Source organism: Methanobacterium alcaliphilum, assembly GCF_023227715.1.
GTDB classification, from domain to species: domain Archaea; phylum Methanobacteriota; class Methanobacteria; order Methanobacteriales; family Methanobacteriaceae; genus Methanobacterium_E; species Methanobacterium_E alcaliphilum.
Genome location: NZ_JALKIF010000006.1, coordinates 87,672 through 140,569, shown reverse-complemented (window position 1 = coordinate 140,569; position 52,898 = coordinate 87,672). Strand labels below are relative to the sequence as shown.

Sequence of the window (52,898 nt, the reverse complement as noted above, 5' to 3'; positions counted from 1 at the left end):
TTTTTTTTCAAAAAATTTTTCGCAAAGTCCCAACCCCCAACAACTTTACAGCCACATAATAATTACAGTTCATACTTTTTTTAACTGGAATAAGCTTTAGAGTATTATTCATAAGTGAATTAAAAAATATTAAAAGAATCCAAAATTATTTATTTCTATAACAACCAAATTAACTCATGCAAATTATAGCAGATGTAGGCGGCATTCCTGGAAAAGACTGCAGAGGATATTGTAAATATTGTTACTTTAGAAAAGTAAAGGAGACTACTGCTTTAGGCTGTAAAAATTGCTCTCCAGGAAAAATAGGATGTGAAACCTGTACTGTAAGTGTATCTGAAACTAAAAATGAATTTATGCCTCCATTTTTTGTATTAGGTAATGTTCAAAACAGTTTAATGATGGGTAACTTTCAGGATAATGACTTAAAAATCAATATTAGTGGTGGAGGGGACGTGAGCTGTTACCCTCACTTACTAGAACTCACATCACAAATAAATCAATTGGGAATTCCCATACACATGGGTTACACTAGTGGAAAAGGAATAGATGATGCCAAAATAGCGTCAGACTTAATTTCACACGGCGTAGAAGAAATAACTTTTACTGTCTTTTCTACAGATGCAATTCTAAGGAAAAAGTGGATGAGTGATCCCACTCCCCAAGAATCATTAAAAGCATTGCAAATTTTTGCAGAAAACATTGAAGTACATGCTGCCTCTGTAATCATACCCGGCGTAAATGATGGGGACAAACTATATGAAACATGCACCCAATTAGAAAATTGGGGGGCAAAAGCATTAATATTAATGCGTTTTGCTAACTATGAAAATCAAGGACTTATACTGGGGAACGAGCCAATAATTAAAGGGATAGAACCGCACACTATATCCGAGTTTGGAGATTTAGTCAAAGAAATTAATAAAGAATTTGATTTAAGAATAACAGGTACACCTCTTTATGATCCTGAAAATAATGCTCCTTTTGCACTTTCACTAAATAAGAATAAAGAATATTTAACCATACTCCCCCAAATTACTTCAGAGGCTACAATTTTAACCAGTAAAATAGCAGCACCTTTTATAAAAAAAATAATTAAAAATTTAGATGCTGAGGATTTGGTAAATGTATATGCTGTTGAAAAAGACATAGGTTGTCTCATAACTTATAAAGATCTAGAAAAAGCAGATCTTTCCCAATTAAAAGAAACCGTTTTAATACCAGGTCGTGCTTTTGTTCATGACAAACAAGCCACAGAACTATTAACTAGTGATGGAGTGGATCGTATAGTCGCTAGGGGACCGAATAAATTATCTGTTGATGGTGAAATGAGTAACACACTAACAGAATATGATGTGATAGAAAAAGAAATGGAAGCATTCTATGAATTAATTGAGGCTATTAACTTTTTTGGAGTCAGGAAAACCAGTGAGTAACAAACGTACGATAGATTCAACTTCAAACCTTTGACCTAAAAGTGATAAAATGAACAAAAAAGCTTTTAAAATAACTGTTTTAACTCCTGAATTTTATAATTATGGATCTATGGTCATTGCCGGCATTTTAAAGGATTTAGGATATGATGTTAATCTCCAAAAAGGCTTTGAATCACCATTAAATGCAGATATTGTTTTTTTAAGTTTACATTCAACTATTCACCTCATCAAATACCAAGCAAAAATTAATCAGATAAATGCTTTTAAAATAGTAGGGGGTCCAGTAAGTAATGACCCGAAACTTGTTTTTAAATGTTTAAATGTAGATTTAGTATTTATTGGGGAAGCTGAGCGTAACTTGCAGACACTGATGAAATTAATTGAAAAAAATGGCCTAAATAATTTTTTTGATAGTAAAAATACGCACAATACTCCTTTTTTAGCATTTAGGAATACGGATTTAACTGAAAATTTCTTTATTAAAAACAAAGATAAATCACCAACTACCCTAATTCGACCACTCCCCTTAATTCCAAAAAATATAAAACATGAAAATATTAGAGGTGCTAATGTTTATATTGAAACACACCGAGGGTGTCCAGGGAACTGTGGATTCTGCCAGGTCCCCTATTTCTTCGGTAGAGATGTAATCAGCAGACCCTTAGATGACATTATCACAGAAGTGAATGCATTCCTCCAACAAGGCGCAAAAAGAATTGCCATAAGCGGAGGTACCGGTTCACTTTATGGTAGTAAAAAATTTAAAAACATTGATGAAAATTCATTTATAACCCTTTTAAAAGAATTAAGCAAACTAACAGGACCTAAAAATCTTACTGTTCCAGACATACGCATCGATATGATAAGTCCCGATATATTAGATGCTATAAACCAATATACCAATGGATGGGTGTATTATGGTATTGAATCGGGCAGTGAAAAGATATTGAATAAAATGAAAAAAAGCATATCTCTAGAAGACGTACGAAGTGCTGTGGATGATGCGCACAATCATGGAGTAAAAGTCGCAGGTTCATTTATTGTGGGTTATCCTGGGGAAGAAGAAGATGATTATGAAGCAACTCTTGATTTAGCAGATGAATTAATCTTAGACGATTATTTTATAAGTATTGCTGAACCCATACCTGGAACTCCATTAGGAAATGAAATACAGGATATTCCTTTTGAACAGAACCCCGTATTTATGAAAAATAACAATGCAATTAAACCATTACAGACTACTGCAGAATTCCGGGCACTTAATTTTATGATGGAATCTTTCATTTTTAGAACCATACCTGTTGCAATGAGTGATGACCTCTTTAAGTCCCTATTAAAAGAAGTTCAATCACAATCACAACATATTCAAGCAGTTACATATTTACTTAAAAATAGAAAATGTGATTAATTTCCAATTTTAAATCCAATATCTAAAATTAATTTTCAAATGAGTTAAATGCATTAAGGATTATTTCTTCCAAATTATCACCATTTACATTTGAGGTACCTAACAAATAATCAGATAAAACATATTTAGGGCCTTCAGAAAGATGTTCTATCACCAACACATCAACATTTTCCTCTTTTAAAAGTTCAGCAGCTTTAATTCCTTTTTTTGTTTCAGAACTTATTGCTGGATTTTTTTTTATCATGAAACTTTCAATTGTACCTCCTTTGACTTTGGCAATTATAAAAAACTTAGCTTTACCAAAATGAGGAGTTATTTTTGAAGAAAGTCCTTGGTCATCTATTAAGGGTACAGCAATCATTTGATAATTCTTTTGAACGGGTTCACTTTGGATTATTATATGATCTAATTCATGTATTTGATTTTTTATGTTTTTTTCCACTTGAATAGTTATATCACGGGCTTTTTTTACTGATTCTCCTCTTTTAAGTTCTAAATGGATTTCTACAAAAATATATGGTCCTGATCTTCTTATTTTAATATCATGTAACCCTACAACACCCTCAATACTTAAAGCAGTTTTTTTAATTAGTTCCACTTTTTCTGGATCAATAGCCGCATCTAACAAAACCAAAATATCATTTTTACCTAATTTTGCGCCAATATATATAATTAAAAAGGATACCATCAGTCCAGAAATACCTTGTATACTAACATATCCAATATATGAAGCAAAAATTCCTAAAAATACTATTAAAGATGAAAACACATCCACCATAGAATGTTTTCCATCATTGAGGAGTGCTTGAGATCCTATTTCTTTACCAATCTTTTCTTTATATTTTGCCAGATAATAAGAAACTACAACTGATAAAATAGCTGTTAAAAGACTGACTATGGGAAATTCTATAGTTGATGGATTTAAAAAATCATTAAATGATTCAAAAGCAATTTCAAAACCAGTAATGACTATCAGGACAGATATTATTAAAGAAACCAAAGTTTCCACTTTATAATAACCATAAGGGAATTTTTGATCTGGTTTTTTCTGGGAAATTTTTAACCCCACATAAACCGCCAGTGATGAAAAAATATCAGAGAATGAATGAATAGAATCTGCTACTAAAGCAACACTCCCAGCCAATATCCCTACAATTCCTTTAATCACTGCCAAAATCAGATTAGTATAAGCAGAGTACTTTGCTGCTTTTTCACCTTTTTTTAATGAATTAACAGAATTATTATCCATAACTCTCACATTGCATATAATTTATTTCTTAAGAAAGATTCAATTTTGGTTTTTTAAATCTAAAATATCCGTTGAATCATCAAGTTTATCTATAATATTTGAGAATATCTTTTTAAATTCGTCTTCATAGATTACTGCTGGTTTTAAATTCACCAATGCATCCACAAACCGTTTATCATACTGGATTTTTCCCAGTAAAGGAATATCATTTGATCTAGCAAATTTTTCTATTTTTCTAGTGAAATCTTCATTTATGTCCCATCGATTAATTACCAAGCCATGATCAATATTAAAATATTTAACAACCCCTAAAGCTCTTTTAAGATCTGAAAATGCTACAGGCGTAGGTTCGGTAACTATTAAAACAAAATCAGTACCTTTAACTGAAGCAATTACAGGACAACCTAACCCCGCTGCAGCATCTATAATTAAAAGATCTGATGGGGTGGTTTCTGAAAGTTTTTGGGCCTTATCTTTTACAGAATCCACTACTTTTCCTGATCCAGATTCCCCAATATTTAATTGACCAGTTACAATGGGAAATCCATAAGGAGTTAGAGCAGAACCTATCTTTCCATTTTCAATTTCTTTTAACTCAATTACATTATCTGGACAGACCACAATACAAGCCCCACACCCAGTACATAATAACTCATTGAATTTTGGTAGAGATTTTTTACTATCCCATTTAACTGCAGAAAAATTGCAAGCCTTTACACATTTTTTTCTTCCTTTACATGTTTCTTTAACCATATGTGCCTTTTCACTTGTTTTAATATAGCTCCAGTCATTAAATTGTTGATCTTCCAATCCCAAAACCATAGCTAAATTAGGTGCATCGACATCACAGTCTGCTACCATGATTTTACGATTTTTACTAAGCATTGCTGATAATGAAGCAGTTAATGTGCTTTTTCCAACACCACCCTTACCCGATAAGATTACTATGGTTTTTAAGTTACCCATTAAAAGACCTCACAAAATTGGCTACATTCATAATTTTTTGATTTGAGATAGGCATGCCTGCAAAATATTTTTTTAAAAATGATTTGTCATAGGGTATTTTTTCTATAATATCTATATCATGATTATCACTGATTTTTTGAATTAAATCTTGATTGCCAATATCCGATCGATTTATAATAATTTTTGTTTGAGATATTAATTTTCCATCAGGACAATTGTCCAAATCTTCGCATTCTTGTTCATTAATCTTTTTTAGGAGCTTTATTATTAATTCCAGATCATGAGCACCTAATGGAGTGGGTTCTGAAACTGCAATAGCCATGTCAATACCCATTAACCCAGAAATAACATTACAATGAGTTCCCGCAGGAGTATCAATAATCAAAAAATCATACTGATCTGATTGTTCACAATATTTACGTGTGGCATTAACCACTGCTGCTGTGGCTTCACAACCAACTTCCACTTCCCCAGATATCAAAAGGAAATTTTCTTGAATATTTCGGGCTAATTCTTTTTTAAAAGATTCAGAAGAATTTTTATTGAAAAAATCAGATTTGAAAAAATTATCTGCGTCAAATTCAATGCTACCCTGACTGATACTTCCCACTATTTGCTTGTCCTTTTTTATTGTATTTTCAGGACAAATAAAGAGGCATGCACCACATCCGTTACATTGTTGAGAAATTAAAATAGGATATTTTCCTTTAACAAAGAAAATAGCATTTTCTTTACATAATTGTGAACATTTACCGCACTTTTTACAATATCTGAGATCAAATAAAGGAAGTAATGTTTCAACATCTTTAACTTTATTACGTTTAATGGAAAGGATTATGTGATCATCAGGACATTCTACATCCACATCAACCAATACAACTTTGAATTTTTTTGCCAATTCAATTGAAAGGGATGTGGCTATAGTTGATTTGCCCGTGCCTCCTTTACCACCAGTAATAGCTATCTTCATTATAAAACTCCTTATATCGCTTTAATTTATTAAAACGAAAATTAACTTCTTCCCCTACCTCTACCCGCATGTCCTCCAGCTATGGCTGTGACGGGCAATTCTTCTAATTTATCATCCATTAAAAAGTTGATATTTTCCTGAACACTCCCCTCTTTAATTTGATAAATTTTTGTACCGACCTGTTTAAGTAAATCATATGCATTAGGTCCAACAGATCCTGAAATTAAAACTTTTATGTTTTTATTAGCCACCGTTTGCGCTGCTTTGATACCTGCACCGCCGGATTCGGCTACTGCAGAATTTATTAATGATTCTACATTTGTAATCTTACCATTTTCAATATCTGCAATTATAAAATAGGCACATCTTCCAAATATTGGACTTGCAGGAGAATCTATACTCTCTCCTCTGGATGCTACTGCAATTTTCATTTATATCATCCCCTTTTATTTTTTAAATTCTCTTCTACTTTTGTTACCATATCCAGTATTCTTTTTGAAATTTCAGACCCAGGGTCTTTGTCAATTATAGAAAGACCCTCTTCTGATGCTTGGTAAGTATTTATATCTAATGGCAAGAATCCTAAAAATGGTATATCAAATTTCTTTGAAATTTCTTCCCCTCCGCCTCGACCAAATATAAATATCTCCTCATTACAGTGAGGACATATAAATCCAGACATATTTTCTATAACTCCAAAAATCCGTATATTCAATTTTTTAGCCATGTTTATGCATTTTTCAACATCTTCCAGAGATACTGATTGAGGAGTGGTTACAATAACCATTCCATCAAGGGAGGGAATAGATTGAAGAATAGTTAATGGTTCATCACCAGTTCCCGGTGGATTATCAATTAATAAAACATCCAAATTTTCCCAGTTGACATCTGAGAGAAACTGACGTATGGCCCCTGTTTTTTTAGGACCTCTCCAAATTATAGGTGAATTTTCGTGAGGTAGTAAAAATTCCGTTGACATAACTTTTATCCCATTAGCAGTTTCGACAGGCACCATCCCATTTTCATCTACCATTAATTCAGTTTTATGAATTCCCAACATTTTAGGAACATTAGGACCGTGCAAATCAGCGTCTAGAATTCCTGTTTTGTATCCTTTCTTAACAAATGATTCAGCCAGGTTGACAGTTACTGTAGATTTACCTACACCCCCTTTACCACTCATTACAGCTATTTTATACGTTACTAAACTCATTGATCTAGCTATTTTAATGTCTTGTTCCATAACAGCCAATTTTTGATTATTTACAGAATTTTCTTGCTTCATATTATCCTTAATTGATTTATGACGTTTTATTAACATAATTCCAAACTAAATCTTTTGGAGGGCTTGAATCTTGTTTTTAATGACATTCCTGTTTTTCAGTGCAGGAATCGCTGCCCGCTAAAGATAAATTACCATTTTTCCATTGTTCAAATATTTCCTGAACATTACCGTTTGCTCCTGAAAATACTTGAATATTGTGTTGTTGGAGCATATTAACGGCTTTTAAACCTAAATTTCCGCAAATTAAAATATCTGCGTCAGAATTTAATATTATCTCTGCGGGTGTGAGTGAACCACCCCCATGTTTTCCTCTACTTTCAATGAATTGAATATCTTTTATTTGTCCATTTTCTTCATTTAATAAAGCAAAATAGGGAGTTTTCCCAAAATGTAGTGAAATATTTGAAGTTAATCCATTTTTTTCCATAGTAGGTATACAAATTTGCGTAAAAATCACCTTGAATTTTTTCAGTTTGTGCTGCCATCACGAAATAACATATTTAGTCAGCACCACATAGAATTCCACCACATTGAGGGCATTTTTCATTCCTACAAGGAATTCCAGGAGTTTTAGGAACTTCATAACCACATTGAGTACATTTACATACTCTAGGAGCACCTGCACCCCTCACTCTTCCACCATAACCTCTTCTTCTTCCAGATCCAGGCACAGTTATATTTTCTGTTCCTTCTTCCTCTGAAACTAAAATTATGTTCAAAGAATCACAATCAGGGCATTTTTCATATTCCTTGTTAGGACTAAACCATTCAAATCCACAATCATTACATTTATATCTTTTTTTATCTGTGATGTAATCTCCTCCTTTTATAGTAATTATCTTACCTTCTACCAAAGCCTTTGAAACTTTAAATCGCGCTGAAATGATTATTCTATGAAATGTAGGTTGGGAAATACCCATTATTTCAGCAGCTTTTTTTTGTTTGATGTTTTGATAATCATTGAGTCTTAATGCTTCAAATTCATCTAAAGTAATTTTTATTAATTCAAAATCATTATTAGAATCTGAGTGTGGTTTGAAGCATTTGATCTCAGGTTCTCTGAAAATTCTTCGAAAATTTCTCGGCCTTGCCATGTTTTGAATATATATTCATAACTATATAAAATATTTTTGGTTCACCTAAAAAATGAGAATTAAAATGGAATTTAAACAATTTAAAATTAAAATATAAATCTTATAATGATTATTTTATTAAAAAAACTTTCAAATGATGTATATTTAAAAATTAAAAGAAATCTGAGTTAAATAGATTTTATCTTTATGACATAATTATTTAAAAAATTTGATATTCTGGGTTTGTAAAGTTTATGGTGTTGTTATTTTTTTCTGTGTTTTTGTGTCCATTTTTTCATTTTGTAGTGTAGATAGGTGAGTATTCATTTTATTGTTTTGTATTTCTTTTTTTATTTATTCTGGTTCTGTTTGTCTGTAGTAATTTTCAACAGTATTGGATGTTCGTGGTATTTTAGTGTTTTACATGAAGTTAGTGAGTCTTTATAATCTAGACAATTTTTTGTTTAGTGAATCGCTGCAAAACAAGAGCTATTCTAGTAAAATTATTTAATAATTTATTTAATCTATGATTACTGGTTTTTAAGTTTTATGGAATCAATACAACAATTGCTAGTAGGTGTAATTTCACTAATCATGTTAATATACCTAATATCACTTAATACTTATATTTAATGGCTTTAATTTTGAATTATGACTCATAGAATAGAAAAAAATAAAATTTTCGAAAATTTTTGCGAAAAATCCCCCCCCCCTAAACTTTACAACCCCGATATTCTTAAATTAAGACTCATCTCTAACTAAATTAATTATAGTAATCTCATTGTGAGATCCCAATCTCATAGGCGGCCCCCATGTTCCAGTTCCAGAGGAAACATAAATATAATCATCATCTTTTTTATACAAGCCCCCAAGATAAGGGAACATGATTTTAACAAGTAGATTAAAAGGATAAAATTGTCCATTATGAGTATGGCCAGATAATTGTAGATTAATACCCTCTTCTCGGGCTTTGTCCCATTCAGATGGCAAATGATGCATCAAAATACTAGGTTTTTTCTTATCAAAGTTTATTTGCTTTAAGAGTGGACCTAACATGTTTCTTTGCATACAGTAACATATTCCCACCAGTTGAACACCCCTAAATTCTACAAAATCATTATCCAGAATATGTACCCCTGCAGATTGTAAAGCATTTGAAACATTTTCTAAACCAGCATAAGTATCATGGTTGCCTGAAACAAAAAAAATTGGCATTTCCAATTCTTTTAGTGGTAGAAAAGTATGTTCAGTTATAGGAGCGCTCCCATCAGCCATGTCCCCTGTGATTAAAACAGCATCAGGATTAATATCCTTTATTCTGCCAACAATCCGTTTAATAAATCCTGAATTCCTAATAGAACCTATATGTACATCCGATAATTGAACTAATTTTAAATGAGTCTTTAAATTTGCAAGTGGTATTTGAACTGATTTTTCGTGGATATGATAAGCATTAAACACCGAGTAAACGCTTAAAATAGAAACTGCAACCAAAACCATAATTCCTGCTTCTTTTAGAGGGATATTAATAAACAGCCTCATCACAAATACAATAATTAACGCCCATAAAATGTAAAGTGATATGCCCATCCAGGTTGTGGATAAAAGATATAGTGCTTGGGTAAATACATTGGACGATCTCTGCTCAATCACCATGGACACCGGAAAGGAAAATGACGCTACCCCTACTGTTAAATAAAGAATATTGCTGTTTATTCCTCCCCATAAATTGGTTAAGTTGTATAATACAAAATAATTTAAAATTAAATAACCAATAGAGAAAAAAGAGACAAAAAAAGAAAGCTGTATTATCCTCATCTTTTCCATATAATTGAACTTCCTTGTATTATAAAAGTTTAAATCAAATTAGTATAGGTGCTTCTTAATGGGCCTATGTTAAATAATTGAGCTTTCTGGTAAAAGTTTCACCAAGATATAATCGTACATTTTAGACTTGCTTATTTCTGAAATATCCCCTAAAGTATATTTATATATTTTTACCTGGCTAATTTTATCCTTATATTGATCATAATTTAATTTAACCCTTAATCCATCTAATTGACTGGTTACGGGGGTAGGAGAATACACTTCTTCAAGGGCAGGGACTTGGTTTTCTATTTCAGTTTTTACCATAATAGATGGAACAATAGGAGGATCCTGAGACATATCTCGTCTTCGCTCATCAAGGACTTGTTCTACTGTTTTAACTAATCTTCGAAGAGCCCTTATATCATCTCCCCTTTTCAATCGACGAGGTATCCTACCTAGACCCCCCACATAGGCATCTGCTCCAGGTAAATCTTTAACATCCATATCTGGTGCTCCAGTGACTATAACCGGTACATCCAAGTCCTGAAAGAGATGTACTTTATCTTTAATACACTGCTGGAAACTGCCTAAAGCAAATACCACCACATCATGTTCTTCCAGTAGTCTTTTTTCATCTTCAGATATGCGTGAAATTCCTTTGCCCGCCCCACGTGCCAATCCAATCATATTATCCTTGGCACCGAATCGGCGAAGGTATTCCGATATATCGCAAGCAGAATGAGGTAAATGGTGACGGGCTAATGTTGGTGAAACAATTGCTATTTCAGTTCCAGCCATAGGAGCTACTTTAATTGTGCCTTTAAGTTCTTTAGCTTTTTCTTTAACCTTATCCACATCTTCAATAGGAACTGCTAAAGTTAAAACAAGATCCATTTGCAGCATATTTTCCTGGAGTAAAAAGCCCCCCAGATCCTCTATCAGTTCGGTTATTTCTTCATGCTTGTGAACTCCACCAGCATAAGTTAAGGTCTCATACATAATCCTTTCTCCAACAAATTATACCTAATTATAGCTCTTTCAAGAGGATTTAAAGGAACATCCCCATGCGAAGGTATTTTTATGGACTTTACACCATTTAATAGATTATCCCCCACATTATTTTCCAGATAATCTGGATATACTATAAAGTCTGGTTTTTTATTTACAATAGTATATCCCATGTCATTTAAGATATCTTTAAGAAAATTTGAATAAACTTTGACTTTTATTTTTCGATTTTCATTTCGGAGTTGTTCTTTTTCAGGAGAATCAAACCACCTATAACCAATATCAGATTGAATAATTTCATTAAAAGATTTAATCTGAGTTTCAGATGCCTTGAATTCTGTATTTGATTCGGAATATCGTTTTACATTTTCAAAAACAGTTATAATACTTTTTTGTATCTGGGAGAATGTGTTGAGTTTCAGTTTTACTGATTTCATTTTAGTGTCAGTTTCAGATAGAACAAATGCTAAATCTGCATTTTCTTCATCAGGATATTTATTAACAATGTAATCTGTTATTCCGGCCATCTTTAGAATTTCTTCGCACATAGGCGTGGTGACAATTTTCATAGGTTAACCTGATGTAATTAATTAATATATATAATCGCTTAAAATTTATTATTGAACTTATAAAATAACTTATGCAATTTCCCGATTTAATTGACGATAAAATACATATACTTCTAGAAGGTGTTTTCCATGAAAGTTAGCCTGAGTTTAGAAAAATCATATTCCAATGACGTTTCCATAATGGTGGATGTTTTAAGAGCCAGCACCACCATCACCATAGCCCTTAATCATTTTGAGCAGGTGATTCCTGTATTAAATAAAGATGACGCAGTTCAAATAGCTAAAGATAATGAGGCCGTGATTGCAGGTGAACGAAGAGGTACTACTTTAGAAGGATTTGATGCTGGAAATTCCCCTATTGAAATCCAAAACTTTCAGGGAAAAACACTGGTGCTTACCACCAGTAATGGGACAAGGATAATGGACAATATGAACTCAAAAATACTGGTTGGGTGTTTCACCAATGCCCAGGCAGTAGCTCAAGCTGCTGGAAAACTTGCAATGAATCATATTGAAATAGTCATGGCTGGTGTTGAGGGCAGATTTGCTATAGAAGACTTTTTAGGTGCTGGAAAAATAATATCCTATTTAAAAGATGAAGATCTGGATGAATATGCGCAAGCGGCATTAATGGCCTGTGAAAATAATTCAAAGATAAAAAATACGGTTTTAAATTCTCGTTCAGGGCGAAGATTAATGGAAATTGGGTTTAAAGATGATGTGGATTTCTGTTTAAAAACAAATATTTCTAAAAATGTTCCTTTTTTTGATAAAAAAAGATTGATAAACTATAATTATAAAAAACACGCATTATTTTAAATAAGTTGAATTGTGGTTTTTAATATTATTTTATAAATATTTTCTATTACAAAAAGCATATCTTTATTAATTAATAACAGATTATAGCTTGTTATTCTATATTAATTCTGTTTCAATTACACCATACAGAATATTTATTCAAAAACATTAGTAAGTGAAATTTAATGAAAAAAGAATGCCTTAAAATTATCGGTACGGCCCATGTTTCTCAAAAGAGCGTGGAAGAAGTTAAAAATACAATAATTGAGGATAAACCAGAAGTAGTTGCTGTAGAATTAGATGCTGGAAGGTATCAAAGGCTCATGAGAGAGAAGTTAGGGATAGATGAAAAAGATAACTTTTCAATCAAAGACGTTATTAAAGGCAATAATATCGGATTATTTTTGATAAGTGGTTTTTTAACATATATGCAGCGTAAAATAGGGGATGATTTAGGAGTCAAACCCGGGTCCGAAATGTTAGCCGCAGTCGAAGCCGCCGAAGAAGTTAATGCTCGAATTGCTTTAATTGATCGAGATATTAATTTAACTCTTCAAAGAGCCATTAAAGCCATGAGTTTGTGGGAAAAAATAAAGTTTGTTTCCGGGATTATTACTTCATTTTTCAGTACTGAAGAAGAATTAAAAGACGTGGAAAGTCTGAAAGAAGGAGATACATTACAAGAAGTAATGGAATACTTTCAAGAAATGTCTCCTGCTGCTTATGAAGTTTTAGTAAAAGAAAGAGATGCTTTCATGACCCATCGACTTTTAGATATTGAGGAAGACCACATAATTGCTGTTGTTGGGGCAGGTCACCAGCAGGGAATGAATCATTATCTGGAGCACCCCGAAGAAATTCCACCTCTACACGAGTTACTAAACCTTGAAAAATCCAGAGTGAGTCTGGGAAAAGTATTGATGCTTTTAATTCCCGCACTATTCATTGGAATTTTTTTTTTAGCATTTCTTAATGGGATCAGTATACAGGGAGGGTTACTAGAATACATTCTGTTGACAGGAGGATTAGCATTCATAGGATCCTTATTATTTGGTTCTAAAATCCCTTCAGCAATAGTAGCTTTTTTAGTGGCCCCCATAACTGCCATACATCCACTTTTAGCAGCAGGATGGTTTGCAGGGCTGGTTGAAGCTAAATTAAGACACGTGGGTTACAAAGACTTATCTGATTTTACTAAGTGTGAAAGTTTCAGAGATTTATGGGGTAATAACTTGTTTAGAGTATTGATGGTGGTGCTGGGAGCCAATATCGGCTGCAGTATAGGAACATTTATCACCATACCTCAAGTAATCCTCCCGCTCTTTGGAAAATTAATGGGCTGGAATTAGATAAAAACGATATTCCAGTATTTAGAAGATAACTAACAAAATAATAAAAGAGGATTAAAATGTATCTAATTTTCCGGTGCGACTGTGGTAGGGCTATGTATGCCAAAGAAGGAGTGGAAACGAGAAAATGCGTCTGTGGTAAGAGCATAAAGGTTAAAAGTCGCAGGATATTTAAAGAAGCCTCCAATTTTCAAGAAGCATCGGATATGGTCCGTGAACTACAGGAAGAAAAATACGGAGGATCTGGATTCACAACTGCAGATAAGATTCCTAAAAAAAGATAGATTATAGTAAATATATTATGCTAAATCCAATGAAAAATAATTTTAATAAATATTATTCTTAATAATCTCTTTCATCTCACAGGCCTTGCATATTTGAGACGAACACGGTTCTCCACATTTTTCACATTCATTTAATTTAACAGCTGATTTTTCAATATCCAGTGATTTAATAAACGAATCCATTATTGCTTTTTTTGTACCTGGTCTTTTTGATTCAGCCCTATTTAGAAAATCTTTAGTCTTAGCTCTGAGAGATAACTTGGAATAAGGACACTCATCAAGATGAACATCTATATCATTCATAACCGCCCAGATACCCACTTCTTTTTCCGGGGTATTCCATAGCGGCTTAATTCGAGGTATGAGTTTAGGGTGAATAGTTTCCAGTCTAGGGCCGAATTTAGAAAATTTAATCACATCAGCGCGGGCAAAACTCATTAAAAAAGACTGTATTTCATCATCTAAATTGTGGCCCGTGGCTATTTTGGATGCTCCAATTTCATAAGCAGTTTTATTTAGAATATGCCTTCTAAAAACACCACAGGGAATACAGGCACTTTTAAAGAGAGAATATGTATCATCTAACGTGAACCCCATTTCACTTTCAAAAGACTTAGATATTAATTCCACCCCTAATATCTTTGCATTTTTCTCTGCAGCATCCATTCCATGGCCACGATATCCTTTAATCCCTTCATCGACCGCAATAGCCAGCATGTCAAAATCCATTTTTTCCTGGAATTTTTTAAGCAAATGTAAAGTCAAAACACTGTCTTTTCCACCAGATAATGCCACTGCTATTAAATCATCTTCTTGGATTAATTTATAGTCATTTATAATTTTTTCAACCCTTTGTTGAATTTTTGAGTTGAATTCACATTTCTGGAGGGTTTTCATAAAAATTATATAATTTGCAGTACATATAAAAATATTATGATAACTGCAGAACTGACCATAATCCCCATTGGAACTGACAGTACCAGTTTAAGTGAATATGTTGCGGCAGCAGTTTCTGCCCTGGATAAAATAGGCATCCAATACCAATTATCTGGAATGGGGACCCAAATAGAAGCTAACAATCCACCAGAGCTATTTGCAGCCATTCAAGTCGCCCATGAGGCGGTTTTTGCTAAAGGTGCAGATAGAGTCTCTACCAGCATCAAGATAGATGACAGAAGAGATGCAGATAGGACACTGCAGGATAAAGTTTCTTCGGTGAAAAACAAGATTTAAGTAATGTGCGATATTGAATTATTTAATTAGAATATTGTACTTGAAAAAAGGATTTACCTATTTTTAATTTTAAAAATTAACTATTATCGTTTTATTTTATAAAACATAGATTAATATAAACTATTAATCTAATTCCCAGCATAAAAATAGCATTGATATTTTAAATAAATAAAAATAGTTAATTCATTGTTGAATGAATTATAAAAAGTTCCGGCTAGCATCTTCCAGAGTTTGAACTATCTTCTCCAAGTCATCAACATTTAATCTGGGATGTACAGGTAGGGAAATTACTTCATTAGCTGCTTTTTCAGATTCCACACATTCATCACTGTATCCCAGTGATTGATATAGTTCCTGTTTGTAGATGGGGATAGGATAATGTATACCGGTTCCCACACCATTTTCATTTAAAAATGCGATCCACTGGTCACGCGAACCATTCTCCACACGGATAGTGTATTGGTGGAAAACGTGCTGGACATCCGGACTTACATAAGGCGGTTTTATTCCTTCAATTTCCTTTATGTGTTCAGTCAAGTATTCTGCATTCTCAATCCGTTTTTTATTGAATTTATCCAATTTTTTTAGCTGGGCTATACCAATAGCCGCAGCAATATCAGTCATTCTAAAATTATACCCCAAAACAACATGTTTGTATCTTTCTTTTTCTCCGTGGGCCCGTATTATCCGGCAGTTGTCAGCGAATTCTTTATTATTAGTAGTTATAATTCCACCCTCACTGGTGGTCATATTTTTTGTTGGATAAAAACTAAAACAGGCCATATCTCCCAGAGATCCGGCTTTTTTATCCTTATACATTGCCCCATGCGCTTGAGCAGCATCTTCAATTACAGTAAGATCATGTTTTCTTGCGATTTCCATAATAGACCCCATATCTGCCGCTTGGCCATAAAGATGAACAGGCATTATAGCCCTGGTTTTAGGAGTAATAGCGGCTTCAATTAGAGAAGGATCTAAATTGTAAGTATCAGGATCAATATCCACAAAAACAGGTTTGGCATTAACATAAAGAGCTGCATTTCCAGTGGCTGCGAAGCTAAATGGAGTGGTAATAACCTCGTCCCCTTCACCTACCCCTGCAGCTAAAAGTGCAATATGTAAAGCTGTTGTTCCAGAACTGGTGGCCACAGCATATTTTGTTCCCACATATTCTGCAAATTTTTCTTCAAATTCAGCAACTTTTGGTCCCTGGGCAATAAATCCTGATTTTAAGACTTCTACAACTTCCTGGATCTCTTCGTCTTCGATGATTGGATTAGCAATAGGTATCATTTCTACACCTGGTTTAAAAATTATTTACATATAAATAAGCAATAATGTGAAACTTTTTCGATAAAATACTTAGTTGATTATAGTATATTAATTTAATATTGGGTTATTTTAACCATATATCCATATTGATTTAAATTGTTTTTAAAGTATTTTTAAGCGGCGAATATAAAAAAATAGAGTTATTTGGGAAAAATATGCTGTTTAAACCATTAAATAACTTTTTTATATTTCAAGAGTGCATTCATCTGAGAAAATGATTTTGTCACACTACCTTTTTTTACAGTTCCGTGCCACGATAGAGCCTCAGCTGTGACTGATGGAACACCATTGAGATTGCAAACATCTTCTAAAGCACCTTTGAAATAAAATCCTGCCTTCTTATATCCTTTAAGTGCAGATTTAGATTTTTTACTCATATACTTAGCCATTTTATAGCTTTGATATTCTGGATATTTGGTATAAAGAATTGCACTCTTACCCGGGTAACCTATTGGGCGAGTGCAGTGGAAGTCCCCCATAGCATCGATCTTTAATTTTTTAGCTAGTTTCACTATCTTGTTAGTAGGAGTCCCAGAATACTGGGCAATGGCATTGGGACTTCTTCCTTTCCAGTACCTTTTTGTTTTAGCTGTATTTGATGGAATAGCAAAGGGAATGATATAAACCGTTCCACGAATTTTTTTCCCCTGCAGATAATTAATCAGTTTAACGGCAGCAATCTGAGATGGAAGTTCATTTCCATGAACTCCTGCCACAATTAAAACTCTTGGACCTTTACCATTTCCAAAAGTTACCATAGGAGTTCCTTTTTTAGCAGCTTCCACAACTTGGTTAGTTATATTTGTTTTTGGAATATATTTTTTGATTAATTTATTTTTTGTAACATCCCCACCAGTATTTGAATTAATTATATCAATTTTAACTGCGTGGGACATTTCAATCATATTAAAACTAATGAAAAGACCTAAAAAGAAAATTGCGATTATTTTAATTTTTTGATTCATTTTAACCCCTTACCAACTCTGTAGGTAATTTTTTTCAGGAACATTATATATCTTTCAGTTTTATGATTTTTCCATGCAAAAATAAGAAATGAATAACTGATCAATAAAAAACTCTTCTTAAATCATCTTTACGGTGTCTAAATAATACAAAAATTACCACCGCAGATAGAATGATTAAAGAAAAAGGAGAAGTATATGGGTCCATTGGACTCACAATCAGAGAAGGTAAACTACCCAGACCAGATTCAGGGGCACTATGAATTACACTAACGTAAAGGTTGTTTATGATATGGATACCCACTGCCAGTTCTATTCCATTATCTGCTAAGGTAATAATTCCTAACATAATCCCTATAATAAATGCACCGCCTGTTATGGACGCACTCATAGTTAAATTAGATCCATTAAACCAGTGCAATACTGCAAAACAAATAGCACTTACAATAACCACCGAGAAAGGTTTTTTAAATAATAAACCTATGCCCTGCATAATATAACCCCTGAAAACTAATTCTTCAAGAGACGCTTGGATGGGGAATGCTATAAGAGCAATAATTGCCAATAAAACAAAATTTTGAGGATTGAAATTTATTATAAAATCGCCAGGAGCAATCAAATAAGATATCAGATCTGCGATTACCATTAAAAAAAACCAGAGCCCAGCTCCCTTTATTATTTTATTCCATCGAACCTTTTTGTAGATATTTATAATAGAAATAAATTCTCTTTTATGTAAAACTCTCAATGCAAGATAAAGGAAAAAAAATGCCAGCGCATAAGCAATGGCCACAAGAACCAAAAAAAGCAGCGGTGAATTCATTAATGCATCTGTACTAGATAATTGATATAATAATATCGAAACATCCATATTTTGGCTGAAAAACATTATAACCAATGCTAGTAAAAATCCGATTATGGCTCCAGCAACTACTGGAGCCACCGCAAGTGTTAAAATAATAGTTATTAAATATCTCCACCAGCTATTTTTACCATGATGTGCACTATCTAAAAATGGTATGTTAGACATAATTAACTCCCCATGATACTAATATCCATAAAATACTATTGATAGAAGTATAGTAATTATTTGATATTATTAATATAATTTTTTATAATAAGTGGTGTAAATGAATATAAAACTAATTAAGGAAGGTTTGACCCAGATTAAAGTTCCTGAATTTGAAAAGGTTTCTGCTAAAGCCCCTGTATTTTATAATCCTGCTATGGAACTAAATAGAGATCTGTCTATTCTAGCCCTGCAAGAATTCCAGGATGTAATTGGAGAGGACATAAATATCTGTGATGCTTTTGGAGGCAGTGGGATCAGAGGCATTAGATACTCTAAAGAAATTGAAGGAACTTCTAGAATTGTGGTTAATGATATAAGTCCCCTGGCTATCAAGTACACTCAAGAAAATGCAGAATTGAATGAAATCAATGATCTGGAAGTTTCACAAGATGATGCTAATCTAGTTCTCAGGAAAAACCGGGGAAAATTCGATGTAGTGGATATAGATCCATTTGGAACACCTTCATTTTTCATTGAATCAGCTGCTAATTCACTTAAATCTAATAGTATGTTGTGCATAACTGCCACAGACACATCAGCACTTTGTGGAACATATAAAGAACCATGCATCAGGAAATATAATTCCATGCCCCTAAAAACAGAATACTGTCATGAAAATGGGATACGTATTCTTACTGCGTTTGTTGCCCGGACATTTGCTAAGTATAAAAAAATGATTACTGTTCAATTTTCACACAGCAGCGAGCATTACATGAGGTTGTACTTTAACATTGGTAAAGGTGCAAAAGAAACAGACGAATCACTTAAAAATATTGGTTTTATTGCGCATTGCAAGAAATGTCTTTTCAGAAAAACCATTAATGGAACGGCACCACATATAGCTGAGAAATGCCCTTGCTGTGGTGAAAAATTAGTTATCGGTGGCCCTCTATGGTTGGGCAGCATTCAAAACAAGGATTTCATCAAAGGTATGGTTAAACAAGCTGAATTTAAAGAGATTAATCAAGAAAAAAAAGCTTTAAAACTTTTAGGCCAATGCTTGGAAGAATCTGAAATGCCTGCAACATTCTTTGATATTCATGTTATTTGTAAAAAACTTAAAATTAGTGCACCTTCTCTAATTAAAACCATTGAACTGTTAGAAAATGAAGGATTTAATGTTTCCAGGACCCATTACAGTCCAACAGCGATTAAAACTGATGCCCCTTTGGATAAAATTGAGGGCGTGTTGTTAAATCTAATTCAATAGTTGAAGTTTTTTAGGTAATTATTTACTATTTTTAAGTGTCCTACAAACACCACCCTCACCATTAAATAAGTAATATCCTTCAATGTGTTTTTGCACCAATCAATTAGTTTATATGTTGAAAAAAACATAATAAAAAGTGGCGAAAGCCAAAAAAATATATATTGATAACAACTATTTGGAGGTGCAACATATGGATATTGGAGAAATCGTAAACGATGCAATTCGATACCCGTCCTCAGATTGGAAGAAAGTAGTTATTCTGGGATTGTTGTTTTTAGTAAGCTTTTTAATCGTACCTATCTTTTTAGTAATGGGATATACTTTTAGAGCATTAAAAGCTTCAATAGCAGGAGCCGATGAACTTCCTGAATTTGATGAATGGGGAGATATGTTCGTAGATGGTCTAAAAGTATTCGTAGTACAGTTCGTTTATTTCTTAATTCCAGCATTGATAATATTAGTAGGATCATGGGCATCAATCGCAGCTATGGCAGGTACAGGTATGACTGACCCTACCGCAGCATTCGGATTATTAGGTGGAACCATGATTATAGGGGCAATAGTGGCAATCATTTTAGGCCTTATTGCAACTATAGCTATAGCAAACATGGCCTATTATGACAGTGAACTGGGAGCAGCTTTCCGATTCAGTGAGATATTAGAAGTAATCTCAAAAATTGGATGGGTGGACTACATAATTTGGTATGTAGTAGTGATGATTATTGCCATGATAATAGCATTCATAGGCGGTCTGATTCAAATAATCCCAATACTAGGTTTCATAATTACTTTAATTGTAATTTACCCATACATGAACCTGTTTGTATACAGAGCCCTGGCTTTACTATATGCCTACGAATAAATAACTTCTTTTTTTCTTTTTTTTATTATTTTATTAAATTTAAGCATTTTTTAAATGATTTTATTCAATTTCAATTGATTATTATTTAACACTAAACTATTTTTCATCCCTCGTTCAAAACTATATGTTATTTAAGGGACAAAAAACATTATAAATCTATAAAATCTAAACAATGTTCAGAATGAAGATATAATCCAGATAAATTGGTAATTGGTGACTTTATGGAAGTAAATGCAGATCAAGATTTAGTGAAAATAGATGAAGTTGATAAAAAAATCATCAGCCTATTGAATGAAGATGGTAGAATGTCTTATCGGAAAATATCCCGAGATTTAGACATTTCAGTAGGTACAGTTCATAATCGAGTTGATAAATTAATGAAAACAGGTGTTATAAAAAAATTTGTTCCTGTTATAAACCATTCCCAGTTAGGATACAAATTAACTGCCATTATTGGAGTTAGAGTTAAAGGAGGAGTCTTAAAAAATTGGGAAACTCAAACAGCATATCATGCCAATGTTTTAGGTGTTTATGATGTGACTGGGGAATTTGATGCCATACTAATTGCCAAATTTAAAGACACCACAGAACTGGATCAATTCATTAAAGAATTGCTTAAGGAACCTAATGTTCAACGTACCTACACCCAAACCGTCCTTAATATAGTCAAAGAGGATATGGGTTCCTCGAAAATGCTTTAATTTTATGTTAATGGTGGGTTAATGAAACTGGTTCCACTGGCATTTGAGAGTTTTGGTGTTAGATCCATGTGTACTTATGTGGAAACAGATCAGAAAATCTTAATTGACCCTGGAACATCTATAGCACCAAAAAGATTCAAATTACCCCCATCTACAGAAGAGATCATAACATTAAAACAAAGCAGATACCAAATAGCAAAATATGGCGGTTTAGCAGATATAATTACTATCAGCCATTATCACCATGACCATTTCACGCCTTTTGAAGAAAACAGGTTTTTAGAATCTTCACACGACTCCGCCCTTGGAATTTATAATGGAAAAAAGATTTTTTTAAAAGATCCAAATAATCATATCAATAAAAATCAAGAGAAGCGAGCAAGAAAATTATTGAGTGATCTTCAGAAGATACCCTGCGAAATTGAATTTTCAGATGGAAAAGATTTTCAGATTGGAGATACACAGCTAAAATTTTCGCCAGCCCTGGCCCACGGCAAAGAAAACAGTCCATTGGGTTATGTGGTCGCGGTTTCTATTCTTTATAAAAATGAAAAATTAATGCATGCTTCTGATATTCAAGGCCCTATTTCAGATAAGGCTTTAAAATATGTTTTAAGGGAAGATCCCGATATTTTAATTTTAAGTGGGCCTCCATTATATCTATTGAGATATGCTCTTTCTAAAGAAGATTATGAAAAATCAAAGGAACATTTAAAACATTTAAGTGATAATATTCCTAAAATTATTTTAGATCATCATTTGCTTCGCACTAAAAGGGGTTTGAAGTTAATTAATGAACTGAATGAAAACAATAACTTAATTAGTGCATCTCAATTTTGCGGTGAGGAACCTCTTCTTCTGGAATCCCAGCGCAAAAAATTACATTTAAAATGAAAAACTTATTCAAAATATTTATCATATTCCTCCTCATCAAGTAACAAGATATATTCATCTTCTTTTTCGGTTATGAACCAGGCCAGTGGTTTTATAGAAGTGAAAGCAACATCCCCGGATTTATCATATAAAATTGAAATTATATTAAGAGGTTCTATCTCTCTTTCACCCAAAATAATCTTTTTACCCCAAACTAATTCCTCTTTATGATCCCATGAGTTTAAACAATTTATTAAGTATTCCTCCATCATTTTCTAAATCTCCTGAGTTCCCAGAGAAGTTTGAGAATTGATCTATTTGTTAAAAGTCTTAAAACAGCGATTAAAGGATTTATGAGACGTATATTTAATTTTAAAAGTAAGTTACCATCTACCCGCTCCTGGTTAAAAGATGGTTCAGCAGATATGTTGATTTTGGGGATCATATTCACTAAAGAAGCAGCAGCCCAGAAATATCCTAAAGTGGTTGCAGTATCCACAGGACTATTTAAACCTAAAATAATATGAATTTTAAATTTTTCAAGATGAATTGAATGTAATATATCACGAACAAATCGTATCAGAGGTTTAAATGCTTTAAATCCCAAATTGATTATTTTTTTAATATCTTTCCATTCCCACTTTCTTTTTCCATTCCCATCCTTTTTTTCATCCTTAATTTCTTTCTTCTTATCCTTTTTGGCCTTTTTTTCGGGAAATACTTTACTTAATATCCTTATTTTAAACCAGTACAACTCAAAAATACCATTTGTTGCCCCTCCAACTATTTGAAGTTTTAAAGATATGTGAAATGGTACTAACAGTATTAGGATACAGATTAAGAAAAAAATAATTAAAACGGTGGTGATTATAATCAACGAATCCACCTATTTTTTGCAGAGTTATTCTTTCTCTTCTTCCTTTTTTTGTTTTTTAGTTTTCCTTTTGCCCTGGCGTTCTTTAACCATAGGAGCTGTTTCCTTTATTACATCTGTAATAACTGTTCCAACTTCCCCAATAGCCTTACTAAGTGGGCTTCCAGATGTTAGGTTAAGCACCCGAATACCTTCAGGCCCAGTGACGCCTTTGGTTACAACCACCATCGCAACAGGTTCAACCCCTGCAGCAGCCCCTGCAGCAGCCAATCCACCTTCACCTTCACTATCTGGACCTTTGCCTTCACCAGTACCTGCACCAAAACCCATTCCCATCTTCATGACAGGAATTAAAAGTTTATCCTCAGTTTCTATAGCATCCCCTACAAAATTTTGGATTTCAAGGAGTTTACGTAGTTCTTCCACTGTCGTTTTTATAGGATCTCCAACTTCCATGATATTACACCTTCCCTTTTTCAATGTCACATTATATATTATAAAAAGGATAAATAATCTTCTATATAATTCCAAAAATATCTCTTATTTTTACAAAAAATTAAGATGCATCTGTAAAACCTTTAATTTCACATGGTGTCGATTATGGTACTGGTGTACTCCCCATATTATGATAATCATCAAAATTCCCTGCATATAGAAAATAAAAGTAGGACTGATTCAATTATTAAAAAACTTGATGATGAAAATGTGAGGGATTACATTAGTGTTCTAGAGCCCAACTATGCCACTCTTGATGATCTTTCAAAAGTACATAGTTTAGAACATATTAATTTTATTAAAAATTTCTGTAAAAGAGGTGGAGGATATATAGATTACGACACATATGCCACCCCTTTAAGTTATTCTGTTGCCCTTATGGCCGCTGGTGGAAGTATCAAAGCTTCCCAGTTAGTAATGGGTGGTGAAAAATGGGCTTACTCCCTGGCAAGGCCTCCGGGGCACCACGCAAATAAAAAAACTGCTATGGGTTTTTGTTTATTTAATAATGTAGCCATCGCAATAGAGAACTTAAGGGCCAATTATAATATTAAAAAGTTTTTAATTATTGATTTCGATGTGCATTATGGCAATGGGACTGCAGATATATTCTATGAAGATCCAGAAGTTTTATACCTCTCCATTCATCAGGACCCTAAAACCATATTCCCGGGTAAAGGATTTATAAGTGAACAGGGACATGGCAGCGGCGAAGGATATAACTTAAATTTACCCATGCCTCCCTTATCAAACAATAGCGATTACATCTGGATTTTAAAGGAACTTATAGGGCCATTGATTAAAGAATTCAGACCAGAGATGGTTTTTGCCGAAGCCGGTTTTGATGCCCATAAAAAAGATCTTCTTTCCCGCATTCTTATTGACGAAGACTTTTATGCATGGATTGGGGAATATCTAATGGAATTACACGGTTCTCTGGTGATTCTGCTGGAAGGGGGTTATGATTTAGATGCTCTGGCTAATTCTAATCTAAGATTCATAAAATCAATGACCCCTGAATGGAATTTGCAGTATCCATATAAAACCCGATCAGAAATAGAACATGAATATTTAGCACATGCTAACCTATCTAACTCTGTAAAAGAAATTTTAAGAGAAGTTTTAGATAATTTTTCCCCATTTTTTAAATTCTGAGACTGAAAACAACAGCATATTTATTAAAGAGACAAATATTATAGTTACTTAAATTTTAATTACATGATTATTAATATTAATTAAATTCTCAAATCATAACAAATGAGGAGTTTCATGGATATTCGAACTAAACAGGCTGAAAATTTAATCATTAAAGCTGGAAAAAGTACTAATCAAAAGGAGATACTTAAAGATCCTCAAAAAGGCATTATTGACGTAAAACTATTTGAAAAAGCGCTTAAAAACCTGATTGAAACAGAAGAATTTATTTACTCCAGTTTACCATCACATGAATTAAATTCGGAGGAATCTAAAAAATTCACACAAAATCTCTTGGAGATAAGAGCAGATATCAATTCCATGCTATCTGATTTTGGAGTTATTGAAAAAGCAGATGAAAAAGTGAATATTTCGGAGTTATCTCAAAAATTCTTGATTATCACTACTAAAAATAACTTCAAAAAGGCTTTGCAGAAATTAGGTGTTGATGTGCAGCAGATAGTAGTGGCCAGTGTTCCATTAGAAATAGATGATATGAAAAAAATTAATCCTAAAATTCCCGAAGCAGCCCTTAAGGGGATAAATAAAAAGATAGAACACGTGAAAAATGATATTCAAAGAAAAACCGAAAAATTGGGATTGAATGAAATTTTAGTTCTGGTTGAAGCCGATGTAAATGGGGAAGTTCTAGGTGAAAGAGCTAAAGAACATTACAATGCTCATGTAGCTGTCCATGAAAAATTGAAAGATATAAGTTCATCAGAATTAATTGAAATATTTAATAAAACATTATCTTAGAATTTTTCAATTCTTTATTTTAAAAAAATAGATATTAATTTTATTTTAAAAATATATAAATAACTTCTCCATATTTTATATTAAATAAATACCATGTATATTAAATACAAAAAACTAATGACTAATACATAGGTTATATTTTATCTTTAAATAATTCCCAAGGGATGAACAGATAGATGTATTAATAAAGTTCATGGCTTCTTGAATTATTAAAAGATATGATCTTTATTTAGACATTGAAAATTAATTGCCCTTTTGGGACTAAATGGGGTGTAAATTTGGGTTTAATATGTTTCCCAGACACACAAGACAATATCCCCAGTATTCCTGTTCACCTTACACGTGTAGGAGTAACTGGAGTGAAGAAGTTACTGAAAATCGAAAGAGACGAAAAAAGACCTATTATTCTTTTACCAACTTTTAACGCGTTTGTAGACCTCCCCAGTACACAAAGAGGAATTCATATGTCTCGTAATCCTGAGGCAATCAGTGAAGTCCTGGAAGAAGTAGTAGAAAATACTGCTGTTGAGGTAGAATCATTATGTGCAGAGATTGTCAATTCTCTGTTAAAAAAACACAAATATGCCAAAAGAGCCGAAGTGAGCATGACCAGTGACTTCATGTTCATGAAAAGATCTCCTGTAACTAAGCATAAGACACAGGAAATGACCAAAATTATGGCAGATGCTATTGGTTACAGAGACGGCGACGATGTAGTTATAAGGAAAATGATTGGTGCAGAAGTTGTAGGAATGACCGTGTGCCCCTGCGCACAGGAATCTGTTAAAGAATCATCTAAACAAGATCTTCTTGAATTTTTAGACGAAGAAACTGCGCAAAAAGTGCTTGAAACTGTTTCATTTGCCTCACACAACCAAAGAGGAAAAGGCATGATCATGATTGAAGTTCCCCAAGATCATAGTATTCGGGGAGAAGATTTAATCCGTATTATTGAAGATTCAATGAGTTCTTCTGTTTGCGAGCTTTTAAAAAGACCCGATGAAAATGCCATAGTGGTGCAGGCCCATGAAAACCCCATGTTTGTAGAGGATTGTGTGCGAAATATGGTGCATAAAATAGTAAGTGAATTCTCCCATTTGCCTGATGACACAATGGTTACCGTAAGGCAAATAAATGAAGAAAGCATACATAGGCATAACGCTTATGCAGAGAACGTCGCCACAATGGGCGAATTAAAATATGAAATCGAAGGGATTAATGAACAATAACCACTTACTCATTTAATTCTTTTTTCCATCCCTTGCACTAATATCAGTATATAATACATTAAATCTTCAACTAATTTCAGGAAGGATAAAATTGATAAAATTACACAAAATCGCAGGAAATATGATGGCACATTTAGAAGCATTTGATGGATCGCGTGCAGCATTAGATTCTTCTAAAATTCTAATTGTAAGAGGAAGATCCAGAAAAAAAATGGATCCGAAAATGATGGCCAATGAGCTCGATGGATTAATTTCTTCAATAGATGCCCAAGAAATTGATATGTTTTCAGAAGAAGCAGCTATTCTTGTTGGACTCATGGATGAACAAATACGTTCTGAAGTAGATATCAATACTGAAACAGATGTTGGTGGAATCCAAACATTGAAAGAATCATTAGAATCCATGAATTTCTTTGTAGAATACAAATTAGGCTACTTAAAAAACGCTGGGTTTTTTATCGTATTATATAAAGATAAAAGTGGAATAGGGCCTTGTTTTACTGAAATAGTGATATCTGATACTGGAGATTAAGTATAATACCCATTATTACTTATTTTCAAGAGTAAATTTTAGAAAAAATAGCATAATTTTAGGAGAACGTGGAATGAACCCGCCTAAAATGTTAAAAGAGGACATATTACTACTTTTAAATTCAAAAAAGAATAAAATACTAGATTTAATGAATTTAGCCAATTCAAAAGGGGAAAATTCAGTTATCACTTATTCAAAAAATGCTTTCATACCCCTAACAGAAATATGCCGAAATGAATGTGGTTACTGCACTTTTCGTAGAGATCCTCAAGACCCACTTGCCTGCATCTTAATGCATCCCCACGATGTATTAGAAAGACTAAATGAAGCTGAAAAATATGGTTGTAAAGAAGCATTATTTACTTTTGGGGAACGTTCAGATGAAATTTCACAAGTGAAAAATGTTTTAGATGAATTAGGCTTTGAATCTATGGTAGAATACCTTTATCATATCTCTTATGAAACCTTAAAAAAAACCAATCTGCTCCCACATAGCAACCCCGGAGTGCTGAATAGAAAAGAACTTAAAATGCTTAAAGAAGTAAATGCTTCCATGGGGATGATGTTAGAAAGTACCAGTTCAAACTTAATGAAGTCTCTCGCTCATAAGAAAAGTCCCGGTAAAAATCCGTGGCTGCGTATTCAAACCATTGAAAATGCGGGAAAATTAAGAATTCCATTCACTACTGGTCTTTTAATTGGTATTGGGGAGACTCTGGAAGACCGGGCAGAATCTTTAATGGAACTTAGAAGAATTCAGGACAAATATGGGCATATACAAGAAATTATTATTCAAAACTTCCGTTCAAAACCAGGCATTCCTATGGAAAACCATCCCGAACCATCTTTAGTGGAAATGGTTAAAACTGTTGCAGTTGCTAAGCTCCTGTTCCCCGATGTGAGTATACAAGTCCCCCCCAACCTTAATCGCGAAAATGCTCAGATATTTCTTCTCGCGGGCTGTGACGATTGGGGTGGTGTTTCACCATTAACCCATGATTATGTAAATCCTGAGGCACCATGGCCTGAAATTGAAGAGCTAACAAAAATAACTGAAGATGTAGGATTTTCTTTATCTGAAAGGCTGCCTGTATACTCCAAATATATTTCTTCTGAATTTTTAAGCGATATAGTATTAGAAAAGATAGATTCTATGAATTTCAAATAATACTAACTTTCATCATTTAAAAAAGAACTTATATCACTTTTAAAACCATTACACACATCTGGAACTATGATAGTGCCTTCCCCAGGATCCCCTAATTCGTGAAATTTTCCATTTACATAGTAAAGTGCTGATAGTGCAGCTAAAGCCCCGTCTATTTCATGTTGGGTTACTTCTGTCCACGATTTTAAATTAATTTTTTTGTTGATTTTTACAAATTTTTGTAATTGGAAAAAAGAGTTTAGGTGATCAAAAATATTCTTCACCTCTTTATCAAGTCCAAAAACTTTCTGGCAGGTACGGGGATGTGTTTCTATAATTTTTACCGATGGGTGAGATATTTTCAATTTTTCTTTTAATTCAATTGCACGTAGCGTGAGTAATTTCATTCCATGAAATGTTAAAGGCAATACACCCCCATATTGCCTCATTTTTTTATCACTTTGACGAAAATGACCATACGCACTGCATTTACATTCTTTTTCAAGACAACATCGGCCACTTGGAATAGAAAGCGGAGCATCAATAGCAATAAATTCTGGTTTATATAAATCCACTATGTCCAGTAGCTCCGAATCTGGTAATACAGTGCCAATAAACATAGTTTTTTTATCAATAACCGCAAATCCCGTGGAATTTTCACATTTTGCAGCCAGATCAATCCCCAAAATCATAAAAAATCAGTAATGCCCATTTTCATTAAATTCAATGCAAAAATTAGTCCCTTGAGAATTGTCCAGGTCGATGGTTCCACCCAACTGAGCCACCAGAGTACATACAATTTGTAAACCTAAAGAATCAGTTTTTTTAAAATCTAAGTCAGCAGGAACACCAATACCATTATCCTTGACATTTATTATGGTGTTTTTTCCATTATTATACGCTTTGATCATTATTTTAGGTTTTTTATGGTTCTCATCTTGATAAGGAAAAGCATATTTAAAACAGTTTGATATTAACTCATTTAAAATTAATCCACAAGTAATAGATTGATCCATATCATTTACAACATTATCCACGTCAATATCCACCCCAATATTCCTCTTTTTGGAATTATATGATTTTTCAAGAGTTTGAACCAGGCTCTCCACATATTGAGAGAAATTTACTTCCTCAATATCAGAAGTATACAAATTCTCATGGATAATAGCCATCGATTTTATACGATTTTTACTATCTTCAAACATAGCCCTGGTTTTTCTATCGTCAACTTGTTCTGATTGGAGGCCTATCAAACTGGATATTATTTGCATATTATTTTTAACACGGTGGTGAAGTTCTTTCAATAATATTTCTTTTTCTTTTAGAGATGATTTAATCTGATTTTCCATTTTTTTACGGTACGTAATATCTCTCAAGGTGGCAATGTAACCTTTGGGAATTCCTTTAGAGTCATTAGATAAAACAATATTCATCTCCGCAATGAAAGCAGACCCTTCCTTATCATATAATTTATGTTCAATATTGTGTAATGCACCTTGTTCTTTGACTATTTTCATGTTTTTAAGGAATGAATCATATTCATCCAAATCAATAACATCAAAAACAGCTTTTTTACTAAAATTAGATTGTTCTTCCCATCCTAACATACTAATTGCTTTTTCTGACATGTGAGTAATATTACCATCTAAATCCGTTGCTATGATTCCATCAGGGCTGGCCTTAATTAATGTACTATACATCTTCTCCAAATCATTGCGTGCCCTCTCAGCAACTTTTCGAGGAGTAATGTCCCGGACGTTTAACACATAGCCCCCAACTGCAGGATCTTGTAATAAATTTTGAGCCACCATTTGGCAAATAATCCACGACCCATCCTCATGTTGAGATCGAATTTCAAAATCATGGCTGGAACGAGAATATTTAAGTTTGGAGTCCAGTATTTGAGAAAGAATTTTTGCATCATGAGGGTGTATAAAATCAAATATATTGAATCCTAAAAATTCATGTATTTTATATCCAAAAACACTTTCTACTGATGGGCTAGCATAAGTAACATCCCCATCTTCATTTAAAACCAGAATGACATCTAATGCATTCTCAATCAATGATCTAAAATGCCTTTCACTGAGTTTGAGTGCATTATTAGCATTTTTTAATTTTGTAATGTTTCTAGCAGCTGCAAAAACACCTTCTACTTCCCCTTCACTGCTCCGGTATACTGTTGCATTAAATGAAACATCCATGGTTCGCCCCGAAGTATGGCGAAGGGTTAATGAATAGTCTTTAAGCGACCCATAAAATAGAGTTTTTTGATAGCCCCGCATGGCTTTTTCAGAATCAGTGAAATATTGTGAAAAATCGGTCCCAATTAAGTCCTTACGACATAGCCCAATGGCATCCTCAAAAGCCTTATTAACATCCATTATTTCACCATTTTGACTGATGGTTACCATTGGATCTAAGCTGGCTTCGATTAAATTTCTGGAATAATTCAAGGCAGATTTAAGTTCATTTTCTACCTTCACTTGATCTTCTATGTCCCTACTGCTGAAAACAGCCCCCTCTAATTTATTTTCAGCATCATAAATAGGAATACCTACTGTTTCAATCCAGATGTATTCGTCATGAATATTCTGAAGTCTGTTTCTTATTTTTAAAGGTTTAGATTCTTTAATAGCACTTTTAAAAAGTTTTATGGACCTTTCCATATCATCAGGGTGGATGAATTCAAAAATAGTTTTTCCAACCATTTGTTCAGGACCAAAACCCAGTATTTTTTTTACAGATGGACTTATATAAAGAAAAGAACCTTTTTCGTCTACCTGACCAACTGAATCTCCCATATGATTGGTTATAAGGTCCAGATATTTCTGGGTTTTCTCTAGTTTTTCTCTGACTTTTCTTTTATATTCTGACATTTCCAGTGCAAAACGTAATTCATTATCATCAAAGGGCTTTAAAATATAATTTGCAGGTTCTGTAAACTTTGCCCGTTCCATAGTAGCTTTATCCGTGAATGCTGTAAGATATATAATGGGAATAGTTAAATTATCTTTTATCCTCTCCGCAGCACCAATACCATCCATATCTCCCTTTAAAATAACATCCATTAGAATTATATCAGGATTAGTTTCCAAAGCTTTTTCAATTGCTTCTTCACCATAAGCTGCTATCCCCACAACATCGAAGCCCCACGAAAGAATCTTTTTTTTTAATTGAAGAGCTGTAATGCTCTCATCTTCCACTATGAGTACTTTAAATAGATCCATGGTATTGCCTGCACCTAATGCTAAATATCACTATATCATGTGACTTTGTAGCATAAATAATAGTACAGTGATATGAAAAATTTTAATCAGCGTAATAAAAATGGAGAAATGAACATCTGTTATTAGCTGAAGAATGAATAATTTTTATAAATAACTCACCAAAGTGCCCATTATAAACAATTAATTGAATAAAGCCAATTAATAGAAATAAGATAGTTTACAATGGATTTACTAAATATCCTATTTTCTTAAATGAGTTTATTGGAAAATAATCTAAGGAATCTTTTTTACACGTTTTAATTGAGATATCTTATTTTTATGGAATTCTAACTCTTTTTTAAAATCATTCTCAAGTTCCAAATATTCCCTTTGAACCTGATTATTGAGTTTTTTTAGCCGGGCTTTATCTTCCCTTAAATTTTTGTTTTCCTCCAAAAGTTCTTTATACTGTCTTTCGTTTCTTCTGAAAGATTCATCATTCTCTTTTCCAGATTTTTGAGAATCATCAAGTTGAGATTTAAATTGATCAAGCTTTATTTTTAAATCACCATTCTCTTTTTCCAGAGCTTCAATCTTTTCATTTAGAGTTCCATCTGATTTAATATCTTCAAAACAATCCTTCCAAGATCCAATATCTTTTAGAATAGATATAAATTCATTAAAAGGTTTACCAATCACATCCTTTGAAGAAATACCCGTAGTCTCAGCTGCTGCTGAACTCCAGTGGATACATTTAAGATGAGAATCCATGGCTAAAAATAGATCAATTGATGAATTAGAGGCCAAATCATATTTAGATTGTTGATTTTCTGAATTATCATTTACTGGTTTAATATCTAAAGAATTTTCCAATGTTTTTAGATCAGTAACATCTTTCAGGTGCACCATATAATTATTCAAATCTTCTTGATCAGGAACATGACCCGTTATGGTTATTTCCAGATAAAGTGTTTTATCCTGAAATTCAGCATTATCCAGATTTATTTGAGCTAAATTCATCTTTAATTCATATTTTAGATCTTTTGAATTCGATAAATCGTTTTTTAAGTCATTACTGAAACCAAGATCTTTAAATAAATTTAGCCATCTTAATTCGCTTAATGTTTTTGCAGAGAAAAATTTTAAAAAAGATTCATTAGCACCAATTAATTCCCCTTCAACATTAAAAATACCGGTTTCCTTAGGAAATTTATTACAAACATCAGTTATTGGATTATTAGAAATAATATCTGAAGTTTTAATCTCATTGAGAATAACAGTTACTCCATTTAAAATGCCTTCATCTCCTTTTAGTGGTGCAACCGTATATTTAATTTCATTTATGGAACCAGAAATATTCTCTAAAGATGCTTCTCCTTTGAGTTCATCACAGCTATTTTCTAATAGTTTAAAAACAGGATTTTCAAAATTTTCAAGTTTGTTATTGGCTTTATTTAACTTTTTTAATTTAACTATTTCATTAATTTTCTTATTCAAAGCAGATTTTACATCATATCCAGTTAAATCTACAGCAGCAGAATTTATAAAATGAATAATTCCATTATTATCCGTTACTATAACCGCACCATCATGTTTTTTAAGATTTTCAGTGATCACCAGATTGCTACTTTCTGATTTTTTATTTTTTTTATAGTTATGCAGCGCCTGATCAATATTCTTCTGTAGAACCGACTCATCAAATGGTTTGAGAATGTAGGCAAATGGTTCTGTTTTTTTTGCTCTTTTTTTAGTTTCTTCATCCCCATGTGCAGTTAAATATATTAAAGGAACATCTTGATGTTTAATTATCTCTTCAGCAGCACTTATGCCATCAATCTTTCCTTTTAAAACTATATCCATCAAAATTAGGTCCGGTTTTAATTCTTCAGCTTTTATAATTGCTTCTTTACCTGAAAAAGCGAACGTGGGCACATCATAGCCTAAAATTTTTAGCTTTCGCTGAAGTTCCATTGCAGTAAGACCTTCATCCTCAACAATAAGTATTCTTGCAGTGGACATGCCAAATTTCCCCCAAATAATTAAATTGCGTTAGTTTCATCCAATATCATAATTAGTATTATTATAATCCTATTTATTTTTAGCTATCATTTGAAGGGTTTTTAGGGCATAAACTGCGAAATTTAAAAACAATAGTAGTCCATCCTCACAGCATGCCCAATAATACTTTAAAAAAATAGGTTTTATAATCTCGATCTACCTAATTATAAAAAATCGAAAAAAAGTTATTCTATTCTTGCATCCACCACAATATGTGAAACGCCAGGAGAATATTTTTTAATAATTCTCTGTTGAAGAAAAGTGACTTTTCTATTATCTGCAGCTTTTTTAATCCTATTTATTGGACGCTCATGCATTATCTTATCGGGAACAGTTTCGTGGTAGTGAATTATGCCCCCATCTACAATACATTTTAGAGCAGATCCTAAAAAGTGATGTGTTGTGCCAACATATCCCATTATAACCCTATCTGCTTTAATCGTAGGGGCAATTTCTTTAGAATCTCCAAGAATAGGTTTAACCCTATTTTCAACTTTATTTAAAATTATATTTTCATTTAAATAGTGAAATGCCACAGGATTGATTTCAATAGAATATATTTTCTCTGCAGGAGAGTGTACAGCAAGGGGAATTGAAAAATATCCGATCCCCGCAAACATATCCACTATATGCTCCCCTTGTTGAACCAACTGTGTTATTCTCATTCTTTCATTAACATTGCCTTTGGACCACATAACTTTAGAAACATCGAGTTTGAAAAGGCATCTGTTTTCCTTGTGTATAGTTTCAGTATTAGATCCGGCTAATATTTTTACATCAGGCTGCCTCTTTTGCCCATTAATATATCCTAATTTAATTACGGTATCTATTCCTGGCATTTTAAGAAATTTCTGAATATCTTCAACATCCTGGTTTAATACAATAATGCTACCAATTTTTTTCCATTTCATAATTCTCACATTGCTACCTAAATTCAGGTACATCCTAAATAAAATTAAGGGTTTAATTTGTGTTGAATAATATTATTTGATTATTAAAAAGTAGTTCCCAAACCCATGAGCTATTATTTATATTCAGCACACATAAAAACAAGACAAAAAAAATAACTATTAGAATAAAAAAATATCATTTAAATATTAATCAAATTGATAATTAACTCGAGGGGAGTTTTATATGAGTAAAGTAAATAGAGAGGAAATTTTAAGCATCCTTGATAAATATGACAAAGAAGACATCACTATTGCTACTTTAGGAAGCCACACATCACTTCACATATTGAATGGGGCGAAAAAAGAAGGTTTTAAAACTGCAGTAGTCTGTGAGAAAGGGCGTGAAATCCCTTACCAAAGATATAAAGTCGCTGATGAATACATTATAGTTGATAAATTCAGTGATATTGTAAATGAAGAAGTTCAAGACCAATTAAAAGCCATGAATAGTATAATAATACCTCACGGATCCTTTGTAGCCTATGCAGGATTAGACAAAATTGAAAATGATTTTTACGTGCCCATGTTTGGAAACAGAGATATACTCCGTTGGGAAGCTGAAAGGGATTTGGAAAGAAAATTAATGTTAGATTCAGGCATTAGAATGCCCTACAAATATGAAAATGCTGACGAAATAGATCGTGCAGTAATGGTAAAGTTCCCTGGAGCTAGGGGCGGGAAAGGATACTTTGTAGCATCTTCTACTGAAGAATTCAATCAGAAAATCCAGTCCATGCTTGAGAGAAACTGGATTGTAGAAGAAGACGTCCCCCAAGCCCACATAGAAGAATATGTTTCCGGAACTAATTTTTGTATTCACTATTTTTACTCCGTTATAAACGACGAGGTAGAAATGTTAGGTATGGATAGCCGATTTGAATCCAATATTGATGGTTTAGTAAGAATTCCAGCCAAAGATCAATTAGACATTGGATTAGATCCATCTTATGTGATTACTGGTAATCACCCAGTGGTGATAAGAGAATCACTGCTACCACAAGTCTTTGACATTGGAGACAAACTGGTGGATGCTGCTAAAAAATTAGTAAAACCTGGCATGAACGGTCCGTTCTGTTTACAAACAATGTGTACAGATAATTTAGAAATAGTTACCTTTGAAATGAGTGCTAGAACAGATGGTGGAACTAACACGTTTATGAATGGTTCAGCTTACAGTTACCTGCTGTTCGGAGAAGAAATGAGCATGGGTCAGCGTATTGCACGTGAGATAAAAAATGCGATAAAAACTGATCAGTTAGAAGATTTAATTACTTAATCTTCTATTCTATTTTAATTTAATATTTTATCAATAAATTGAGTTTTTTCATGACCCAACTCATTTTAACCATTTTTATCGCCACATCTTCATTTATAGCCACTAATTTAGACGACATATTTCTTTTAATAGTATTTTTTGCACATCCCGATTATAAAACATCTTCAATCATTACAGGACAATTTTTAGGCATTTCTTTACTTATTTTAATCAGTTTTCCTGCATTTTTGTTTAAGTCATTTATACCTCCTGTCTACCTGGCAATCATGGGAGTTTTTCCACTGATTATTGGATTAAAACAGGTAGTGAACCTACATAAATCAAAAAAAAATGAGGATAAAGACATACTACCCATATCCAAAAAATCTAAATTAACCACTAGAAAAACATCATTTTTATCAGTTATGGGAGTAACAATTTTTAATGGTGCAGATAATATTGGGGTTTATGCACCATTATTTGCTAATTTAACACTGCCAAATGTTATTTTGACAATTTTTATTTTTCTAATTATGACCGGCATATGGTGTATTATAGCACATTTCATGATAAATAAATCAAGTTTAGGAAATAAAATAAGAAAATATGGACATATAATCCTCCCATTTATTTTAATATTGTTAGGATTTAGTATAATTATAGGAAATTTAACGAAGATATAGTGGATTATTGATTATTAACATATTTGGATTATCATATAATATCCTCATCAAATTGTAATAAAATTCAATAATATTGCACCAGCGCCAGTTAACAACAAACCAACAATATTTATATAACATGAAATCTAATGTAGGGTTAGAACTAATTTTTTTACTATTATTTTTATCCCGAGGTGTTTATTTATGGACGATAAAAACACATTAAAAGGCACTACAACTGTAGGCATTACCTGCAATGATGGAGTTGTTTTTGCTACCGAAAGAAGAGCAAGTATGGGCAATTTAGTAGCCCATAAGGTTGCAGAAAAAATATTTAAAATTGATGACCACATAGTGGCCACTATAGCAGGTTCAGTAGCCGATGCACAAAGTTTAATGAAATATATAAGTGCTGAAGTAGTATTATATAAAATGAGGAATGGAGAAAGAATCAGTATCGAATCTGCTTCTGCATTAGCCTCAAACATTTTACATTCATCTAGATTTTATCCCTATTTCGTACAGACCCTTTTAGGCGGTGTCGACGAAACAGGAGCTAAGATTTATTCCCTTGACCCTGCCGGAGGTATGATTAAAGATAAATTTATTTCCACCGGATCTGGATCACCATTTGCGTATGGTGTTTTAGAAGACAGATACACTGATGATTTATATATTGAAGAAGGGATTGATATCGCCATTCGAGCTATTAAATCTGCTATGGAAAGGGACACTTATTCTGGAAATGGAATATTAGTCGCTACCGTGACAGAAGATGAAGGCTATCGAATGTTGAGTGAAGAAGAGGTGCAAAAGAGGTTAAAAGAGATTAGCTAATTTTTTAACTTATTTCTTATTTCAAATTTTTATTTATCCTTAACGACTTCTAATAAAAGTAAACTTAGTTTACTACATTTTCTATTTTTTTCGAAGTGATTTTATGGTTTCAGAGATTCTTGAAGAAATCAAAAAGACAATAGTACAAAGATTACCCCCTAGAGTACAGGTGGCCAAAGTCGAATTTGAAGGTCCAGAAGTAGTAATTTATACTAAAAACCCGGAAATAATTACCGAAAACGGGGATTTAATTAGAGACCTTGCAAAAGACATTAGAAAAAGAATTATAATTCGTTCAGATCGTTCTGTTCTTACAGAACCTGAAAAAGCAATTAATAAAATTCATGACATAGTTCCAGAAGAAGCTAATATCACAAATATTTCATTTGATGAAGTTACATGTGAAGTGATAATTGAAGCTAGAAAACCAGGACTGGTTATTGGAAAATATGGTGCAACTTCCAGAGAAATTGTAAAAAAAATAGGTTGGGCTCCTAAAATTCTAAGAACTCCCCCCATATCATCAGAGATAATACAAAGGATTAGGAGAACTCTTAGAAAAAATAGTAAAGAGCGTAAAAAGATTTTACAAGAGCTAGGAAATAGGATTCATCAGGGCATAAAATATGAAAACGACTGGACTCGTTTAACATCCATGGGTGGATTTAGAGAAGTAGGTCGATCCTGTTCACTTTTACAAACACCGAACAGTAAAGTTCTTCTTGATTGTGGTGTTAATGTAGCAGGAGGAGATGAAAAAGGGTCTTATCCATTTTTAAATGTTCCTGAATTCGTTTTAGATGATTTAGATGCAGTCATAATATCCCACGCGCATCTGGATCACTCCGGATTTTTACCTTATCTTTATCATTACGGATACGAAGGCCCTGTATACTGTACCACACCTACCAGAGATTTAATGACGCTTTTACAATTGGATCATATAGATATTGCTCACAGAGAAGATGATCCACTACCATTTAATGTTAAACATGTTAAAAAAAGCATTAAACACACCATAACTTTAGATTATGGAGAAGTGACAGATATTGCCCCGGATATACGTTTAACATTACATAATGCAGGACACGTTCTAGGATCTGCAATGGCCCATATGCACATCGGAGATGGGCAGCATAATATGGTTTATACTGGGGACTTTAAAAATGAAAGAAGCCGACTTTTAGAACCTGCAGTAACTAAATTTCCTCGTATAGAAACCTTATTAATGGAAAGTACGTATGGAGGGCATGAAGATGTTCAACCATCCAGAAACTCTGCAGAAAAAGAAATGGTTAAAACCATTTACCATACCCTCAAAAAAGGAGGGAAAATCCTCATACCGGTATTTGCTGTGGGAAGAGCTCAAGAATTAATGATTGTTCTGGAAGAATATATTCGGAATGGGTTAATTGATGAAGTGCCAATTTATATTGATGGAATGATTTGGGAAGCAAATGCCATTCATACTGCACGCCCAGAATACTTGAGTAAAGATTTACGTGATCAGATATTCCATATGGGGAGAAACCCATTCATATCAGATGTTTTCCATAAAGTCAATGGGCTCGATGAGAGAAAAGATATTGTAGAAGGAGATCCCTCCATCATACTATCAACATCAGGTATGTTAACTGGTGGAAACTCAGTAGAATATTTCAAATGGTTATGTGGAGATGAAAAGAACTCCCTGGTATTTGTAGGATATCAATCTGAAGGTTCATTAGGTAGAAGGATACAGAAAGGTTGGAAAGAAATTCCGCTCAAAGAAGATGGTAAAACTAATGTTTACCATGTTAAGATGCATATAAAAACTATTGAAGGATTCAGTGGACACTCCGATAGGCGCCAGTTAATGGATTACGTGCGCCGATTAACTCCAAAACCAGAAAAAGTGTTAATTTGTCACGGAGATAATTATAAAACTCTTGATCTCGCATCAAGTATCTACAGAAGTTACAAAATAGAAACCAGAACCCCTATGAACTTAGAAAGTGTTAGAATTCAATGAAAATAATAATTATGTTTAAAAATTTGGTGATTTCATGGTAACCTATTCTGATTCAGGCGTAGATATTGACTTGGAAGAAAAAACAGTTTCCCAATTAACCTCAAAATTAAAAGAAACTCTAAAATGGCAGGACATAATTACAGAAAGTGGGCACTTTGCCGCTCTGGTGCGTCTAGGCAATAAAGCCATTGCTATGAGTACCGATGGAGTTGGCAGCAAGATTCTTGTTGCTAAGCTTATGGGAAAATACGATACCGTGGGTATAGATTGTATAGCCATGGTTGTGAACGACATACTCTGTGTGGGAGCTGAACCAGTAGCATTAGTAGATTACCTTGCTGTTGAAAAACCAGACCCTCTAATTGCAACCCAAATTGGAGAAGGTTTAGTTGAAGGAGCAAATTTATCAAAAATCGCGATTATTGGGGGAGAAACTGCTTCTTTGCCTGGAATCGTAAATGATTTTGATTTGGCCGGCACTGGAATGGGTCTGGTAGATGCAGATAAAATAATAACTGGGGAAAAAATAGAACCTGGCGATTTATTAATTGGAATTGAAAGTAGTGGGATCCACAGTAATGGTTTAAGTCTTGCCAGAAAGGTTTTATTTGAAAAAGCCGGGCTTAATGTAGATGATCCTCTTCCAGGTTTTGAAGATAAAAAAGTAGGGAGTGAACTTTTAACACCAACTGCCATCTATGTAGAACCAGTTGTAGAACTATTTAATAGTTCCATTGAACTCCATGGAATGGCCCATATAACAGGTGGGGGATTTACTAATCTCAAACGGCTGAAGGAAGGAGTGGGATATGAAATTAATTATTTACCCGACCCTCAACCCATATTTAAATCGATTTATTCATTCGATGTTCCTTTAGAAGAAATGTACCGTGTTTTCAATATGGGAATTGGATTTGTAATAGTTTTGAATGAAAAATATGTTGATCAAGCCATAGAAATAATTCAAAACCATATGCCAGCCCATATAATTGGTAAAGTAACTGAAAATAAAGATGGAAAAGTTAAAATAAATACTTTTGAAGGAACTGAGTTAGAGATGTAATCTTTATCTACTTAATTTATCATCTTTGCATATAGTATATAAATCCAATTACCACTTAATAACTAAATAAAATTCTAATGGCAAACGGGAAAACAAAACAAAGGTGTTTGCATGAAAATAACCGCAGAACAAGAAAAAGCAATCATTACAAAAATATTAACTGAACTGGATGTTGACCCAGAACACGCTGAAATTGTGGCTGAAGTGACTTTAGATGCGGATCTCAAAGGTTTCAGTTCTCATGGAATAGGCAGATTCCCCCAATACATCAGAGGTATTAAAGCCGGGACTATAAATCCACGGGGAGATATAGAGATAGAAAATGAAACTGTTTCCACGGCAATTATTAATGGTAATCATCTTTTTGGTCATTTTGTTGCATACAAGGGTATGGATATGGCCATGGAAAAAGCCCGCGAAACAGGAATAGGTATGGTGGGTATTCATGACTCCAATCATTTTGGAGTAGCCGGATACTACTCGGATATGGCCATTATGGAAGATATGATTGGGATAGTAACTGCTAATACTGAGCCTGCTGTTGCACCTATCGGAGGAAAAGAACCCATATTAGGTACGAATCCTATAGCCATAGGTATTCCATCAAATAAACATTATGTTTCAGTTGATATGGCAACTTCTGCTTCTGCAAGAGGAAAATTATTAGAAGCTGTTCGTCGTGGGGAGAAAATACCAGAAAACGTTGCCCTTGATGCAGATGGAAGGCCAACTATTGATCCACACGAAGCATTGAAAGGATCAATATTACCATTTGGAGCACATAAAGGTTATGCTCTCGCATTTATGATCGAAATAATGGCAGGCCCACTAGTTAAAGCTGCTTTTGGAAAAGGAGTGACTGGAACGGCTAATTCTGAAGTAATGTGTACTAAAGGAGACCTAATGATCGCCATAGATCCTTCTAAAATAGGTGATCTTGATTTTTTCAAAAATCAAGTCGATGAATTCATAGGCGAAGTGAAATCTAGTGAAAATGTATTTATACCCGGCGATATGGAAGTGTTGAATGTTAAAAATCACTGGGATCAGGGAATAGAAATTGATGATGAGTTATATCACCAATTTAAAGATATAGCCGGAGATTTAAATTTAGATATTTCTGATATTTTTTCAGATTAATTATTATTTTTATATATTTATTTTAAAACCATAGAAGGGGAATGAATTGGATAGTACTCAAGCAGTTTATCAGGCACTCAAAATTATTGGAATTGATTTTATTGTGAGCGTGCCCTGTGTTAATTTAGACAAGTTACTTAAAATGATTGATTGCGATAGTGAAATAAAACACATCCCTGTAACACGTGAAGAAGAAGGATTTGGAATTGCCGCCGGAGCATATATGAGTGGTAAAAAACCAGCCATATTGATGCAGAATTCAGGGCTTGGAAATTCTGTAAATGTGTTGGCATCCCTTTACAACTTATATAAATTTCCTATTCTAATGATAATAAGTCACCGTGGAACTGAAGGAGAATTCATGAGCGCACAAGTCCCAATGGGTAAATCAACCCCACACGTACTTGATGCACTGGAAATTGCTTATTTAAATCCTAAAACTCCTGAAGATGCCCTTAAAATTATACCTCAAGGATGGATTCTTGCAGAAGCTGCAGAATTACCCCTGGGAATATTATTAGAAATAAATTTTTGGTAGGGTTTATTATGGAAAGAATTGAAGTACTACAAAAAATTACAGAACAGCTATCCTCAGAGTTAGTTGTTTGCAATATTGGATTTCCTTCCAGAGAACTTTGCCATGTTAAAGATTCCCCTACTCACTTTTATATGTTAGGATCAATGGGAATGGCATCTTCTATTGGTTTAGGGCTTGCTTTATCTCGTGAAAATCAAAAAGTAGTTGTATTTGATGGAGATGGATCCCTTTTAATGAACTTGGGTAGTTTAGCAACTATAGTTAATCAGAAGCCCAAAAATTACATTCTGGTGGTGATTGACAACGAGTGTTATGGATCAACTGGAAATCAGTGCACTTATACCCGTACTGTTGATTTGATGAAAGTTGCTCAAGCAGTAGGTTTTGAGAATTGTTTTAAATTTTTAGACCTTGAAATTGATTTTAAACCTGTTTTAAAATCGAAAGGACCCGTATTTGTTCATGTAAAAGTTACAGCAGGAAATGCAAATGTTCCAGTTATTGATATGAGTGCAGAAGAAATCAAATCTCGTTTCATGAATGAAGTCCAAAAGTGACGTCAATAATAAAAAAATAAATTATTCGTCTTTTTTTGACTTATATGTAGCATAAAAACCATCAGTATCTGCATAAATACTGTGGAAACCATATTTACTTGCTTTTTTCATTGTTTCTTTAATATAATTTCTTCCCCAGGCAGTAATAGCCTCAGCACATTCTATGGAGTACCACCTAAACCTCGAATATCCATATACTCCATACATAGTATTTGCCAGACGTTTTAAAGCATCTTGTTGAACCCCATAAATCTTTTTTTCCATAGGATCTGTGGACCCATACATCTTCTTTTTCAAGCGTACTCTTTCATCCAGCACATACCCTATGACTGAAGGTATGAAACCCTGAGGTTTTTTATAAAATTTGTATCCGTATTCTGGAACTATGTGATATTTTTCCATATCACCTTCACTATACTGTATTTCTATTTCCATGTCTTCTTCCAGAGTAGGGGATGAATTAGGAAGCAGAGTATCTGGAGAAATATTTTTAGAAATAATTAAACTAGGATAAAGACTTCTAAAATCAAACTGCACGATATTCTCATGCAGCCCTATTTCTGGCTCTTTTACATATCCACCAACCACACTTTTTCCTTTTCTCTGGGAAAATTGTGATGATGATGGTTTATTAGGTGCAACCTCCCCATATTCATAAGCTTTGCGCATTAAAAACCATTCTGCCTGCTGGCCAGTGGCCATACGAGTTAAATCAAAGAAAGGTTGGCCAACTAAACGGGTGAGTTCCAGATTTAGAGGTAGGATCTTCTCTGCAATTTTATAAGTGGTCACCACATCATCTAAAGAATATTTAAAAAGTTCATTAAGGGGTTCTCCATCAGACTCCCAGTATTGCCAGAGTTTATCCCCTGGAAGATCAAATTTTTCTTCACCAAATAACTCTAAATAAACTCTCTCCAGCGTATATCGATCCAGATGCATATATCTACGCATAACCAGATAGAGATCCACATGCAGAATACCTTTTATCACTGCAGAATTAGCAAATCCTCTTCGCAAGAATTTTAATTCAGACCCATCAAGGCCTAAATCCAGTTTAATTCCCAGTAATTTTGCTCTATCTTTTATATAGGTAAAATCAAAATTATCAGAATTATAACCAACAATTAAATCAGGACTATGTGTTTTAATAGTATCTACAAAAGCCTGCAACATTTCTTCTTCCGTTTCAACTTTTTCAACGAAATCTAGATGTTCACCTTTAGTGGAAATAACTTTTTCAACACCAAAATTGCCGGATAGGCCAATCATTATTATTTCATCTTTTTCAGCGTTGGGCATCCCATCAGGATTGTGAACTTCAATATCAAAACTTAGAATCTTCAAATCTGGAAACCCTGAGTCTAAATTACGTGGTGATTCATCTAGATCCATGAGCAATACTTTTTCGGGAGCCATTGCTACACACTTAGAACTATTTACTAAATCACCTTTTAATTCAATTTCAGACATGGGAAATAATGCTTTATCAATTAAATATCTTCTGTAAAAAGGAATATCATGTTCTCTGATATCTTCTACTTCACTAAGGTTCCTTATAGAATCCCTCAATTTAGGTACTTCTTGAGGATGTTTTAGAGTAACTTTTAGAAAAACAGCTTCATTCCCTAGATCTTTTTTTTGGACTTTCTCTATCTTCTCAAAGTCAAAATCATCTAACTGCTCCATACAAGCATCCATATCTTTTGGAATAACATAAATATATGGTTTAAATGTCCTATCAAGAGCAATAATCTGTTTTTCATTTCCATGGTCTTTTTCTCTACCAAAAAGCCGTATAACTGCTTTATCATCCTCTGTGACATAGTCAATGTCCAAGAGCACCATTTTCTTGGTTTCCATGGATAATGATTAGTGGGCCCACATTATATAATTTAGTATAACTAAATTCATGATAACGAGAATGGAATTAGACGATATACTGAATTTATTTAGTTATTAAGAGATTTATCCAACTTTTTGATCAATAGATTTTTATTTATTAAATGATCCTATTTCTATAGCCGGAAAAATTTTCCAATATTGATAACTCCTTCATCAAGAAGCTGGAACCTCACCTGTTCAAAAAGAGATCGACGCTCTTTACTTGAGGTGATCATTAGAAAAAAACACTCATGACAGCGAATGTTGGTTGTAAGTGTTGAAAAACAATCAATATGTTTCCACCTATTTTGAGTAACCTGTAGTTTCTTCTATTTTTTAGATGATGAATTGCATATCCACTTAAGACAACTTCAGTTTTATTTATGACCCTACCTTGCCAATTGAGGTCTGATAAATCAAATCAAATAATCTTCTGATTTTGAAAATTATCCATTCGGTATTTTGCTGCCTCAATCATACTGGAATAATAATCCTTTATCCTTATTTTTGATTTTTCATTTAATTTCATTCATTTCCAAAAAATTTTTTAGAAATACATCCATCGAAAACGAATTCCCGTGCCCTGGATAAACAGTGTTTATGTCTAAGCTTTCTAACTTTTTAATACTAATATTTGCTGCTTCCGTGTCATCCATAATAGAATTTAGAACTGGATTTTTTGTGTTTGCGAGCAAATCACCACAAAATAGATTTCCATCTTCAGTTAATATTCCAATAGAACCCTTTGAATGGCCAGGAATATAAATAACTTTAGCATTAAATCCATATTCAGAAAAATCCTCACCATCATCAATATATAACTCTGGTTTAAATCTTTCTGATTTACCAAATCTAAAGAGTATAGGGGCTATTCTTTTAATGAAAAAATTACCTTTTCTGTTCCAGAACATGTCTCCTTGTTTGGCCATTCCCAAATCGTCATAATGCATTGCTATTTTTGTATTGAACTTTTCACACAGATATGCTGCATTTCCAGTGTGGTCAAAATCGCCATGAGTAATTATAATAAGCTTAAGATTTTCAGGCGTGCATCCCGCACTTTCAAGTTCTTTTTCAAGTTTAAAACGCTTATTTGAAGGGCCCGTGTCAATCAGAATATATCCCTTGTCAATTTTTATTAAATAGCAATTTACAGTACCTAATTTAAAACCAATACCAAGTTTTATGGTCTTTATTTTTGATGTCATAGTATTCTCGCTCTTTTATCTAAGTGCAGATGCAAATATGTCTTATTCTCTATATTTTCCAGTTTAATAAATCTGACGATGCAAGGTACTCTGTCATAGGTTTCATAGCATATCAGGAAAATACCCACAACTAAGCTTCCCTGTTGATTTTATTGTTATCCCTCACAGATGGAATCAAAATCAGTTCTCCATCTATTTTCCGACAATATCTCTTGCTAATACTAATAATTAGCAGTTCCAGGAAAATAATAAATTTCTGTACTCATTTTAACCCACTTTTAGTAATCAAATATCCAACCAGATCTAAAAGATTAAGAATATTCCAAATTTCACAGGTATCTAAGAACCATACATGTTCTTTAGATTCAAGTCAAAGTCTCCCGTATGTTTAAGGTCTTCTGAATTATGCCTACTCTTATCATTCCACCAAACAGTCAAAAAAAACTATTAGTGTTAAAACCTTTACCTTGAAACTCATCCTTTGAATTTTAAATCCAAATTATTCTTTTTTTTATCTAATTTATAATTTAATCAATTTTTTCCGTTTTTTAATAATTTATTGACTACTTAAATCTTGTTTAAACGTTTAAAAGTAATTTTTCCAAATTTTCCTCACATTATTGTGGGATTTTCCTCCAACTTCATTCCAAAACCATTGTAAAAATTATAAAAATAAAAAAAATTTAAATCCATTAATTAGAAAAAGAGAATAATTAAATATTATATCAAAAAATATTAGAAATTAATCTTTTATAGCCATCAAAAACAGTTTTAATGTTGTAAATTCAAGTTCCCCGAATATTTACTGAATAACATAGTTTACCAGAAGTTCAGAAACATTGAATAAGAAATAAACTTAAAATAAAACGTTTTGGATCAGAAAAGGTAATGTAAATATAATCAGAGTTTTGGTGGACTTGGACTTTATTTTAAGTATCTTTCCAAGCATACTACTAAAAAATAGATATTTGCAATGCTGGTTAATCACTAATTTCCTTTATGATAAATTTATCCAATACTAAGGACAAAAATTCAGATTACTCAAAAATTAGTTAATACTATTATCACTAAAAGTATTCTTCTGGCAAAAAACTTATAGTTTTAAGTTCAAAATAATGTCTATACTTAATGAAATTAAAATGAGGGATAGCATGAAAAAGAAAATAATTTTATTAATTCTAGCAATGTTCATCCTTTCTTGTAGTGCGGCTTATGCTAAAGATGTGACCGCCATTCAAAAAGGCCCTGCTACAGCTAAAAAAGGTGAAAACATAACTCTTACTTATACCATTCATAATAATGGTAATTCAGACATATATAATGTAAGTGTAGCAGATCAAAACTTTTATAAGTTTTTAGGTACTATAAAAGCCGGACAAAGTAAATCATTCACTAACCGAGCCTATATTCCAACAGACAGAGAAGTTAAAGAGGATTTTGGACCTGATGCCACTGTATCCAACCCATTTTATATAGGTGGGGTTGCAGTGTCTTATCAAAATGCTAATGGTAAAACATTTGGAATTAACTCCAACTCATTAAGTATTCCCTTAGTATCAACTTCAACTAATAAAACCTCTGATGAAACTATTCAAGTAAATATCACTGAAATTAATAATACCAGTGCAAATCCATCCAGCCAAAGTATTATACAACAGATTATGGATCTGATAAATTCCATAATTATGTATGTCCAAAATATGTTTGTTCCTAATTCAAGTTAGGACAACTTAATTTCTTTTTTTATATTGAATTTTAGGATTTTTTGATTTTTAAATCGCTTTTTTTATATGCTACGAGCGCAGCATAGGTCACCCCCAATATTAAAGGTCCTAAAATAAATCCCACTATCCCCAATACCAGGGGCCCACATAAAAATCCTAAAAGAAATATCATGGGATGAATATCTGCATATTTTCCTGAGATTTTTGGTCTAATATATATATCACTCCCACTCAGGAAGAATCCGAACAATAAAACTATTATTCCCCTTAATATGTTTCCAGATGCAAGATCAAAAATGGCCATGACAGTGTAAACTGGCCAAGGCCCAATTATAGGTATTAACTGTAAAAACCCGGTTAAAATTCCTAAAAATAAAGCATACGAATAACCAAGAATATAGAATCCCACCGCAGCCATAATACCAATTATAAGTGCAGTTAAAAAATGTCCGTAAAATATGCTCTTTAAAACCAGGTCAACTTCCTTAGACATCCTGGAAAAAAAGCTCTTACGGTCATGAGGTATGGTTGACGAAACATAATCTGTAATTTTATCCCCATCTTTGGCCAAATAAAAAGTGGCTGTGAAAAATATGAATAATTGGAGAGCCAACGTAGGCAGTGATTTAATTAAGTCAACAGCATAATTTACAATTCCATTCAAGATTCCGTTGATAATAGAACCCATACTATTTAAAAATGAATTAATATAAGGATGGGCTGCGACCGGAAGATGTTGATGTAGACTAAGAGAAGTTTGATTTATTGTCTGATTGAAATTATTAGCACCTACATTTTTAGCAGCACCCACAATATACGGGGCTGAATTTACAATAGTCCCTACAGTATAGGCAGTTAAAGCTATTAAAGGAAGTATAACTATTACCATGGCCAGTATAATAGAGAGCGATTGATATCTGAAGTAAGGTTCAAGTTTCGAGGATATGGGCCTTATTCCGTAGGCAAAGATAGCGCCTAACAGGATCATATCTAAAACTGGAGATATAACTAATAAAGAGAAAATTGAAAGAATTAAAACCACGAAAATGGCAGAAGTGACCGTTCCTTTGAGTTTGTATATCATAATAATCCAAAATATTATAATTTAAATCTTTTTCGGCATTCTATTGATTAATAGTAGTTTCTAGTACCTGAAGCATCTCTATGATATTTTCCAAATTCTTTAATCATTTTGAGCTCATGACTCCAGAAAACCGGCCCTTCAACACATATTCTCCAGCCTTCATTATCCACACAGCACTGACCACACAGTCCCAGGGCACATTTCATATATCTCTCCATGGAAAATTGAGTGGGTATGTGGTGAGTATCCACCATATCAAAAATTCCTTTCATCATTAACTCAGGGCCGCATGTAACTGCCATATCATAAGAGCTATCTTTAAGTAAACCTTCAACTCGATCAGTAGCAAATCCTTGAAATCCACAAGTTCCATCATCAGTACATGTTAAAACATGAGCACCTGTTTTTTTCATTCTTTCAACAAAAAGAAGCTCGTTTTTTGTCATAGATGCACTTATTACATCTACATGAACACCCCTCTTTTGTGCATGGTCTACAAATGATGCAATAGGTGCCATTCCAATTCCTCCACCTATAGCTAGTATTTTTGATCCTTTAATCTCAAATCCTCTACCATATGGACCCCTTAAACCTAACTGATCTCCTTCTTCCAGTTCATGAATCTGTTGTGTGAAATCACCAACCTTTTTTATTGAAATACCAATTTTTTCTTCAATTGGGTCAATTAATGATATAGACATTGGTTTTTCGTCCTCAAAATTCCACACCATCATAAATTGTCCGGGTTGAGGATTATTTTCAGTTCCATCCATTTTCCAGTCAAATATTAATGTTTTAACTGTTTCAGATTCTTCAATTATTTTTTTTATTTCTAAAACATTTGGAGCATGCATTTTATCGCCATTAATAAATGATATAATTAATTTAATATATTTTTAATCTTTATTTTTATTTAAGCCAATCATACATGAGCTAATCCCACCATTTCATCTATATTCTGGAATTTATGCTCTATCATAAATTTTTCCAGACCCTGACAAATTTCAGCGAATATTTCAGGACCATTATACATGATAGCCGTTCCAATCTGGACAGCAGATGCTCCAGAATATAAAAATTCTACTGCATCCTGGTAATTGCTTATGCCCCCTACCCCAATAATTGGTACATTAACAGCAGCATAAACTTCAAAAACACATCTAAGAGCAACAGGTTTTATTGCAGGACCAGACATCCCTCCAAATCCATTAGATAAAATGGGTTTAGCCGTTTTTATATCTATTTTTAATCCAGGGCCAAGTGAGTTAATTAAAGTTATTGCATCCGCCCCTCCTTTTTGGGCATTAACTGCAATTTCAGTTAAATCTGTAACATTAGGCGTTAATTTTGCAACCACCGGTACGGAAACAGATTTTTTAACGGCATTTACAACTTTATACGTTAATTCAGGATCCTGGCCTATTGCCGCCCCACATCCACCCATGGCATGAGGACATGACACATTTAGCTCAATCATATCAACCATATCTTCGATTGAAGTGGCTAAATGTGCGAATTCATCAGGAGAAGCACCGTAAATAGATGCCAATTTAGGTATCCCTTTATCAATACTTTGAAGTTCTTTTTTAAATGTTTCAAGTCCGGGATTAGATAATCCAATAGCGTTTATAACTCCACCTGAAACTTCAACTGTGGTGGGATTTTTATATCCAAAGTTAGGTTGAATTGAGAATGATTTAGTTATTACTGCCCCTGCACCACACCTATAAACCCAGTTGAGTGATGAAGCAGTACTGCCCATAATTCCGGCTGCAAGCATAGTTGGATTTTTTAGTTTTATTCCACATAATTCAGTTTCAAGCATTGAATCCACCTTTAAATAATAATTCAGTGATAAATTGATTAACACCAACGTATTTTTTTAATTATCTCCAGTATTTAAACTTAGACTATTATTTTAACCAAGACTATTTGTAAATATTTCCAATTTAGGGGTTGTAAAGTTTAAAAAAACTTAAATGATTTAAATCATGTCCAACAGATTAATTTTTATGAAGTGTTATCTTAGCAGTTGTGTGGTCGGTTTTTTTGCCTTTAGTGAAGATTTGACTCTCTTGGATTATGAACTTTTCCCACCAAGTAAGATATCTCCACGGCTTTTAGCTATCCGTGAAGGGAAATTAGTGGATGAAGAATCAATTTTATTGAATAGAATAGTTAAAAAATACGATTCAATTATTATTGAAACGAATAAAGGAATTTTTAACTATAAAAACCTTAAAAACAGTGAAAAATTTAAATTTGAAAGCCCTAATCCCGGAGGAGAATATTTAAGATCGAATTTGATCCCCATTTTAATTGAAGTGGGGTCCATAACCGATGAATTATCTTTCAGATCAAGAATTCATACATTATACATTGAACTAACAAAACAGCGCATTCAAGAATCATCTGAAGCTGAAGACAAGCTTCTTATCCAGACCATTAATGCGATTGATGAAATTGATGAATCTCTTGGAAAGCTGGCTGAAAGAATAATGGAGTGGTATGGAATTCATTTCCCAGAACTTGACACCATTAAAAACCATGCAGCATATATAAATTTAATTGCCCAACATGGAAACCGCGACAATATGATTAAAAATGGTTTAAGTAGCTTTAATATAGATATTAAAAGCAGTATGGGTGCTGAAATAGAAGAAGAAGACCTCATCATTATTCAAAATTTTGCAAAATCTCTACATTCATTGCAAGAATCCCGCCAGTCCATGGAAGAATACGTGGATAATAAGATGGAAAAAATTGCCCCTAATCTACGTGATCTGGCAGGTGCATCCCTAGGTGCTAAACTGATAGCACACGTTGGTAGTTTAAAGCAGTTGGCTCTTTTTCCATCCAGCACCATCCAAATAATAGGTGCAGAAAAAGCATTATTTAGGCACCTGAAGACAGGCGAAAGACCCCCTAAACATGGACTTATTTTCCAGCACCCTGATGTGCGAGGGGCTAAATGGTGGCTTAGAGGAAAAATTGCCCGTGCTTTAGCATCTAAAATATCTATTGCAGTTAGAAAAGACGTTTTTTCTGGAGAACTTGACTCTTCTATAAAAGAAAGCTTTTTAGATCGTTTAGAAACTATTGAGAAAGAAAATCCTTTCCCCAAGAGAACTTCTAAAAGTAAAAAAGTAACTAAAACCAGTTCAAAACAGTTGAAAAAATACTCAAAAAAGAAGAAGAAAAAAAAGAAAAAGAAGAAGTGATTTTTTATCTGGAAAGTATTATTGATACAAGTAGAAAATATTATGATGAAGGTGAATAGATGTCTGATATTTTTCCCATAATCTATATTACTACGAGTATTGTTTCCATTATACTGGCCATTACAGCAATATGGTTCTCATTAAGTGTTGAAAAAAGATTAAAAATGAATTTTTTAAAACTTAAAGACCTTATTGAATTGCAGCATGACAGAACTCAGGAATTAATGAATAATATGCACGGTGAATCTAAAAATATCCAGAAAGTAGTTTACAAAACACAAGCAGATATTCATGAAACCTTAGAGAAAATGCAGAAAAACTGTGAAATATCTGATTTAAAAGATTATTTTAAAAAATAATATAAGTTTATAAAATTGCGGTGTTAATATGGAACAAATAGATGGTATAAACCATGCTTATTTCATGAATCAATCATTAGTTACTCCTAATCTAATTCTCGGCGAAAAAGTTTATGGGGAAAAATTATTAGAATGCGAAGGGCAAGAATACAGAGTTTGGGATCCTCGCCGTTCTAAATTAGGTGCTGCTATTTTAAATGGTCTAACCAATTTAGATTTATCCAATGACTCGAAAATATTATATTTAGGTGCTTCTTCTGGAACTACACCCTCCCATTTATCAGATATGGTCCCTGATGGTTTAATATATTGCTTAGAATTTTCCCCTAGAATGATGAGGGAGCTTCTAAGGGTCTGTGAGAAAAGAAAAAATATGATACCTTTATTAGATGACGCCACACGCCCTAAAAAATATTTAAATCTCGTGGAGAAGGTAGATTTTATTTACTGTGATGTGGCACA

The 52,898-nt window shown here is 33.2% G+C and carries 53 protein-coding genes (1 of these 53 only partly in view); 27 read left to right on the top strand and 26 right to left on the bottom strand.

The genetic code is table 11. The features are described 5' to 3' along the window. Positions 1 to 176: 176 nt before the first annotated feature. Both mmp10 and MXE27_RS06210 read left to right on the top strand, forming a co-directional pair. Positions 177 to 1,433, top strand: coding sequence for a methyl coenzyme M reductase-arginine methyltransferase Mmp10 (gene mmp10, locus MXE27_RS06215; protein ID WP_248611538.1), 1,257 nt, complete (start codon positions 177 to 179; stop codon positions 1,431 to 1,433). 49 nt (positions 1,434 to 1,482) lie between these two features. Beyond that, complete coding sequence (locus MXE27_RS06210; protein WP_248611537.1) at positions 1,483 to 2,841, top strand: methyl-coenzyme M reductase glutamine C-methyltransferase; 1,359 nt, start codon at positions 1,483 to 1,485, stop codon at positions 2,839 to 2,841. Between the two features lie 28 nt (positions 2,842 to 2,869). On the opposite strand, the gene MXE27_RS06205 is transcribed toward MXE27_RS06210, so the two are convergent. The 10 genes from MXE27_RS06205 to MXE27_RS06160 form a co-directional block, all read right to left on the bottom strand. After that, the gene (locus MXE27_RS06205) at positions 2,870 to 4,090 is read right to left on the bottom strand and encodes a cation diffusion facilitator family transporter (RefSeq protein WP_248611536.1); all 1,221 of its coding nucleotides are present in this window, start codon (positions 4,088 to 4,090) and stop codon (positions 2,870 to 2,872) included. Between the two features lie 39 nt (positions 4,091 to 4,129). After that, complete coding sequence (locus MXE27_RS06200; RefSeq protein ID WP_248611535.1) at positions 4,130 to 5,056, bottom strand: ATP-binding protein; 927 nt, start codon at positions 5,054 to 5,056, stop codon at positions 4,130 to 4,132. Beyond that, on the bottom strand, positions 5,049 to 6,026 hold the full coding sequence (locus MXE27_RS06195; protein WP_248611534.1) for a nucleotide-binding protein: 978 nt from the start codon (positions 6,024 to 6,026) through the stop codon (positions 5,049 to 5,051). Before MXE27_RS06195 ends, MXE27_RS06200 begins: the two co-directional genes overlap by 8 nt. A 41-nt stretch (positions 6,027 to 6,067) precedes the next feature. Continuing rightward, positions 6,068 to 6,457, bottom strand: a complete 390-nt coding sequence (locus tag MXE27_RS06190) for a NifB/NifX family molybdenum-iron cluster-binding protein (protein ID WP_248611533.1) — start codon at positions 6,455 to 6,457, stop codon at positions 6,068 to 6,070. A 5-nt stretch (positions 6,458 to 6,462) separates the two neighbouring features. Further along, complete coding sequence (locus tag MXE27_RS06185) at positions 6,463 to 7,311, bottom strand: Mrp/NBP35 family ATP-binding protein (protein ID WP_248611532.1); 849 nt, start codon at positions 7,309 to 7,311, stop codon at positions 6,463 to 6,465. A 76-nt stretch (positions 7,312 to 7,387) separates the two neighbouring features. Continuing rightward, on the bottom strand, positions 7,388 to 7,738 hold the full coding sequence (locus MXE27_RS06180) for a NifB/NifX family molybdenum-iron cluster-binding protein (RefSeq protein ID WP_248611531.1): 351 nt from the start codon (positions 7,736 to 7,738) through the stop codon (positions 7,388 to 7,390). Positions 7,739 to 7,811: 73 nt separating this feature from the next. Then, entirely contained in the window at positions 7,812 to 8,405 is a 594-nt protein-coding gene (locus MXE27_RS06175) for a DUF134 domain-containing protein (RefSeq protein WP_248611530.1), read from the bottom strand. 720 nt (positions 8,406 to 9,125) lie between these two features. Beyond that, a complete protein-coding gene (locus MXE27_RS06170) occupies positions 9,126 to 10,037 on the bottom strand; it encodes a metallophosphoesterase (RefSeq protein ID WP_248611529.1) in 912 nt (303 codons plus the stop codon). A 243-nt stretch (positions 10,038 to 10,280) separates the two neighbouring features. Continuing rightward, positions 10,281 to 11,192: a methanogenesis marker 7 protein gene (locus MXE27_RS06165; protein WP_248611528.1), complete on the bottom strand. Its 912-nt coding sequence runs from the start codon at positions 11,190 to 11,192 to the stop codon at positions 10,281 to 10,283. Next, a complete protein-coding gene (locus tag MXE27_RS06160) occupies positions 11,177 to 11,770 on the bottom strand; it encodes a hypothetical protein (protein WP_248611527.1) in 594 nt (197 codons plus the stop codon). The genes MXE27_RS06165 and MXE27_RS06160 overlap by 16 nt, the downstream gene beginning before the upstream one ends. 129 nt (positions 11,771 to 11,899) lie before the next feature. Here MXE27_RS06160 and comB point away from each other — a divergent pair, with 129 nt between their 5' ends. The 3 genes from comB (at position 11,900) to MXE27_RS06145 (ending at position 14,201) form a co-directional block, all read left to right on the top strand. Next, the gene (gene comB / locus MXE27_RS06155) at positions 11,900 to 12,589 is read left to right on the top strand and encodes a 2-phosphosulfolactate phosphatase (protein ID WP_248611526.1); all 690 of its coding nucleotides are present in this window, start codon (positions 11,900 to 11,902) and stop codon (positions 12,587 to 12,589) included. A gap of 164 nt (positions 12,590 to 12,753) precedes the next feature. Next, positions 12,754 to 13,917, top strand: coding sequence for a TraB/GumN family protein (locus tag MXE27_RS06150; protein WP_248611525.1), 1,164 nt, complete (start codon positions 12,754 to 12,756; stop codon positions 13,915 to 13,917). A 59-nt stretch (positions 13,918 to 13,976) separates the two neighbouring features. Then, positions 13,977 to 14,201 (top strand): DUF1922 domain-containing protein, encoded by a 225-nt coding sequence (locus MXE27_RS06145; RefSeq protein ID WP_248611524.1) that lies wholly within the window; start codon positions 13,977 to 13,979, stop codon positions 14,199 to 14,201. Between the two features lie 42 nt (positions 14,202 to 14,243). On the opposite strand, the gene MXE27_RS06140 is transcribed toward MXE27_RS06145, so the two are convergent. Next, a complete protein-coding gene (locus MXE27_RS06140) occupies positions 14,244 to 15,098 on the bottom strand; it encodes a TIGR00269 family protein (protein ID WP_248611523.1) in 855 nt (284 codons plus the stop codon). Between the two features lie 36 nt (positions 15,099 to 15,134). On the opposite strand from MXE27_RS06140, the gene MXE27_RS06135 reads away from it, so the two are divergent. Continuing rightward, entirely contained in the window at positions 15,135 to 15,434 is a 300-nt protein-coding gene (locus tag MXE27_RS06135; protein ID WP_248611522.1) for an MTH1187 family thiamine-binding protein, read from the top strand. Between the two features lie 198 nt (positions 15,435 to 15,632). On the opposite strand, the gene MXE27_RS06130 is transcribed toward MXE27_RS06135, so the two are convergent. The 3 genes from MXE27_RS06130 to MXE27_RS06120 all read right to left on the bottom strand — a co-directional run bounded on the left by MXE27_RS06130 (position 15,633) and on the right by MXE27_RS06120 (position 18,758). Next, positions 15,633 to 16,727 (bottom strand): DegT/DnrJ/EryC1/StrS family aminotransferase, encoded by a 1,095-nt coding sequence (locus MXE27_RS06130; protein ID WP_248611521.1) that lies wholly within the window; start codon positions 16,725 to 16,727, stop codon positions 15,633 to 15,635. Between the two features lie 209 nt (positions 16,728 to 16,936). Beyond that, complete coding sequence (locus MXE27_RS06125; RefSeq protein ID WP_248611520.1) at positions 16,937 to 17,731, bottom strand: M14 family metallopeptidase; 795 nt, start codon at positions 17,729 to 17,731, stop codon at positions 16,937 to 16,939. 100 nt (positions 17,732 to 17,831) lie between these two features. Continuing rightward, positions 17,832 to 18,758 (bottom strand): CPBP family intramembrane glutamic endopeptidase, encoded by a 927-nt coding sequence (locus tag MXE27_RS06120; protein ID WP_248611519.1) that lies wholly within the window; start codon positions 18,756 to 18,758, stop codon positions 17,832 to 17,834. Between the two features lie 100 nt (positions 18,759 to 18,858). Here MXE27_RS06120 and MXE27_RS06115 point away from each other — a divergent pair, with 100 nt between their 5' ends. From MXE27_RS06115 to MXE27_RS06100, 4 genes are all read left to right on the top strand, one after another. Next, a complete protein-coding gene (locus MXE27_RS06115) occupies positions 18,859 to 20,010 on the top strand; it encodes a tRNA (guanine(10)-N(2))-dimethyltransferase (protein WP_248611518.1) in 1,152 nt (383 codons plus the stop codon). Between the two features lie 190 nt (positions 20,011 to 20,200). Next, on the top strand, positions 20,201 to 20,872 hold the full coding sequence (locus MXE27_RS06110; protein WP_248611517.1) for a DUF4013 domain-containing protein: 672 nt from the start codon (positions 20,201 to 20,203) through the stop codon (positions 20,870 to 20,872). A gap of 221 nt (positions 20,873 to 21,093) precedes the next feature. Further along, positions 21,094 to 21,573: an Lrp/AsnC family transcriptional regulator gene (locus tag MXE27_RS06105; RefSeq protein ID WP_248611516.1), complete on the top strand. Its 480-nt coding sequence runs from the start codon at positions 21,094 to 21,096 to the stop codon at positions 21,571 to 21,573. Between the two features lie 21 nt (positions 21,574 to 21,594). Further along, the gene (locus MXE27_RS06100) at positions 21,595 to 22,467 is read left to right on the top strand and encodes an MBL fold metallo-hydrolase (protein ID WP_248611515.1); all 873 of its coding nucleotides are present in this window, start codon (positions 21,595 to 21,597) and stop codon (positions 22,465 to 22,467) included. Between the two features lie 5 nt (positions 22,468 to 22,472). On the opposite strand, the gene MXE27_RS06095 is transcribed toward MXE27_RS06100, so the two are convergent. The 3 genes from MXE27_RS06095 to MXE27_RS06085 are packed head-to-tail and all read right to left on the bottom strand — an operon-like array spanning position 22,473 to position 23,776. Continuing rightward, positions 22,473 to 22,718 carry a hypothetical protein gene (locus MXE27_RS06095; protein ID WP_248611514.1) on the bottom strand — a complete coding sequence of 82 codons (246 nt, stop codon included), beginning with the start codon at positions 22,716 to 22,718 and terminating at the stop codon, positions 22,473 to 22,475. Then, a complete protein-coding gene (locus tag MXE27_RS06090; RefSeq protein WP_248611513.1) occupies positions 22,715 to 23,323 on the bottom strand; it encodes a DUF2953 domain-containing protein in 609 nt (202 codons plus the stop codon). Before MXE27_RS06090 ends, MXE27_RS06095 begins: the two co-directional genes overlap by 4 nt. A gap of 24 nt (positions 23,324 to 23,347) precedes the next feature. Further along, positions 23,348 to 23,776: a GerW family sporulation protein gene (locus MXE27_RS06085; protein WP_248611512.1), complete on the bottom strand. Its 429-nt coding sequence runs from the start codon at positions 23,774 to 23,776 to the stop codon at positions 23,348 to 23,350. Positions 23,777 to 23,920: 144 nt separating this feature from the next. On the opposite strand from MXE27_RS06085, the gene MXE27_RS06080 reads away from it, so the two are divergent. The 5 genes from MXE27_RS06080 to cofG all read left to right on the top strand — a co-directional run bounded on the left by MXE27_RS06080 (position 23,921) and on the right by cofG (position 28,697). Beyond that, positions 23,921 to 24,970, top strand: coding sequence for a histone deacetylase family protein (locus MXE27_RS06080; RefSeq protein ID WP_248611511.1), 1,050 nt, complete (start codon positions 23,921 to 23,923; stop codon positions 24,968 to 24,970). Between the two features lie 114 nt (positions 24,971 to 25,084). Then, positions 25,085 to 25,768: a SepCysE family protein gene (locus MXE27_RS06075; protein WP_248611510.1), complete on the top strand. Its 684-nt coding sequence runs from the start codon at positions 25,085 to 25,087 to the stop codon at positions 25,766 to 25,768. A 278-nt stretch (positions 25,769 to 26,046) separates the two neighbouring features. After that, positions 26,047 to 26,997: a GTP cyclohydrolase MptA gene (gene mptA / locus MXE27_RS06070; protein WP_248611509.1), complete on the top strand. Its 951-nt coding sequence runs from the start codon at positions 26,047 to 26,049 to the stop codon at positions 26,995 to 26,997. Between the two features lie 91 nt (positions 26,998 to 27,088). Next, complete coding sequence (locus MXE27_RS06065; RefSeq protein ID WP_248611508.1) at positions 27,089 to 27,529, top strand: DUF2120 family protein; 441 nt, start codon at positions 27,089 to 27,091, stop codon at positions 27,527 to 27,529. A gap of 73 nt (positions 27,530 to 27,602) precedes the next feature. Further along, positions 27,603 to 28,697: a 7,8-didemethyl-8-hydroxy-5-deazariboflavin synthase CofG gene (gene cofG / locus MXE27_RS06060; RefSeq protein WP_248611507.1), complete on the top strand. Its 1,095-nt coding sequence runs from the start codon at positions 27,603 to 27,605 to the stop codon at positions 28,695 to 28,697. Between the two features lie 2 nt (positions 28,698 to 28,699). Here cofG and MXE27_RS06055 read toward each other — a convergent pair whose 3' ends face one another. From MXE27_RS06055 to MXE27_RS06040, 4 genes are all read right to left on the bottom strand, one after another. Further along, entirely contained in the window at positions 28,700 to 29,368 is a 669-nt protein-coding gene (locus tag MXE27_RS06055) for a DUF429 domain-containing protein (RefSeq protein WP_248611506.1), read from the bottom strand. Between the two features lie 6 nt (positions 29,369 to 29,374). Continuing rightward, a complete protein-coding gene (locus MXE27_RS06050) occupies positions 29,375 to 31,906 on the bottom strand; it encodes a PAS domain S-box protein (protein WP_248611505.1) in 2,532 nt (843 codons plus the stop codon). A gap of 273 nt (positions 31,907 to 32,179) precedes the next feature. Beyond that, a complete protein-coding gene (locus MXE27_RS06045; protein WP_248611504.1) occupies positions 32,180 to 33,904 on the bottom strand; it encodes a response regulator in 1,725 nt (574 codons plus the stop codon). A 224-nt stretch (positions 33,905 to 34,128) separates the two neighbouring features. Continuing rightward, a complete protein-coding gene (locus tag MXE27_RS06040; protein WP_248611503.1) occupies positions 34,129 to 34,854 on the bottom strand; it encodes a class I SAM-dependent methyltransferase in 726 nt (241 codons plus the stop codon). A 223-nt stretch (positions 34,855 to 35,077) separates the two neighbouring features. Between MXE27_RS06040 and MXE27_RS06035 the strand changes: the two genes are divergently transcribed. From MXE27_RS06035 to comE, 8 genes are all read left to right on the top strand, one after another. Next, on the top strand, positions 35,078 to 36,169 hold the full coding sequence (locus tag MXE27_RS06035; protein WP_248611502.1) for a formate--phosphoribosylaminoimidazolecarboxamide ligase: 1,092 nt from the start codon (positions 35,078 to 35,080) through the stop codon (positions 36,167 to 36,169). 50 nt (positions 36,170 to 36,219) lie between these two features. Beyond that, positions 36,220 to 36,831: a cadmium resistance transporter gene (locus MXE27_RS06030; protein ID WP_248611501.1), complete on the top strand. Its 612-nt coding sequence runs from the start codon at positions 36,220 to 36,222 to the stop codon at positions 36,829 to 36,831. 183 nt (positions 36,832 to 37,014) lie between these two features. Then, positions 37,015 to 37,647, top strand: coding sequence for an archaeal proteasome endopeptidase complex subunit beta (psmB, locus tag MXE27_RS06025; protein WP_248611500.1), 633 nt, complete (start codon positions 37,015 to 37,017; stop codon positions 37,645 to 37,647). Positions 37,648 to 37,750: 103 nt separating this feature from the next. After that, positions 37,751 to 39,658, top strand: a complete 1,908-nt coding sequence (locus MXE27_RS06020; RefSeq protein ID WP_248611499.1) for a beta-CASP ribonuclease aCPSF1 — start codon at positions 37,751 to 37,753, stop codon at positions 39,656 to 39,658. Between the two features lie 34 nt (positions 39,659 to 39,692). Continuing rightward, the gene (gene purM, locus MXE27_RS06015; protein ID WP_248611498.1) at positions 39,693 to 40,721 is read left to right on the top strand and encodes a phosphoribosylformylglycinamidine cyclo-ligase; all 1,029 of its coding nucleotides are present in this window, start codon (positions 39,693 to 39,695) and stop codon (positions 40,719 to 40,721) included. 111 nt (positions 40,722 to 40,832) lie between these two features. Further along, on the top strand, positions 40,833 to 41,861 hold the full coding sequence (gene comC, locus MXE27_RS06010; protein ID WP_248611497.1) for an L-sulfolactate dehydrogenase: 1,029 nt from the start codon (positions 40,833 to 40,835) through the stop codon (positions 41,859 to 41,861). Between the two features lie 46 nt (positions 41,862 to 41,907). Continuing rightward, positions 41,908 to 42,399: a sulfopyruvate decarboxylase subunit alpha gene (gene comD / locus MXE27_RS06005; protein WP_248611496.1), complete on the top strand. Its 492-nt coding sequence runs from the start codon at positions 41,908 to 41,910 to the stop codon at positions 42,397 to 42,399. Positions 42,400 to 42,407: 8 nt separating this feature from the next. Continuing rightward, positions 42,408 to 42,956 carry a sulfopyruvate decarboxylase subunit beta gene (comE, locus tag MXE27_RS06000; RefSeq protein ID WP_248611495.1) on the top strand — a complete coding sequence of 183 codons (549 nt, stop codon included), beginning with the start codon at positions 42,408 to 42,410 and terminating at the stop codon, positions 42,954 to 42,956. A gap of 21 nt (positions 42,957 to 42,977) precedes the next feature. Here the strand turns inward: comE and MXE27_RS05995 are convergent, their stop codons facing one another. Together MXE27_RS05995 and MXE27_RS05990 are read right to left on the bottom strand one after the other, a co-directional pair. Continuing rightward, positions 42,978 to 44,819: a DNA-directed DNA polymerase gene (locus tag MXE27_RS05995; RefSeq protein WP_248611494.1), complete on the bottom strand. Its 1,842-nt coding sequence runs from the start codon at positions 44,817 to 44,819 to the stop codon at positions 42,978 to 42,980. Positions 44,820 to 45,355: 536 nt separating this feature from the next. After that, a complete protein-coding gene (locus tag MXE27_RS05990; RefSeq protein WP_248611493.1) occupies positions 45,356 to 46,048 on the bottom strand; it encodes an MBL fold metallo-hydrolase in 693 nt (230 codons plus the stop codon). A 1,151-nt stretch (positions 46,049 to 47,199) separates the two neighbouring features. Here MXE27_RS05990 and MXE27_RS05985 point away from each other — a divergent pair. Further along, complete coding sequence (locus MXE27_RS05985; RefSeq protein WP_248611492.1) at positions 47,200 to 47,772, top strand: COG1361 family protein; 573 nt, start codon at positions 47,200 to 47,202, stop codon at positions 47,770 to 47,772. Between the two features lie 31 nt (positions 47,773 to 47,803). On the opposite strand, the gene MXE27_RS05980 is transcribed toward MXE27_RS05985, so the two are convergent. The 3 genes from MXE27_RS05980 to MXE27_RS05970 form a co-directional block, all read right to left on the bottom strand. Beyond that, positions 47,804 to 48,856, bottom strand: coding sequence for an AI-2E family transporter (locus MXE27_RS05980; protein WP_248611491.1), 1,053 nt, complete (start codon positions 48,854 to 48,856; stop codon positions 47,804 to 47,806). 47 nt (positions 48,857 to 48,903) lie between these two features. Continuing rightward, complete coding sequence (locus MXE27_RS05975) at positions 48,904 to 49,710, bottom strand: dihydroorotate dehydrogenase electron transfer subunit (protein ID WP_248611490.1); 807 nt, start codon at positions 49,708 to 49,710, stop codon at positions 48,904 to 48,906. Positions 49,711 to 49,778: 68 nt separating this feature from the next. After that, entirely contained in the window at positions 49,779 to 50,681 is a 903-nt protein-coding gene (locus tag MXE27_RS05970) for a dihydroorotate dehydrogenase (RefSeq protein WP_248611489.1), read from the bottom strand. A 187-nt stretch (positions 50,682 to 50,868) separates the two neighbouring features. Here MXE27_RS05970 and MXE27_RS05965 point away from each other — a divergent pair, with 187 nt between their 5' ends. The 3 genes in view from MXE27_RS05965 to MXE27_RS05955 are tightly spaced (at most 59 nt apart) and all read left to right on the top strand, a layout consistent with a single transcriptional unit that may run on beyond the window. Then, the gene (locus tag MXE27_RS05965) at positions 50,869 to 52,077 is read left to right on the top strand and encodes an NOP5/NOP56 family protein (protein WP_248611488.1); all 1,209 of its coding nucleotides are present in this window, start codon (positions 50,869 to 50,871) and stop codon (positions 52,075 to 52,077) included. Positions 52,078 to 52,136: 59 nt separating this feature from the next. Continuing rightward, on the top strand, positions 52,137 to 52,436 hold the full coding sequence (locus MXE27_RS05960) for a hypothetical protein (RefSeq protein WP_248611487.1): 300 nt from the start codon (positions 52,137 to 52,139) through the stop codon (positions 52,434 to 52,436). Positions 52,437 to 52,464: 28 nt separating this feature from the next. After that, positions 52,465 to 52,898 carry the 5' portion of a fibrillarin-like rRNA/tRNA 2'-O-methyltransferase gene (locus tag MXE27_RS05955; RefSeq protein ID WP_282731008.1) on the top strand. 232 nt of this gene lie beyond the right edge of the window, so the window shows 434 of its 666 coding nt (coding positions 1-434); it begins with the start codon at positions 52,465 to 52,467; its stop codon lies off the right edge, out of view.

What these genes read in the sequence shown, in the direction of transcription:
- mmp10 (WP_248611538.1), top strand. Translation starts at nt 177, where the DNA reads ATGCAAATTATAGCAGATGTAGGCGGCATTCCTGGAAAAGACTGCAGA.
- MXE27_RS06210 (WP_248611537.1), top strand. Translation starts at nt 1,483, where the DNA reads ATGAACAAAAAAGCTTTTAAAATAACTGTTTTAACTCCTGAATTTTAT.
- MXE27_RS06205 (WP_248611536.1), bottom strand. Translation starts at nt 4,090, where the DNA reads ATGGATAATAATTCTGTTAATTCATTAAAAAAAGGTGAAAAAGCAGCA.
- MXE27_RS06200 (WP_248611535.1), bottom strand. Translation starts at nt 5,056, where the DNA reads ATGGGTAACTTAAAAACCATAGTAATCTTATCGGGTAAGGGTGGTGTT.
- MXE27_RS06195 (WP_248611534.1), bottom strand. Translation starts at nt 6,026, where the DNA reads ATGAAGATAGCTATTACTGGTGGTAAAGGAGGCACGGGCAAATCAACT.
- MXE27_RS06190 (WP_248611533.1), bottom strand. Translation starts at nt 6,457, where the DNA reads ATGAAAATTGCAGTAGCATCCAGAGGAGAGAGTATAGATTCTCCTGCA.
- MXE27_RS06185 (WP_248611532.1), bottom strand. Translation starts at nt 7,311, where the DNA reads ATGAAGCAAGAAAATTCTGTAAATAATCAAAAATTGGCTGTTATGGAA.
- MXE27_RS06180 (WP_248611531.1), bottom strand. Translation starts at nt 7,738, where the DNA reads ATGGAAAAAAATGGATTAACTTCAAATATTTCACTACATTTTGGGAAA.
- MXE27_RS06175 (WP_248611530.1), bottom strand. Translation starts at nt 8,405, where the DNA reads ATGGCAAGGCCGAGAAATTTTCGAAGAATTTTCAGAGAACCTGAGATC.
- MXE27_RS06165 (WP_248611528.1), bottom strand. Translation starts at nt 11,192, where the DNA reads ATGTATGAGACCTTAACTTATGCTGGTGGAGTTCACAAGCATGAAGAA.
- MXE27_RS06160 (WP_248611527.1), bottom strand. Translation starts at nt 11,770, where the DNA reads ATGAAAATTGTCACCACGCCTATGTGCGAAGAAATTCTAAAGATGGCC.
- comB (WP_248611526.1), top strand. Translation starts at nt 11,900, where the DNA reads ATGAAAGTTAGCCTGAGTTTAGAAAAATCATATTCCAATGACGTTTCC.
- MXE27_RS06150 (WP_248611525.1), top strand. Translation starts at nt 12,754, where the DNA reads ATGAAAAAAGAATGCCTTAAAATTATCGGTACGGCCCATGTTTCTCAA.
- MXE27_RS06145 (WP_248611524.1), top strand. Translation starts at nt 13,977, where the DNA reads ATGTATCTAATTTTCCGGTGCGACTGTGGTAGGGCTATGTATGCCAAA.
- MXE27_RS06140 (WP_248611523.1), bottom strand. Translation starts at nt 15,098, where the DNA reads ATGAAAACCCTCCAGAAATGTGAATTCAACTCAAAAATTCAACAAAGG.
- MXE27_RS06135 (WP_248611522.1), top strand. Translation starts at nt 15,135, where the DNA reads ATGATAACTGCAGAACTGACCATAATCCCCATTGGAACTGACAGTACC.
- MXE27_RS06130 (WP_248611521.1), bottom strand. Translation starts at nt 16,727, where the DNA reads ATGATACCTATTGCTAATCCAATCATCGAAGACGAAGAGATCCAGGAA.
- MXE27_RS06125 (WP_248611520.1), bottom strand. Translation starts at nt 17,731, where the DNA reads ATGAATCAAAAAATTAAAATAATCGCAATTTTCTTTTTAGGTCTTTTC.
- MXE27_RS06120 (WP_248611519.1), bottom strand. Translation starts at nt 18,758, where the DNA reads ATGTCTAACATACCATTTTTAGATAGTGCACATCATGGTAAAAATAGC.
- MXE27_RS06115 (WP_248611518.1), top strand. Translation starts at nt 18,859, where the DNA reads ATGAATATAAAACTAATTAAGGAAGGTTTGACCCAGATTAAAGTTCCT.
- MXE27_RS06110 (WP_248611517.1), top strand. Translation starts at nt 20,201, where the DNA reads ATGGATATTGGAGAAATCGTAAACGATGCAATTCGATACCCGTCCTCA.
- MXE27_RS06105 (WP_248611516.1), top strand. Translation starts at nt 21,094, where the DNA reads ATGGAAGTAAATGCAGATCAAGATTTAGTGAAAATAGATGAAGTTGAT.
- MXE27_RS06100 (WP_248611515.1), top strand. Translation starts at nt 21,595, where the DNA reads ATGAAACTGGTTCCACTGGCATTTGAGAGTTTTGGTGTTAGATCCATG.
- MXE27_RS06095 (WP_248611514.1), bottom strand. Translation starts at nt 22,718, where the DNA reads ATGATGGAGGAATACTTAATAAATTGTTTAAACTCATGGGATCATAAA.
- MXE27_RS06085 (WP_248611512.1), bottom strand. Translation starts at nt 23,776, where the DNA reads ATGGAAGTTGGAGATCCTATAAAAACGACAGTGGAAGAACTACGTAAA.
- MXE27_RS06080 (WP_248611511.1), top strand. Translation starts at nt 23,921, where the DNA reads ATGGTACTGGTGTACTCCCCATATTATGATAATCATCAAAATTCCCTG.
- MXE27_RS06075 (WP_248611510.1), top strand. Translation starts at nt 25,085, where the DNA reads ATGGATATTCGAACTAAACAGGCTGAAAATTTAATCATTAAAGCTGGA.
- cofG (WP_248611507.1), top strand. Translation starts at nt 27,603, where the DNA reads ATGAACCCGCCTAAAATGTTAAAAGAGGACATATTACTACTTTTAAAT.
- MXE27_RS06055 (WP_248611506.1), bottom strand. Translation starts at nt 29,368, where the DNA reads ATGATTTTGGGGATTGATCTGGCTGCAAAATGTGAAAATTCCACGGGA.
- MXE27_RS06050 (WP_248611505.1), bottom strand. Translation starts at nt 31,906, where the DNA reads ATGGATCTATTTAAAGTACTCATAGTGGAAGATGAGAGCATTACAGCT.
- MXE27_RS06045 (WP_248611504.1), bottom strand. Translation starts at nt 33,904, where the DNA reads ATGTCCACTGCAAGAATACTTATTGTTGAGGATGAAGGTCTTACTGCA.
- MXE27_RS06040 (WP_248611503.1), bottom strand. Translation starts at nt 34,854, where the DNA reads ATGAAATGGAAAAAAATTGGTAGCATTATTGTATTAAACCAGGATGTT.
- MXE27_RS06035 (WP_248611502.1), top strand. Translation starts at nt 35,078, where the DNA reads ATGAGTAAAGTAAATAGAGAGGAAATTTTAAGCATCCTTGATAAATAT.
- MXE27_RS06030 (WP_248611501.1), top strand. Translation starts at nt 36,220, where the DNA reads ATGACCCAACTCATTTTAACCATTTTTATCGCCACATCTTCATTTATA.
- psmB (WP_248611500.1), top strand. Translation starts at nt 37,015, where the DNA reads ATGGACGATAAAAACACATTAAAAGGCACTACAACTGTAGGCATTACC.
- MXE27_RS06020 (WP_248611499.1), top strand. Translation starts at nt 37,751, where the DNA reads ATGGTTTCAGAGATTCTTGAAGAAATCAAAAAGACAATAGTACAAAGA.
- purM (WP_248611498.1), top strand. Translation starts at nt 39,693, where the DNA reads ATGGTAACCTATTCTGATTCAGGCGTAGATATTGACTTGGAAGAAAAA.
- comC (WP_248611497.1), top strand. Translation starts at nt 40,833, where the DNA reads ATGAAAATAACCGCAGAACAAGAAAAAGCAATCATTACAAAAATATTA.
- comE (WP_248611495.1), top strand. Translation starts at nt 42,408, where the DNA reads ATGGAAAGAATTGAAGTACTACAAAAAATTACAGAACAGCTATCCTCA.
- MXE27_RS05995 (WP_248611494.1), bottom strand. Translation starts at nt 44,819, where the DNA reads ATGGAAACCAAGAAAATGGTGCTCTTGGACATTGACTATGTCACAGAG.
- MXE27_RS05990 (WP_248611493.1), bottom strand. Translation starts at nt 46,048, where the DNA reads ATGACATCAAAAATAAAGACCATAAAACTTGGTATTGGTTTTAAATTA.
- MXE27_RS05985 (WP_248611492.1), top strand. Translation starts at nt 47,200, where the DNA reads ATGAAAAAGAAAATAATTTTATTAATTCTAGCAATGTTCATCCTTTCT.
- MXE27_RS05980 (WP_248611491.1), bottom strand. Translation starts at nt 48,856, where the DNA reads ATGATATACAAACTCAAAGGAACGGTCACTTCTGCCATTTTCGTGGTT.
- MXE27_RS05975 (WP_248611490.1), bottom strand. Translation starts at nt 49,710, where the DNA reads ATGCATGCTCCAAATGTTTTAGAAATAAAAAAAATAATTGAAGAATCT.
- MXE27_RS05970 (WP_248611489.1), bottom strand. Translation starts at nt 50,681, where the DNA reads ATGCTTGAAACTGAATTATGTGGAATAAAACTAAAAAATCCAACTATG.
- MXE27_RS05965 (WP_248611488.1), top strand. Translation starts at nt 50,869, where the DNA reads ATGAAGTGTTATCTTAGCAGTTGTGTGGTCGGTTTTTTTGCCTTTAGT.
- MXE27_RS05960 (WP_248611487.1), top strand. Translation starts at nt 52,137, where the DNA reads ATGTCTGATATTTTTCCCATAATCTATATTACTACGAGTATTGTTTCC.